We start from the raw sequence: 53,708 nt of genomic DNA, 5'->3' as shown, positions 1-53,708 counted from the left end.
TCAGATCTTTCCGATCCGATTTCCTCGGGGTTTCGCCTTCCGGGTCTCCGCTTTCGCGCTTTCCCTTTCCGGCGGTTCCGACTTTATCAGAAGTTCTGAGTCGAATTTCCCGACCCTCCGGGGACTGGATCCGATGCGTGAAGCAGTCGGGGTTCCCGGTCGGTGGGAGGTGTAAACGTACTGGAGCGGGGCGCCCCGATGCAAATCGAGGTGCCCCGCTGCCAGTTCTCGTGTACGGGCTGCCCTACGGGCCGTCAGACCTCCACGACGACAGGCAGGATCATCGGCCGGCGTCGGTAGGTGTCGGAGACCCACTTGCCCAGGGTCCTGCGTACCAGCTGCTGCATCTGGTGCGCTTCGACGACGCCGTCCTGGGCGGACCGTTCCAGGACATCGACGATCTTCGGCAGTACGGCGGTGAAGGCGGCGTCCTCGATGCCGGAGCCACGTGCCTGGATGTGCGGGCCGCCGGTGATCTTCCCGGTGGACGAGTCGAGCACCATGAAGACCGAGATGATGCCCTCGTCGCCGAGGATCTTGCGATCCTTCAGGGCCGGCTCGCCGACATCTCCCACGGACAGGCCGTCGACGTAGACGTACCCGGCCTGGACCTTGCCGGAGATCTTCGCTCTGCCGTCGATCAGGTCGACGACGACTCCGTCCTCGGCGATGACGATGCGGTCGTGCGGGACACCGGTCAGGGCGCCCAGCTCGGCGTTGGCTCGCAGGTGGCGCCATTCGCCGTGCACCGGCATCAGGTTCTTCGGACGGCAGATGTTGTAGAAGTACAGCAGTTCACCGGCGGAGGCGTGACCCGAGACGTGCACCTTGGCGTTGCCCTTGTGGACGACGTTGGCGCCCCAGCGGGTCAGGCCGTTGATGACGCGGTAGACCGCGTTCTCGTTGCCGGGGATGAGGGACGACGCGAGGATCACCGTGTCGCCCTGGACGATGCGGATCTGGTGATCGCGGTTGGCCATCCGGGACAGGGCGGCCATGGGTTCGCCCTGCGAACCCGTGCACACCAGGACCACTTCGCTGTCCGGCAGGTCGTCCAGCGTCTTCACGTCGACGACCAGGCCCGGCGGAACCCTGAGATAACCGAGGTCGCGGGCGATGCCCATGTTGCGGACCATGGAGCGGCCGACGAAGGCGACCCGGCGGCCGTACTCGTGCGCCGCGTCCAGGATCTGCTGGATGCGATGGATGTGGCTGGCGAAGCTCGCCACGATGATCCGTTTGCGCGCGCCGGCGAAAACCTGGCGCAGAACGTCAGAGATGTCCCGTTCGGGCGGGACGAAGCCCGGGACCTCGGCGTTCGTCGAGTCGGACAGGAGGAGGTCGATGCCTTCCTCGCTGAGCCGGGCGAACGCGTGGAGGTCCGTGAGGCGGTTGTCCAGCGGGAGCTGGTCCATCTTGAAGTCGCCGGTGTGGACCACCATGCCCGCGGGCGTGCGGATGGCCACGGCGAGAGCGTCGGGGATCGAGTGGTTGACCGCGATGAACTCGCAGTCGAACGGGCCGATACGCTCGCGGCGCCCCTCCGTCACTTCCAGGGTGTACGGACGGATGCGGTGCTCCTGGAGCTTCGCCTCGATGAAGGCGAGGGTCAGCTTGGAGCCGATCAGTGGGATGTCCGGCTTCTCGCGGAGCAGGAAGGGAACACCACCGATGTGGTCCTCGTGACCGTGTGTGAGGACGATGCCCTCGATGTCGTCGAGGCGGTCCCGGATGGACGTGAAGTCCGGCAGGATCAGGTCGATTCCCGGCTGCTCCTCCTCGGGGAAGAGCACGCCGCAGTCGACGATGAGCAGGCGGCCGCCGTACTCGAAGACCGTCATGTTGCGGCCGATCTCGCCGAGACCGCCGAGTGGGGTGACACGTAGGCCGTTCGCGGGGAGCGGCGACGGCCGGCCGAGTTCAGGATGCGGATGACTCAAAAGACTCTCCTCACCACACGCGCCACGTCCCGGTGGGGCACGTGGCGCGCATGACGTTGGTGCAGAAGCAGTTGTCGTTGTGGTGCGCGGGCACCGGTGGCCCGCCGCTTATTCAGTTGTGAAGTCAGGTTGCGCGAGCGGTCGCGCGAAGTCTGTTGTCAGAGCTGTACCCCGCCGGCGGCAAGATCGATCTTGAGCTGCTCGATCTCCTCCGGCGTGCACGCGGCCATGGGGGCGCGCAGGGGTCCGGCGGGCAGGCCCTGCAGGGCGAGCGCCGCCTTGGTGGTCATGACGCCCTGGGTACGGAACATGCCCGTGTAGACGGGGAGCAGCTTCTGGTGGATCTCGGTGGCCTTCTGGACGTCCCCCGAGGTGTACGCCTCGACCAGGGCGCGCAGCTCGGGCGTGACGAGGTGGCCGACGACCGAGACGAAGCCGACGGCGCCCACGGAGAGCAACGGCAGGTTCAGCATGTCGTCGCCGGAGTACCAGGCGAGGCGCGAGCGGGCGATGGCCCAGCCGGCACGGCCGAGGTCTCCCTTGGCGTCCTTGTTGGCGACGATCCGCGGGTGTTCGGCCAGGCGAACGAGCGTCTCGGTGTTGATCGGGACACCGCTGCGGCCGGGGATGTCGTAGAGCATGACCGGCAGCTCGGTGGTGTCGGCGATGGCCGTGAAGTGCCGGTACAGGCCTTCCTGCGGGGGCTTGTTGTAGTACGGGGTGACGACCAGCAGGCCGTGCGCGCCGGTGCGCGCCGCGGTGCGGGCCAGTTCGATGCTGTGACGGGTGTCGTTGGTGCCGACCCCGGCCACCACGTGGGCACGGTCTCCGACCGCCTCCAGGACCGCCCGTACGAGGTCCGCTTTCTCCGCGTCGCTGGTGGTGGGGGACTCGCCGGTGGTGCCGTTGATGATCAGGCCGTCGTTGCCTGCGTCCACCAGGTGGGTGGCGAGCCGCTGGGCGCCGTCGAGGTCGAGTGCGCCGTCCGCCGTGAAAGGCGTGACCATGGCGGTGAGGACCCTCCCGAAGGGGGTCTGCGGAGTGGAGGTCGGAGCCATGGGTTACACGCTACTCGTTGCTCGGGGCAGGGTCTGCCCTCGGGGGAGGCGACAAGTGGGGGCGAAGGGAGAGCCCGGCACTGCCTGCTCGGGGGTTCAGTCAGTGCCGGGCCCGTTTGATCAGGCTAGATGAACTACTGGAAATACCGCAATCCGGACGCCTCGGGGGGCTGACCGTACACGTGTGCCCGACCGGGGCTCGGAGCCCGTCCCCCGGGCTACGGGGCCACGCGTCCGTTGGCGTTGAAGGCGGCGTGGGTGAGCGGCATGAGCCGGGCCCATTCGGCTTCCATCTTTTCGCCGACCATCTCGATCTCCCGCTGTGGGAAGGACGGCACCTTCGCCAGCTCGTGCTGGGTACGCAGGCCGAGGAAGTGCATCAACGAGCGGGCGTTGCAGGTGGCGTACATCGAGGAGAAGAGACCGACCGGGAGGGTGGCGCGGGCGACCTCGCGGGCGACGCCGGCCGCCAGCATCTCCTGGTACGCGGCGTACGACTGCCGGTAGGACTCCTCCATGGCGTCGGTGACAGCCTTGTACTGCTCGGGGGTGCCGTCGACGAACTCGTACTTGCCGGGGCGGCCCTGCTGGACCAGCTTGCGGTCCTCGCCGGGGACGTAGAAGACCGGCTGGAGCTCGCGGTAGCGCCCGGACTCCTCGTTGTACGAATTGTGTACGACAAAGCCGTCCGCGATGAAGTTGTGGTGCGGCGGCGGCATGGAGATGTCGTAGGTCATCTCCTCCCCATCGGGGGCGACGGAGACGACGCCCTCCCAGCGCACACCGTTCTGGAGGGCGCGGCGGCGCACTCCGATCGGCACGCCTTCGCCGTTGGTCTTCCGCTGGTGACACGACTTGCAGGCCGGTCGCAGGTTCGAGACGTCGAGCGACTTGGTCAGGTCGGCGTCCACGGGGATGACGTGGTCCAGCGCCAGGTCCTTCGCCTCGAACTTCTCCTCGCAGAGGTAGCAGAGGTCCATGGGCGCGATGAGATCGGCTCGCTGCTCGGTGGTCCAGATCTGGATCCCCTCGCGCAGGCGCTTCGGGATTCCGACCCGCTCGCCGACCTCCACCCGACCGAGCCGCCCGACCCGGTCGCCGACGCGCAGGTCGCCGGCGCGGACCCAGCCTTCAGGCGTCCATACACGGTGCTCCGCGGTGCAACGCAGAACCTTGCCGTTGGTTGTCGAGACCTTGAGGATCGGCTTCACGCCGGACTCGAAGACGTCGACCATGCGCGCCTTCTCCGCCAGCCCGGTATCCAGGTCGATGGTGTCGGCCAGGAGGTTCTGACAGGACTTCAGTCTGCGCGTGCGCCCCATCGAGTCGGGCACACCGATCTTCCAGTCCCGATGGATGTCCGCGATGCGCTTGGTCTTGCCGTTCTTGCTGGTGCCGACGCGGATCCTGGCGTCACCCGGCAGGCACCAGCCGACCCGGTGGCGCATGAACTCGCGGAACACGAAGATCGGGGCGCTGACGAGGAACGTCAGGGAGTTGTGCTCGAACGGGCTGCCGTGCCGGTCCCGCATCAGGTAGTTGATCAGGCCCTTGGAACGCTCCGGGTCCTTCTCCAGTTCCCCGATCGACTGCTCGCCGAGGGTCGATACGCGGGCGGCGAACAGGACGTCCGAGTCCGAGGCGCTGGACTTCACCAGTTCGACGGTGACGTCACTCCGCAAGGTGACGTCAGCGGGCGTTGACGGCTGGGGATCGTCGGCGGAGGTCAAGGGGGTCCTTCCGGTCACATCACGGCTGCAGGTCGGCGACCACTCTACGGGGCGCCCGCCACAGCGGGAGATGGGCCGTGCCGGGACGGATTTTCACCGTCTGGGCACCTTCTGCCGGTGTCGTTCGTTTGTGTCGGTGAGAGCGATTCGTTCGAGGTTCTCAGGTTTAGAGGGGAGAAGTACCACTGATGTTCGGTCGACGGGAATCCGTGCCGTTCGCCTTCCTTTCCGATGAGTTCCGCAGCAATGTCATGCCCCCGCCGCGCGAGCGGGCTTCCGCCGGCGAGCTGGCCGGGCGCTGGCTGCTGGGGATCTGCGTCGTGGCCGGGCTGGTGGGATCCCTGGTGATCGGGATGCCCGCGCTGTCCACGGACGGGTCGGCCACGGGGACCGAGCACTCAGAGGCGTCCGACAAACGCTGAACGCACGCTGGACGGACACCGGACCGGCTCCTCGGCCGCACACCGGCAGAGGGTCCGGCCGCACGCCGAACCGCCCACAGGGACGGGGGCCGGCCCCAACCGGACCCCGAGAGTGGTGGGAGGTACCACGGATCGGTAGCCTCACCGGGCACTGCCCACGCATGGATCGAGTGAGGACCCAGCCGTGCCCCTGCCCTTCCTGACGGCCGACCGCGCCTTCGAGACGGCTGACGATGTCGCGCTGCCGTACCACGACCGTGACCGCTGGCGGCGCCCGTACCGGCCGGGCCCGTGGCGGGTGGGAGCGGCGGCGATACTGCTGCTGCTCGCCTCGTTCGTGCTGTTCTCGGCGGTGATCATCGCGGCTACGGCATCGCTGTCGTCGGCCGGCATGGTCTTCGGGACCGCACTGGTCGTCATCGTCGGCGCCCTGCGGTTGCTGCGCATGGGCACGTGGGTGAGTGCCCATGGACTGCGGCAGGTGAGTCCGTTCACCACCCGTACGACGCCGTGGGACCAGATCGTCTCGGTGCACACGGTGCAGCAGCCGGTGCGCTGGCTGGGGATGCCGCGGACGGTGCAGGGGCAGGCGCTGCTGCTCGTCCGGCGGGGACGGTCGACGGCCCCCGTACAGCCGCTGCTGACCTCGCACAACGCGGACTTCCTGGGGCGGGACGCGGCCTTCGACCGGGCGGCCGACTCCGTGGAGGTCTGGGCCGACGAGTACCGGCGGGTCTGAGCCGGACCGAGCCGCTGCGCACACGTACGACCCGGGGACCGGTCCGCACACGCGGACCGGTCCCCGGGTCGCTTTCTGCCCTGCCGGTCGTCCTCCTGCCGGTCGTCCTGTCGCAATGGCCCTGCCGCGGTCGCCCTGTTGTGCTCGGGTGCGGGAGGGGTCACCGGCTCGGCGGGACGTCAGGGGGCCGTCAGGGGGCCGTCTTGCGCAGGGCGATCGCGCGTTGCATCGCCTTGCGGGCGCGCGGGGTGTCCCGGGCGTCGTGATAGGCGACGGCGAGCCGGAACCAGCTGCGCCAGTCGTCGGGGGCGTCCTCCGTCTCGGCCTTGCGCAGGGCGAAGACCTCGTCGGCCGAGTCGCGGTCGACGCGGCCGCTGGGCAGGCGCTTGAGCTCGTCCACGGGCAGTCCGCCCTGTGCGTCGAGCTCGGCGGCGAGCCGGTTGGCGTTGCGGACGAACTCGGTGTTCTTCCACAGGAACCACACGCCGATGACCGGCAGGATGAGCACCGCCACGCCGAAGGTGACGGTGAGGGGCGTCCCGGCCTGGATGAGGAGCACACCGCGGCTGCCGACCAGGACGAAGTAGACGACCAGGACGGCGGCCGTGATGGCGTAGGAGATCTTCGCGCGCATGGGGTGGGCTCGGGCTCAGTTCAGGTCGAGGAAGTGTTCCAGGCCGAAGGTCAGGCCGGGAGTGGTCACCACGCGGCGGGTGCCGAGCAGGATGCCCGGCATGAAGCTGCTGTGGTGCAGGGAGTCGTGGCGGACGGTGAGGGTCTCGCCCTCGGCTCCGAGCAGGACCTCCTGGTGGGCCAGCAGGCCGCGCAGCCGGACGGCGTGCACCGGGACGCCGTCCACGTCGGCGCCGCGGGCGCCGTCCAGGGCGGTGACCGTGGCGTCCGGGGCGGTGCCGCTGCCGGCCTTGCGGCGGGCCTCGGCGATGAGCTGGGCGGTACGGGTGGCGGTGCCGCTGGGGGCGTCCACCTTGTCCGGGTGGTGCAGCTCGACGACCTCGACGGACTCGAAGTACGGGGCCGCGATCTGCGCGAACTTCATGGTCAGCACGGCGCCGATGGAGAAGTTCGGTGCGATGAGCACGCCCGTCTCCGGCGACTGGTCGAGCAGGCCCGTCAGCTGTGCGAGGCGGTCGTCGGTCCAGCCGGTGGTGCCGACGACCGCGTGGATGCCGTGGCGTACGCAGAAGTCGAGGTTTCCCATGACCGAGGCGGGGGTGGTCAGTTCGACGGCGACCTGGGCACCGGTCTCGGCGAGGGTCTCCAGCCGGTCACCCCGGCCGAGCGCGGCCACCAGTTCCATGTCGTCGGCGGCCTCGACGGCCCGTACCGCCTCGGACCCGATGCGGCCCTTGGCTCCGAGGACCGCCACACGCAGCTTGCTCATCTTCCTTGCTTCCTTACCGGAGAGGTCGAAACCGTGAGGTCGGGCCGGGCAGGCCCTAGGCGACCGTGTCGTGCAGCCTGGCCACCTGCTTGTCCTTGAGCGGGCCGATGACCGACAGCGAGGGCCGCTGTCCCAGGACGTCGCGGGCGACCGCGCGGACATCGTCCATGGTGACCGAGGCTATCCGGGCCAGCATGTCGTCGACCGACATCTGGTCGCCCCAGCACAGTTCGCTCTTGCCGATACGGTTCATCAGCGCGCCGGTGTCCTCCAGTCCGAGGACGGTGGAGCCCTGGAGTTGGCCGATGGCACGTCGTATCTCGTCGTCGGGCAGACCGTGCTCGGCGACCTGGTCGAGTTCGTCGCGGCAGATCTTCAGCACGTCGTGCACCTGGGACGGCCTGCACCCGGCGTACACGCCGAACAGGCCGCAGTCGGCGAAGCCCGAGGTGTACGAGTACACGCTGTAGGCCAGGCCCCGCTTCTCCCGGACCTCCTGGAACAGGCGGGAGGACATGCCGCCGCCGAGGGCTGTGTTGAGCACGCCGAGGGCCCACCGGCGCTCGTCGGTGCGGGACAGGCCCGGCATGCCGAGGAGGATGTGCGCCTGCTCGGTCCTCCGGTCGATCACGTCGACGCGGCCGGCGGTGCGCAGCGTGCGCCGTCCGCCGCGCGGGGCGATCGGCCGGGCGTCCGGGTCCTTGAGCGCGCCGGCCGCCTCGAAGGCCTCCCGGACCTGGCGTACGACCTGGTCGTGGTCGATGTTGCCCGCGCAGGCGACCACCAGGTGGGTCGGGTCGTAGTGCTTCTTGTAGAAGCGGCGGATGCGGTCGGCGGTGAGGTCGTTGACCGTGTCGACCGTGCCGAGGACGGGACGGCCCAGTGGGTTGTCGCCGAACATGGTGTGCGCGAACAGGTCGTGCACGCCGTCGCCGGGGTCGTCCTCGGTCATCGCGATCTCTTCGAGGATCGCGCCGCGTTCGATGTCGACGTCCTCCTCGAGGATGCGGGAGCCGGTCAGCATGTCGCAGATCACGTCGATGGCGAGCGGCAGGTCGGTGTCGAGCACACGCGCGTAGTAGCACGTGTACTCCTTGGCCGTGAACGCGTTCATCTCGCCGCCGACGGCGTCGATGGCGGCGGAGATGTCCAGGGCGGACCTGCGGTGCGTGCCCTTGAAGAGCAGGTGTTCCAGGTAGTGGGTGGCGCCGTTCAGCGCGGGGGTCTCGTCGCGGGAGCCGACGTGCGCCCAGATGCCGAAGGTCGCGGAGCGGACCGAGGGGAGGGTCTCGGTGACGACGCGCAGCCCGCCGGGGAGGGTGGTCCTGCGGACGGTGCCGATGCCGTTCTCGCCCTGGATGAGGGTTTGGGTACGGGCGACGGCCCGCGCCTCCGGGGAGGTGCGGGCCGTCGCCTTGGAGCCGTGGGACGTCACTGGTCGGTGTCGGCCTTCTTGTCGTCGTCCTCGCCCTCGATCACGGGGATGAGGGAGAGCTTGCCGCGGGAGTCGATCTCGGCGATCTCGACCTGGACCTTGGAGCCCACGCCGAGCACGTCCTCGACGTTCTCCACGCGCTTGCCACCGGCGAGCTTGCGGATCTGCGAGATGTGCAGCAGTCCGTCCTTGCCGGGCATCAGGGAGACGAACGCACCGAAGGTGGTCGTCTTCACGACGGTACCCAGGTAGCGCTCGCCGACCTCCGGCATCGTCGGGTTGGCGATGCTGTTGATCGTGGCGCGGGCGGCCTCGGCCTGCGAGCCCTGGGCGGCACCGATGTAGATGGTGCCGTCGTCCTCGATCGTGATGTCGGCGCCGGTGTCCTCCTGGATCTGGTTGATCATCTTGCCCTTGGGGCCGATGACCTCACCGATCTTGTCCACGGGGATCTTGACGGTGATGATCCGCGGGGCGTTCGGGGACATCTCGTCCGGCGTGTCGATCGCTTCCATCATCACGTCGAGGATGTGGAGGCGGGCGTCACGGGCCTGCTTGAGGGCGGCGGCCAGGACGGAGGCGGGGATGCCGTCCAGCTTGGTGTCGAGCTGGAGGGCGGTCACGAACTCCTTGGTGCCGGCGACCTTGAAGTCCATGTCACCGAAGGCGTCCTCCGCACCGAGGATGTCGGTGAGGGCGACGTAGTGCGTCTCGCCGTTGATCTCCTGGGAGATCAGGCCCATGGCGATGCCGGCGACGGGGGCCTTGAGCGGCACACCGGCGTTCAGCAGCGACATGGTGGAGGCGCAGACCGAGCCCATGGACGTCGAGCCGTTGGAGCTGAGGGCCTCGGACACCTGACGGATCGCGTAGGGGAAGTCCTCGCGGGCCGGGAGCACCGGCACGATGGCGCGCTCGGCGAGGGCGCCGTGGCCGATCTCGCGGCGCTTGGGGGAGCCCACGCGGCCGGTCTCGCCGACGGAGTACGGCGGGAAGTTGTAGTTGTGCATGTAGCGCTTGCGGGTCACCGGGGAAAGGGTGTCCAGCTGCTGCTCCATACGGAGCATGTTGAGGGTGGTGACGCCCAGGATCTGGGTCTCGCCACGCTCGAACAGCGCGGAACCGTGCACCCGCGGGATGGCCTCGACCTCGGCGGCCAGGGTGCGGATGTCAGTGACTCCGCGGCCGTCGATGCGCTTCTTCTCCTTGATGACGCGCTCGCGGACCAGGGACTTGGTCAGCGCGCGGTACGCGGCGGAGATCTCCTTCTCGCGGCCCTCGAACTCCGGCAGGAGCTTCTCGGCGGCGAGCTGCTTGACGCGGTCCAGCTCGGCCTCGCGCTCCTGCTTGCCGGCGATGGTGAGCGCCTGGGCGAGCTCGGGGCGGACGGCGCCGGTCAGCGCCTCCAGGACGTCGTCCTGGTGGTCCAGGAAGATCGGGAATTCACCGGTCGGCTTGGCGGCCTTCGCGGCGAGGTCGGCCTGGGCCTTGCAGAGGACCTTGATGAAGGGCTTCGCGGCGTCGAGGCCGGCGGCGACGACCTCCTCGGTGGGGGCGTCGGCACCGCCCTCGACCAGCTTGATGGTCTGGTCGGTGGCCTCGGCCTCGACCATCATGATCGCGACGTCGCCGTCCTCCAGGACGCGGCCCGCGACGACCATGTCGAAGACGGCGTCCTCGAGCTCGGTGTGCGTCGGGAAGGCGACCCACTGGCCGCGGATCAGCGCGACGCGGACGCCGCCGATCGGGCCGGAGAAGGGCAGACCGGCCAGCTGCGTGGACGCGGAGGCGGCGTTGATCGCCACGACGTCGTACAGGTGGTCGGGGTTGAGCGCCATGATCGTGGCGACGACCTGGATCTCGTTGCGCAGGCCCTTCTTGAAGGACGGGCGCAGCGGGCGGTCGATGAGGCGGCAGGTGAGGATCGCGTCCTCGGAGGGCCGGCCCTCCCGGCGGAAGAAGGAGCCGGGAATCTTGCCGGCCGCGTACATCCGCTCCTCGACGTCCACCGTGAGGGGGAAGAAGTCGAGCTGGTCCTTGGGGTTCTTCGAGGCCGTGGTGGCCGACAGCACCATGGTGTCGTCGTCCAGGTAGGCCACGGCGGAGCCGGCGGCCTGCCGGGCGAGGCGGCCCGTCTCGAAGCGGATGGTGCGGGTGCCGAAGGAGCCGTTGTCGATGACGGCCTCGGCGTAGTGGGTCTCGTTCTCCACCAGTGGGTTCTCCGTTACTTGTCGTCTTTCGTCCCGCCTCGCCCGTGTGGCGGGGGGACGGGGTGGAGAAGCGCGCCGTCCGGTGCGGGCCGGTCTTCGATCGAAGCTCCCGGGTTCATTCACCCGGGGGCCACTACCGAGGACCGGCGGCGGCGAGGTGCGCTTCCCCTCGTGTGTCGGAACGTCCGGGGGGACGTCGGGGATGGTGCCGGTGACGGCCGCGACCTGGTCGGTACCGGTCGTCACAGCGAGTCGGTGCTCTTGCCTTGTGCTACCACACTACAAAGACGTGGTGACACTCCGCACGTACAGCAAAGGGAGCGGTCCCCTTTCCCCAGGGGAACCGCTCCCGTCACGGCGTCTTACTTGGCGCCCGCCGCACCACGACGGATGCCGAGGCGGTCGACCAGCGCACGGAAGCGCTGGATGTCCTTCTTGGCGAGGTACTGCAGCAGTCGGCGGCGCTGACCGACCAGGATGAGCAGACCACGACGGGAGTGGTGGTCGTGCTTGTGGGTCTTGAGGTGCTCCGTCAGGTCGGAGATCCGACGGGACAGAAGAGCGACCTGGACCTCGGGGGAGCCGGTGTCACCTTCCTTGGTGCGGAAGTCGGCGATGATCTGGTTCTTCGTAGCGGCGTCGAGCGACACGCGTACTCCTCATGGTCTGTGACTGGCCACCGAGCGCCCCCGGTCTTCACCTCGGGGGATCTTCCATGACTCGGAAGGCGGGATCCGCAGGGCGCGGCCTCCGGAGCAGTGCTCCGAGGGTGCGTACACATACGTCCGTCACTCAGAGTACCAGCCGATGGCAGGCCCCCTTACCACGGTCCGCGGAACCGCCCAGGTGGGACGCTGGGGGCCACTAATGTGAGCGCTCGTACCAGTCCATCGGACCGGTCGCCGGACCGGTCCGACGGACCGGTCGTCGGACCGGTCATACGTCGGGAAGGGGTCGCTGCGACATGGCGGAGACGGCTGAGGAGATCAAGGCACGCAAGGAGCGGGAGAAGGACGAGCTCTACGCACTCGACATCTCCGGCGCCGAGTGGCACAGCGCGCCGGGCACCGAGGAGCACGAGGAACGGGTCGAGATCGCCTACCTGCCCGACGGCGCGGTGGCCATGCGGTCCTCCCTCGACCCGGACACGGTGCTGCGGTACACGGAGGCGGAGTGGCGTGCCTTCGTGCTCGGCGCACGGGACGGCGAGTTCGACCTGGAGCCGGCGGGTCCCGAGACGGAATGACCGCCGTACGCGTCCGGGAGCGTGCACGCGCCTGTGCGCCCTCCCGGACGTCGCGCGTCAGCCGGTCATCGACCGCACCGACGAGTACACATCGAAGACGGCGAGCGTCAGCGGCACCAGCGTCAGCAGGACGAAGCCCTCGGCGATCTCCAGGAAGCGGCCCCAGAAGGGTGTGAGCCCGCTGCGTGAGGCCACCAGCCCGATCGCGGTGATCAGCGCCGACGCCGCCGCGACGGCCGCGACCAGCCAGATCGTACGGATGTCGAGGTCGGTCCGGTCCCCCGTCAGGGCCTCGCGGATCAGGGCGGCCGGCGGGTTGAGCGCCAGGCCGATACCGAGCGCGACCAGGGAGCCGAGCCCCGCGGCCAGCAGAGTGGCGACCTGCGCGGTGTAGCGGAACAACTGCGCCCGCATGAGCAGCGCGATTCCGGTGGCCAGGGCCAGCAGCAGCGCCCAGAGGTCGTCGGAGAAGCCGAGCACGAGGGCGGAGCCGACCGCGAGCAGCGAGCAGCCGCCGACCAGGCCGACAAGGAGTTCGTGGCCGCGGCGGGCCTGGGCCTCGATGCGTTCGGCGTCCACCGGCTCATGGGGCTCGGGATCGGTGCCGTAGGCGCGCGAGGTGGTGTGCGGTGCCTCGAAGCCGATGGGCAGACGGGCGAAGCGCATGGACATGCCCGGCAGGAAGGCCAGGGCGCCGATGGCGACAGGAGCGCACAGAGCGGCGATCTCGGCCGACGTCCAGTCCCGCAGGAGTGCCACGAAGGTGGTGACCAGGGCGAGGCCCGAGGCGGCCACGAAGGCCACGAACGGGCCGTCGCCACGCGGGGAGCACAGGGCGAGGATCACCGAGGCCACCAGCACGGCCGCGCAGGCGAGCAGGAACTGGAGCTTCCCGACGCCCTGCCCCTCGGAGAGCGACAGCAGGCCCGAGCCGGCCACCCCCATGGCGGGGAGCGCGCCGAGACCCAGTGCGATGGCGGCGGCCCGGTCGTCGTAGACGCGGGCGCGGACACAGCCGAGAACGACGAGGAGGACGCCGGCGATGCCCGCGAGGATGCCGGGCAGGCCGTGCATGTCGTGCCGCGGGTCGGCGTTCCAGGCGACGAACGCGAGCAGGGCGGGCAGCACGCCACCACCGACGAGGCCCGCGGCACGTGTGAGGTCGCCGTGCCACAGGGACCGGTCCCGGGTGACCGCGGCGGCAACCGCTTCGGAGACGTCGTCGATGACGGCCGGCGGAAGCGACTCGGAGAAGGGGCGGAGGGTGAGGAGTTCGCCGTCGAGGATGCGTTGCGCCGCGAAGGACCGGGAACTGTCGAGGACGGTGCCGTCCCGCCGGACCAGGTGGTAGCCGACCGGGGCGCCCTCGGCGGCCGTCTGCCGGGAGAGCCTGAGGATCTCGGGGTAGACGTCGGCCACCGGTACGTCGTCGGGCAGCGCCACGTCGATCCGGCTGTCGGGCGCGACGATGGTGACCCGGCAGAAGCCGAGCCCCGGCAACGCCCCGGACGGGGCTGCCCGGCCGGGTCCGCCCGTGCGGGTGGCCGCCGTGGAGGCCGTCATGCTCACGTGCTGCTCCCCCTCAGTGCTGCTGTGCCTGCGGTGTGATGGTCCTGCACCTCTTTCCCGGTGTCCGCCGCAGGACGGGCTGTGCGGGACGGGCGGGAAACCGCCGAGCGGGGCCCGGAGTCGCCGTACCGCGCACAGTTCACGGGATGCCCCGTGCATCCGGCGGGTTCGCATGTGTTCACGGGAACATCCGGCACCCTATCGTTCGCCGGTGGGTGAGGGGATCAGTAGGATCGCGCGGCGGCCCTCGTCCGCCAGACACGGGGTGGCGGACGGCAATCCGGCGGGCCGGCAAGGGGATTGGTGAGCAGTGAGCCAGATCGTCGTCAAGCGTCCGCCGAGGGCGCTGCCGCCGGAAGTTCCCGCGGGCGAGGTCGTCGTGCAGCCGCCGCCCGAATTGCCTCGGGGGCATCAGGAGAGCGTGCTGATGCAGTTGCTGCCGACGCTCGGCATGGGCGGCTCGGTCGTCTTCTTCTTCACGAGCGGGCAGCCGTTCATGCGCATCATGGGCATGGTGATGATCGCGTCGACGATCGCCATGTCGATCGCGATGGTGGTCCGCTTCCGTCGCGGTTCCCAGGGCCAGCTCGCCGATCTGCGCCGCGACTACCTGAGTTACCTGTCGCGGACCCGCCGGACCACCCTGGAGACGGCGAAGGCGCAGCGTGACGCCCAGTACTACCTCCACCCCTCCCCGGAGCAGCTGTGGGCTCTGGTCGCCGAGGGCAGCCGGGTGTGGGAACGGCGTCCGGGCGACGAGGACTTCGCGCAGGTCCGCATCGGTCTCGGCCCGCAGTCCCTGGCCACCCCGCTGGTCGCCCCCGAGACGGGCCCGGTCGATCAGCTGGAGCCGCTGACGGCGGGCGCGATGCAGCGGTTCGTCGCGGTCCACAGCACCTTGGACAACCTGCCGATGGCGGTCTCGCTGCGCGCCTTCTACCACGTCACGCTCGGCGGCGAACCGGATTCCGTACGGTCCTCCGCACGTGCTCTGACCGGTTCGCTGGCCTCGCTGCACTCCCCCGAGGATCTGGTCGTCGCGGTCGCGACGGGCCGGGAGGCGGCGCGGCACTGGGAATGGGCCAAGTGGCTGCCGCACGTGCAGCTGCCCGGTGTCGCGGACGGCGCCGGCTCCCGCCGTCTGATCAGCGGCGATCCCCACGAGCTCGAGGATCTCCTGGCTTCACGGCTGAGCGGCCGGCCCCGCTTCCACGCGAACGCCGCACCCCTGCCGGACACCCCGCACATCGTCGTCGTCCTCGACGGCGTGTCCCTCCCCCCGGACTCCATGCTGGCGAACCCCGAGGGCCTGCAGGGCGTGACGGTCGTCGAGCTGGCCGAGGGCGAGCCGGCCGGCGCCCACGGTGACCTCTCCGTCCTCGTACGGCCGCGTTCGCTGCGCCTGGAGTCGGCGCACGGTGTCGTCTACGAGGGAACGCCCGACGACCTGTCGTACGAGTCCGCGGAGGCGCTGGCCCGGCAGTTGGCGCCGCTGCGGATGGTCTCGGGCGGGGACGACGACGAACCGCTGCTGGCGAACCTGGAGTTCACGGATCTGCTGAACCTGGGCGACGCCGCCTCCGTCGACACCCGGCGCACCTGGCGGCCGCGGTCCCAGGCGGAACGGCTGCGGGTGCCGATCGGCGTCGGCGAGGACGGCCGTCCGGTGATGCTCGACATCAAGGAGGCGGCCCAGGAGGGCATGGGCCCGCACGGCCTGTGCGTGGGCGCCACGGGTTCCGGCAAGTCGGAACTGCTGCGCACGCTGGTGCTGGGGCTCGCGGTCACCCACTCCTCCGAGAACCTGAACTTCGTCCTCGCGGACTTCAAGGGCGGCGCGACCTTCGCGGGTATGGCGCAGATGCCGCACGTGGCGGCCGTGATCACCAACCTGGCGGACGACCTCACCCTCGTCGACCGCATGGGCGACTCCATCCGCGGCGAACTCAACCGCCGCCAGGAGATGCTGCGCGACGCGGGCAACTACGCCAACATCCACGACTACGAGAAGGCGCGCACGGCGGGCGCGCCGCTCCAGCCCATCCCCTCGCTGCTCCTGGTCATCGACGAGTTCAGCGAACTGCTGACGGCGAAGCCGGACTTCATCGACATGTTCGTGCAGATCGGCCGCATCGGCCGGTCGCTGGGCGTGCACCTGCTGCTGGCCTCGCAGCGGCTGGAGGAGGGCCGGCTGCGCGGCCTGGAGACGTACCTCTCGTACCGCATCGGCCTGCGCACCTTCTCCGCCGCCGAATCGCGGGCGGCACTGGGGGTACCGGACGCGTACCAACTGCCGAACGTGCCGGGTTCGGGGTTCCTCAAATACGGCACGGACGAAATGGTGCGGTTCAAGGCGGCGTATGTTTCGGGCGTCTACCGGTCCGGCGGGCAGCAGAGCCCTCCCACGGGAGGAACGCTGCCGGTGGACCGGCGGCCGGTGCTGTTCACGGCGGCCGAGGTGCCGGTGCGGTACATGCCGGTGCCGCAGCAGCGGGCGGACTCGGGAGAAGGTGCCGGCGAGGTCGACGACGCGCTGGCGGACACCGTGCTGGACGTCGTCGTACGCCGGCTGGAGGCTCAGGGGCCTGCGGCCCACCAGGTGTGGCTGCCGCCGCTGGACAGCCCGCCGTCGCTGGACGGGCTGCTGCCCGGCCTCGCCGCCGTGGAGGGGCGGGGCCTGACCCAGCCCGGTTACGAGGGCGCGGGACGGCTGCTGGTCCCGGTCGGCCTCGTCGACAAGCCGTACGAGCAACGCCGTGACCCGCTGTGGGTGGACTTCTCGGGCGCCGCGGGCCACATGCAGATCCTGGGCGGCCCGCAGTCCGGCAAGTCGACGCTGCTGCGCTCGCTCATCTGCTCCTTCGCGTTCACCCATACGCCCCACGAAGTGCAGTTCTACGGACTGGACTTCGGCGGTGGCGGCCTGGCCGCGGTGGCCGGGCTGCCACACGTCGGCGGCATCGCCTCCCGCCTGGACCCGGAGAAGGTGCGGCGTACGGTGGCGGAGGTCTACGGCATCCTGACCCGTCGTGAGGAGTACTTCCGCACCTCGGGCATCTCGTCCATCGCCGAGTTCCGGACCCGGCGTGCCCGCGGCGACATCTCGGTCACCGACCAGCCGTGGGGCGACGTCTTCCTCGTCATCGACGGCTGGGGGAACTTCCGTGCCGACTACGAGGCACTCGATCAGGTGATTCTCGACATCGCCGCCCGTGGTCTCGGCTACGGCGTCCACCTGATCCTGTCGGCCTCCCGCTCGATGGAGGTGCGGTCCGCCCTCAAGGACAACCTGCTGAACCGGCTGGAGCTGCGGCTCGGCGACACGATGGACTCCGAGCTGGACCGCAAGGTGGCCGCGAACGTCCCCGCCGGGGTGCCCGGCCGCGGTCTGTCGCCGCAGAAGCTGCACTTCATGGCGGCCGTGCCGCGCATCGACGGCCTGACGTCCGACACGGACCTGGCGGACGCCACGGCGGCGCTGGCGGCCGAGGTGTCCCGGCACTGGCAGGCGCCGGGCGCTCCCGAGGTCCGCCTCCTGCCGCGCGAGTTCCCGGCGGACCTGCTGCCTCCGGGCAACCGTTTCCCGAGGCGCGGCATCGCCTTCGCGCTCGACGAGGACAACCTGGAACCCGTCTTCGTCGACTTCGACCAGGATCCGTTCTTCCTCGTCTTCGGCGAGAGCGAGTCCGGCAAGTCGAACCTGCTCCGCCTGCTGATCAAACAGTTGACGACGCGTCACTCCGGCGACGAGTGCAAGCTGTTCGTCGTGGACAACCGGCGCTCCCTGCTGGGCGTCACACCGGCCTCCCACCTCGCCGAGTACATCCCGATGTCCAACGCCATGGAGCACCACATGGCGGCTCTGGCCGATCTGATGAAGCGGCGCACCCCCACCGCTGACGTCACCGCGCAGCAGCTGCGGGACCGGAGCTGGTGGCAGGGCCCGATGGTGTACGTGATCGTCGACGACTTCGACCTCGTCGCCACCTCCAGCGGCAACCCGCTCAGCGGCCTGACGGAAATGCTGCCGTTCGCCCGGGACGTGGGCGTGCGCTTCATCATCGCGCGCTCCACGGCAGGAGCGAGCCGTGCTTCGTACGAGGCGTTCATGCAGCGCATCAAGGAGCTGGGGGCCCAGGGCGTCGTCCTGGCGGGCGACCCGACGGAGGGCGACGTCCTGGGCGGGGTCCGGCCGCGGCCGATGCCCGCGGGGCGGGGCGTGTTCGTGTCCCGGCGGCGGGGAAGGCCGTTGGTACAGACGGGACTGGTGGCGGAGGAGGCGCTCTGACGGTTCACCGGCATCGGCTCTTCCGGCCCTGTGGGGTCGGGGACGGACGCCGAGGGGCCCGTCGCGGCTCTTCTTCGAGGCGCCGCGCGGCAGAGAACCGGCACGGTCGGCAGGGCCGGTACGACCGGCACAACCAGCACAACCAGCACGACCAGCACGACCAGCACGACCAGCACGACCACGTCTGATCTGACTGCGGCGAGGGAGCGGAACCCATGTCATGGGACGAGTGGGAACAGTTGAAGGCTCAGGCTGCCGACCGGCAGTCGACGCAGATGCGGTTGAACCAGGCGCCCGCTCAAGGACCGGGCCCCGGCGGCAAGCCGGACCTGGTCGTACGGCAGGACGACCTCGGCGCCGTGGGGCACGACGCTTTCGTCCTGCACGGTGACCTCGTGAAGAAGGTGGACATCGCCGGTGCCGGCATGAACTCCGACCACGCCGGTTCCACCCACCAGGCGGCGTCCGCGCTGTCCCGGGCCGGCTTCGCCATGGGCGACGAACTCATGACGACGCTGACCGTCTGGGAGAGCCAGGTGAAGGCGGTCCGTCAGGCCTGTGCCCACATCTCCAACCACCTGGACTTCAGCAAGAAGCTGCACGCCAACGACGACGCCGGGGTCGCCGCCGTCATCATGCGGAGAGACGGCTCGGAAATGCCTTTATCGGAGCTCGGCAAGTACTTCAATTAGCACGGGGGAAGCTCAGGCATGCCCATCACCTACGAAGACCTCATGCAGGTGGAGCTCGGCAAGTTGGGCACCTCGGTGTCGGACTGGAAAAAGACGGTCACCCACCTGAAACAGCTCGAGACCGATGCGCGTGACGGCCTCAAGAAGAAGTCCGACCGCGCACGCTGGGAAGGCGTGAACGCCGGCGTCACACGGGAGTTCGTGAACAAGACCGCCAAGGAGTTCGCGGACCTCCGCATGGAGGCCGACAGTATCTTCCAGGTCCTCGACGACGCTCACCACGAACTCGAAACGCTGCAGAAGAGCGTCCGGACGCTCACCGACGAGGCCGGGAAAAAGGGCTACGCCGTTCAGGACAACGGTGACGGAACGGTGAGTGTGGGAGTCCGGCCCGAGTCGGGCGCCGACGCGAAGGGCGGCAACGGCGGCAAGGACGGAAAGGACGCGACCGAGGAGGAGCGGCAGCGCTACGCCGACTCCATCACACGGAAGATCGCCCGTGCCGGCGACATCGACCTCTCCACCAGGCTGGCCCTCAAGCGGGCGCACGGGAACGCCCCGTACAACGCCGGCCACGCGAAGTACGGGTCCCTCAACGACGCACAGGTCGAACGCGCTCTGGAACTCGCCAAGAAGCGCGAGGACATGACCGACCGAGAACTGGCGGAGCTGAACCGGCTGCTGCGCCACAACGGACGCGAGAAGGACGGAGAGTTCTCGACCGAGTTCTTCGAGGGCCTGGGCGGACCGAGGCAGACGCTCGAGTTCTACGCCGCCCTGTCGATCGACGGCACCGGTGAGGACGCCTCGAAGACCCGCCTGGCCGGCGTACAGGACCTGCAGAAGTACATGGGCCACGCCCTGGCCAACGCGACCGACCCCTACACTCCGCAGAGCGTTCGAGGGGACCGGCAGCACCTGCCCTCGTCGTGGGGCGCGGAATTCCGCAAGCTGGGCACTCAGCAGATCGAGTGGGAACGCGGCATGTGGAACAAGCCCTACGGATACCAGGTCCTGGGCGGCCTGCTCCGCTACGGGAACTACGATCCGGCGTTCCTGACGCCCATCGCGGAGCACGTCACCCAACTCCACCAGGAGGATCCCCACCGCTTCCTGTCCAACAAACCCGCCGGCAGCGACGACCGCTACGGGTTCAACCCCTCCGGGAAACTCGGCAGCGGCAACGATCCACTGAACAGCGTCCTGGAGGCGCTGGGGCACAGCCCCGAGGCAGCCGAGCAGTTCTTCACGGAGAAGCCCACGGCGTACAACGAGGACGGCACGGTCAAGTCCGGGGGCAAGACGGACTTCAAGTCCTACCTCGATCTCTTCACGGACAAGAACTTCGAGTGGACGATCGACAGGAACACCGCCAACGTCCTGGCGGATGAGGAGGCGACGAGCAAGGCCCTCGCCTTCGGCCCGAACGCTCTGGGCCACGCCCTCGAGGCCGCCGCGACAGGGCACCCGTACGACAGCGGCACGATCGACCCGTCGGTCAAGCACAGCACGGCACAGGCGGAACTGGTCCACGACATCGTGGAGAAGTTCGCCACGAACCCGGACCTGCTGACGCACAACATGAACGGCGACCTGGAGGACGAAGAGACCGGCCCTCTCCACGCCCTGCGCGACAGCCTGGGCAACATCGCGGCGGATTACATCGGCGACTTCCAGCGGTCGATGTACCTGGAGGGCTCCGACAGCAAGACCTTCCCGGTCAACGGCGCGGCCGCCGAGCTCGGGTACGGGGACGCGCAGAGGTTCCTGGGCCTGGTGGGCCAGGACCCCGACGCGTACAGCGCCATCACCTCCGCCCAGCAGGCGTACACCGCGAACGTGGTGCAGGAGTTCCTGAAGGCGGAGGGCAAGGGCCTCACTTCGGAGGACGGCGGGCGCGTCGGGGATCTGGTCGCGCCGGGGGCTGCCATCGCGGGAATCATGAGCAACTCGCGGGCGGACGCCATCTACGACTACCACACGACCTCGAACGCGGAATACAACGAGGCGGCAGCAGACAACGCCAAGTGGGTCAACCGCATCCTGGGCCTCGGCACGGAAGCCATCCCCGCTCCCTTCTCCATCGTGACGGAACCGGTCAACTGGCTGGCGGAGGATGTTACCGAAAGCGTCATGAAGAGCATCGACAAGGACACTACGGATGAGGCTGAACTGAGTGCAGGAAAGGAATACTCAGAGGGAAGGAAGGCAGCAGCGGAGGCGGCTGCGCTAGCCGTCATCAATTACTTCTCAAATCTGGAAGACGGCGACACAGAAACTAGAGAAGCCATCGAACGAGCGGTTCGCATCCAGGCGGGCGTCAGCCATTCTGACAGCGCTCAGTGGAACTCCTCGGGAAGCAGCAATTAAGATGCCTTCCACGCTCGCCCCATCCTTCAATAAACCAATTCCTGCACCCCGAACGGGAAACAGAAATGAGGGCCATCCTTGCCATCGAAAAGGCTACTAACTGCCGCTCTCCTCACCATCACTCTCGCCGCCTGCAACCCGTCGGGTGACGGGCTCTCATACCCCACACCAGACAACATCTGTGGCATTCCTGCAGACAGGAATGTTCTAGAATCGTTGCTCCACGATGGCGATGAACTAAAGCAGGATACCGGCCACTTCACGCGCAAAGAAGGCCAGTTCTGCCACATATACGTGGACGGGAACGACGCTGTTGTCAGCGATGGCAACTGGCACGAGAGTGGATATGAGCTGCGCGACCTCTTCCAAGACTACGAAATGAAAGGTCTGCGCTACTTCGAAGCAGGTGAATTCGCCTCCTGGCATCGCGGGGTAGCGACAGTAATTCCATGCCCTGGAGTCAGCAAGAAGGGCGACGTTCTATCTTTAGAAGTCAAGGACATGAAGTGGAACGACGAGTCGCAAGCCCTGCTGGAGAAGCTCGTCCCTTCATACTTCGACGCCTACAAGAAAAAGCTCGGCTGTCAGCCTTGAGCAGCAGTGCTGGCTAGAAAAACAAAGCGAGGGGATACTCGTGTTCCAAAGTTCACGGACGGCCGCACTGGGCATCTGCATGGCCGTTGGCGGGCTCGCCGGCGGGGTGCACTCCGCGGTGGGCAGAGAAGGAATCTGGAAAGCCCTCGGTATCTTCAGCGTGGGGGTGCTCGGCGTACTCATCGTCGTGAGCTACTTCGTCCACCGTACGGACCGCTGAGCGCCACGCTCTCCAGAAGGCCCCGGATCCCACATCACCCGGTGCGGAGGGACACGTCGTCGACGTGCTGCGCCGGCGCCTGCGAGCCGCCCTGGTCGAGTGACGGCTCGCCCGAACCCGTGCTGAGCCCGCTGCCGAAGGGGGCCGTGGCCGAGACCCGGCGCCTCGGCACACTTCTGAGTCAATCGCTCCCGTTCAGTTGTGGTGTCACGGTTGCCCCGGCGGCATCCCTCCCGGGACGTGCAGGCCGTGTGAGCCGAAGGGCACGTCGTCACGCGGGCCGAAGAGGTGGGGAGCCGTACAGGGGACGACGGCCCACACGGTCTTGCCCGGATCTCCCAACCGTTCGGTGACGCCCCATTCCCCGGCCAGCGCCTCGACCAGAGCCAGCCCACGCCCACCGTCCTTGTCGGGCCGTTCTCCCTGCGGCATCACCGGCCGTCGTTCCCCACGCGCGTCGCTCACCTCGATCCGTACCAGCGTGCCGCAGGGTTCGGCCGTCAGCCGCAGCTCGGCGTCCCGGCCGGGAACCCGGCCGTGGGTGACGGCGTTGGCGGCCAGCTCCCCGACGACCAGCTCGACGGTGTCGTGGGCCGGGCTGCGGTAGGCCCAGCCCCAGGCGTCCATCTGCTGGGAAGCGAGGCGCCGGGCGAGCCGGGCACCGCGTGGGGTGGCGGAGAAGCGGAGGGTGAAGGCCCTCTGCTCGGCGAAGAGGAGGGCGGAAGCGGCCGGTCGCTGCCGCCGGGGGGAACTCGTCATGCCTCCGAAGATCCCGTGACGGCAGCCCGTTCACCAGGTCCGGCGTCCCCACGGCGGCGCTCTGTAGGGACGGTGGGCGAGGATGTCGGACTTGTGGGCGGCTGCCCGCCACCCGTGTTCATGCGGCCCGTTCCAGGCCCTGTCCAGGCCGGCAGCGGACGCACACCGCTCCCGTCCGTCACCTCGTACACGTCGATGCGCAGCAGTGTGCGGACATGGGCCGGGACGCGTTCGACGGCTTTCACGGAGGAGGACGGCACGACGAGTGCGTACCGTGTCCGGGCGTCCTGGCCCGTCATTCGGCGCAACAGCTGCCCGTAGGCGATGTCGGCGTCGATGCCCTTCTCGCTGGTGCGGCCCTTGGCCTCGCAGATCAGCCGCTCGTCGCCGCGCACGGCTTCGACGTCGGTCCAGCGGTCGGTGGGCTCGACCGGCGTCCAGCCCTCGGCGAGCAGCCAGGTGCGGAAGGCGTCGGTGACCCGGTCCTCGTCGCTGTCCCGGGCGAGGATCGTCCGCAGCGCCGCGAGATCGGCCTCCTGGCTGCGCCGCAGCCGCCCGCGGCCGTCCGCGTCGAGGTCGGCGGGGCGGACCACGATCAGCCGCAGCCCGTGGGCGGGGATCTCGGTGTCACGGCGGGCGTCGTACAGGGCCCGCTGCTCGCCCCGGTGGACTCCGCTGACGGTGAGCCTGTCCGGCTTGTCGAAGTGGGGCATGGGCTGGTCGTGCTGCAGTTCCCGGTACTCGACCACCAGTTGGTGGCCGGGCCAGTACGCGTCGACCGGCAGCCTGACCTGCCGGCCACCGGACCCCGGGTCCCCCAGCAGCCAGTCGAACTTGTGCTGGGTCAGGGCCTGTTCGCCGAGAACCTGGTTGCACAGGCCGACCACGTACGCCTCGTCGCTGTCGTCTCTCGATGCCATGGCGCGCATCCTGCCAGGCGTCACCGACTTCGGTATCCGTCCAGGACGTCCTGGCGGAGCAGGTGACCGAAGCCGGCGGACTCCAGCCGCAGGCCCAACTGGGCCTCGGTGATGCCGAGGCCGGCCGCGGTGTTCGCCAGGTGCCAGTCGTGGGCGGCGAGCCGGCTGAGGAGGTGACCGCGGCGGATCTGGCTCTCCGACAGCCGGAACGTCTTGAGGTAGGTGATCCTGCCCCGGTCGTCGGTGATGGCCTCACCGATGTGGTTCTCCTCCTTGGGGCGGAACGCCGGCAGGAAGCGGGAGAGGGTGAAGCGTCCCATCCGGTGGACCGTCCGCCAGGTGTACGCGTGGTGCAGCAGGCCGCCGGCCATGGTCGTGTCGTGGAAACGCGCCCAGGCGTCCTCCTGGTCGGCGACCGCCGTGCGCAGCTCGGCCAGGGAGCGGATCCGCACGTCGTCGACGCGGGCCCGGAAGTCCGGTACCGGCGGCATCAGCGTGGCGTAGTGGTGGATCAGCTCGCCGAACAGGTCCTGCAGGAGGGTCGGGTGGAGGGCGCGGTAGTCGTCGGGGTGCGGAACCGCGAACGCGGCCGCGAGCGCGTCGGCGACGTAGAGCAGCACGCCGCACTGGCCGGGGTGGATCTCGAAGACGCGTAGCGCGTCGGCGAGTCCGCGCACGTCGGCACCCACGTACGCCTCCTCCGCGCGCGGGGAGAGCCCTTGGCGGATCGCGCGCTGCGACCACTCCTCCCAGGCGATCGAGGGGCCGCCGAAGTGCAGTGCCAGGTAGCCCTCCAGTGCCAGGTGCAGGGGGAGGAACCGCAGCCGGTGTGTGGCCTCGCGGCGAGCCGTTTTGCGGTGGAAGCGCAGGTCCGTCGTGGCGGTGGGGGCCGGGTCGCCGTCGGTGGACAGGTGGGTGCCGTAGGCGGCTGCCGGCGTGCCGTCACCGGTCCATGTGGCGACGAATCCGTGCGGGATGTAGGAGACGTAGGCATGGCGCGGGCTGACCTCGACCAGACCCGTCACGTCGCCGTACAGCCGCGCGTGCAGACGGAGGTCATCGACGGGTTCGTCGCGCACGAGCGGCACCAGACGGACGGCGCCCCAGACCTGGGAGGGGCGGGTGTCCAGTCCGGTCAGGTCCAGTGTGGTGGTCATCGCGCCCGCTCCCGGTCGTGGTCGCTCAGCATGCGGGCCGCACGGGCGTCCAGGTAGGCGGTCAGTTCGGCCAGGCCGGTCCGGCCCTCCGCGAACTGGGCCAGTTCCACCAGTGCGGGGAGGTCCTCGGCGTCGCGGATGCCCGCGGTGGGCACCGTCGGGGACAGTCGGCGCACGTCGAAGTCGGCCGCGTCGTAGACGGGATTGACGTGCACGAGGCTGGTGCGGCGCTCGGGGTCGAGCCGGGTCCGCCAGATGCGCAGCACCTCGGCGGCCAGGCCGGGAGGTGCGTTGTCCCATCCGTCGGAGACGATCACCAGCCTGGACGGGGCGGTGTCCAGCGCGTCGAGGATCCGCCGGCCCAGCGGCGTCGGCCCGTACGGACGGGCGAGCAGCGCGTCGGTCCGCCCGGACGTCCACAGCCCGGTGTAGCTGCCGGCGAGGGCCGCGAGCAGGTAGTGGCAGGCCAGGGCCACAGCCAGCGGCCGACGGCGCTTGTGCACCGAGCCGGAGGCGGAGAAGCTGTCGTCCAGGACGGCGGTGACCTCGCCCCAGCTCCCCCGGTGGGAGCCGGCCACCCGGGCGGCGGCCGACTCCAGGGCACGGGTCAGCTCGTCGCGCCGGCGCAGGCGGTCCTCGACCGGCAGCGAGAGCACATAGGTCGCCAACCGGGTCAGCGGCATCCCGGTCAGGTCCGCCTGTACCCGTGCGGCCCCGAGCCGGTGCGCGGAGTCCTGCAGCCGCAGGGTCTCCAGACGGGTCATCCGCGGGGCCATGCGCTCCAGGAACACCTTCCGGGGGATGCCGTGCCGGGCGGCGAAGCCCTCGGCGACCGTGTAGGGCAGCTCGTACAGGGCGGCCTGCTCGTGGTGCGCCCGGCGCCACGTCTCGAAGAGGGGTGTCGCATAGCGCTTGCGGATCGTCGGCGCGAACAGGAACGTCCCCAACTCCTCGACGGCGGGGGCCAGGTGCGCGTGGCGCAGGGCCCGCTTGAGGCTGCGGCGGTATTTCACGGCGTCGAACGCCGGGTCCGGGCGGGCGGTCAGCCAGTCGCGCATGATCGCGCGGCAGCGGCGGTTGTTCACCCCGGCCCGCCGCAGGGCGTCGAACAGCCCGTACACGCGTTGCGGCGGCAGCGTCGCCAGACGGCACGCGATCAGACGGCCTTCACGGCGGCGCTGGTCGACGGTGGCCTCACCGGCGGTCTCCAGCAGCCGTCGGATGACGAGGACCGCGTTGTGGTCGTTGATGTCGAGTGCGAGGACCCCGGTGTACAGGTCGCGGTAGTTCCCCAGCACGTACGCGTGGAGGAAGTCCAGGGAGAGCCGCTGCTCGTCCGCGTCGCCGTGGAATTCGCGCTGGCCGGTCGAGGTGATCGCCGCATTGACGAAGAGCAGGACGTCTTCGGCCGCGACGAGGTCCCCGTACGCATCCATGCGGTTCTTCCCCCCTGGCTGTGGACGCCGACCGGGGAATGGGGGCACGAGCTGCGAATCGTTGCTTCAGAGGCAGGTTCCGGAAGTCGCACCGGAGTCCCGCGGCCGGCCCCAGGACCGTAGCAGGGCGGGCCGCGAGCCCTCCACCGATTTACGCCACCCCACCGGCCGTTCCGCACCACGGGTCAGCGGGGGCAGGGGAACTGCTCGGGGGAGGTTCCTGCGGGTGGTGGGGTTGCTTCCGGTTCCTGACCCGCCGGTACGGGCGGTGCGTCGCGCAGGAGGTAGCGCAGCAGGCCGCCGGGGCGGTGGACGGTGCTGCCGTCGTCGGGGAGGCCGCGCAGGATGTGCAGGCGGACGGCGGCGGGCGGGTGCCCGGCGGCGAGCCAGCGGGCGGTGAGGCCGGCCAGTTCGGCGTGCATGGCGCGGGGGATGTGGTGGAGGGCGGGGGAGAGGTGGGGGAACGCGGAGACGAGGGCGCGGGCCTCTTCGAGGAGGGGCGGGGCGGTCGTCGTCTCCGGCTGCGTTTCCGTCTCCACCGCTGCTGTCGCCGCCGTCTCTGTCTCCGGCCCCGAGCCTGCCGTTGGTGAGCTGAGCTGGTTCAAGAGCAGTTACAGCTCGGGCAGTGGCGGCGACTGTGTCGAGGTCGCGGACGCCGGTACGGCCGTGCTGGTCCGCGACTCCAAGCGGCCACAGGCGGCGATCCTCACCGTTCCTGCCACGCAGTGGACGGCGTTCGTACGGATGACAGCGCGCGACTGACCTGAAGAGGAAGGGGCGGTCGGAAGCCGGGACTTGGCTTCCGACCGCCCCTTCCTCTCTATGCGAAGGCGTCAACCCTGTGTCACACGGTTGGGGATTCGTCCTGCCCCGCCCCTTGAGCAACACGAGTCAGCAGGGTTGTTAGCCTGGCGGGTGCACGCCAATCGAGCACACGGGGGCAGGAAGGCATGGCGGAGCCTGTCGCGGAGCAGTACGGGAACATCGGTGGGGCCGGACAACCGGTCGGTATGCGGCTGAATCAGTATCCAGCGGATCCAGGAGGCTCGCCGGGACCTGTGGGTGGTGGCCGGAAGGACCTGGCATCCAGCCCTGCTCAGAAGAAGGCCGCGGCCAAGTCCATCGAGGAGAACATCGAGCCCGACACCCGCAAGGCCGGCGACCGGGCGGACGAGGAGACCAACGCCGCGGTCAAGGCCTTCGCCGCGAAGGACGGCCACGGGTGGGTCACCTCCACGGCGCTGAAGAAGGCGCACAAGACCTGGGGCGAGCAGGTGCAGAACCTGATGTCCCGTCTGAGTTCTGAAAAGGAAGCCCTGCGCAGCACCAACATTCTTTTCCAGAACACCGACTTCGGCGTCGGACAGGGAGTGCGCCAGTCGTCCAACCTGGACGCCTACTGAGCCGCCCGCTCCCGCCACCGACCGTTCACCCCGACGCACACCACGGGACCCATGCCGACGTACCACGAGATCATGACGACCGACCTGGCCGCGCTCACCACAGCAGCCGACGGCTGGGACGGCATGGCCAAGGAGCTCAATAAGCAGGAGAAGGCCTACAAACGGGACGTGCACGGCATATCCATGGGCCAGACCTGGCTGGGGCTGAGCGCAGACGCTGCCAATCGGCGCTTCGACACCACGCTGACAGAATATCAAAACGCCCAGACCGAGGCGAAGGCCATCGCCTCCCTCCTGCTCGATGCCCACACCCAGTTCGCCGACCTACGTGGCAAGCTCAGGGCCGCCCGCCAAGATGCCATCAGCGACGACATGAAGGTGTCCGAGCAGGGCATCGTCTCCTACGACACCCAACGGCTCAGCGAGAGCACACGTACCGCCTACCGCCATGACCCCGATTTCCAGGAAAGCGTCCGCAAGAGCGTCCGTTCCTGGCAGGACCGCATAGACCAGCTCGTCAAAGACGTCACCGACGCCGACAAGGGCGTCGAGATCGCCTTCAACGCCGTCGTCGTCGATACCGACCTCCAGGACGGCACGTTCAACGGCTTCAACGGCCAAGCGCAGGGCGACATCGAGAAGTACGAGGCCGAGAACGCCGAGGAGATCGCCACCCGCCTCGCGGACGGCAAGAAGGTCTCCGCAGCCGAACTCGCCGAACTGGACCGCGCCTTCCGCGACAACTCCGACAACAAGGTGTTCAGCCAGACCCTGCTGAAGGGACTCGGCCCCGAGGGCACCATCAGGTTGACCAACGAGTTGAACCAGCTCGCCTACGACGACGACAAAAAACACAAGGCCCAGTACCTGGAACTGCAGGGCGGCCTGGCAGACACCGTCGCCAAGGCCACCCAGGTACCCGGATCGGTCACCGACGCACCTCTGGGGTCCCAGAAGTTCAAGGACTGGCTCGCCGGCGACGACGGCAGGTTCTACCGGCAGTGGATGGACAACCTCGACAAGCACGGCGCCAAGAACTACGGCTCCAACAGCCACCCGCTCTACGGTTACCAGTCCTTCGTCAGCCTGATGCAGCACAGCAGCGTCAAGTACGACGACCAGTTCCTCTACGAACTGGGCGACGATCTGATAGCGGCAGAGAAGAAGCAGTCCAACATCTTCGCTCAGTGGGGAGCCCGCCACAACGGGATCTACGCGGACGCCCTCGACGGTCTCCTCGGAATCATGAGCAAGAACCCCGACGCGGCCACTGCTTTCTTCGACCCCTCAGGCAACGGGTCGGGCTCCGACCATGTCGGCAACAGCCACCTGAAGTACCTGCTGAACGAGCGTGAGTGGCCGCAGATCAGCACCCCCACCCCCACCATGGTCATCACTGTCGACGACCCATTCAGTCGGGCCGGGCTGGGAGCTGCTCTGGAGGCTGCGGCAACGGGTCAATTTCCGCTCCAAAAGGGGCAGGATCCGTGGCCTGAGATGCCGCACAGTGACGCACAGGCACGCGTCATGCACGGCATCATCGAGGAACTCAAGCCGAGTGAGGGAACTGACGCGCCCGTACACGAGAATCTGCGTCAACCCCTCGCCAACGCGCTGGCGCAGTACACCAACGACACGCACGAAATCCTCGGTGGCATGGACGCGAACTACGTCCGGGCGGCAACGGGGGACGGTTACTTCCGCGACGGCGACACCACGCACCTCGCAGTTTCACAGAAGGACCTTGTGCAAGTCATGCGTGGGCTGTCGGAAGACCCGGATGCATACGCCACCCTGCACAAGGCGGAGTCCAGGTACATCGACGCCGAGATGCGCAGCATCCCAGAGGGGTCGACCGACTTCGAGAGGTCCGCACCGTTGAGCAAGGCCGGTGCCACGCTCGGAGCGTACTCGGCCATCCGAGAAGGCGTGATCAACGACGAGCGCATGGCAGGCTACAGCGAGGCCGACTGGAAGTCGAAAATCGCATACCACATCATCGGCGGAGCAGTCACTCCGCTGGCCATCCCCACGGCTGGTGGCTCCATCGCCATCGGCGACGCTCTTCAACGAGGTGTGGACACGTGGGCCTGGCAATGGGGCAATTCCATGAAGGCCGAGGCAGATGCCCCGGCCAACGCTGCGATCGCCGATGAGTACCTCAACGCGAACAACCAGATGGCCACCATGGTCGACGCATGGGCCAGCGACCGGGCAGACCTCGATACCACAACGGACAAGGGCAAGGCCCAGGTGGCAGCGCTCACCAACGACATCCTCAACGGCCACGACCGAGGATCGAATACGGCCCAGAAGTACCTGACGGACACAACGAACTGACATCGGCCGCCCTGTATCGCCCTGCAGCAAGGAAAAACATGTCCGAAACGCCTTCGCCGAATGCCCGTCGCTCACGTCTCGTTGCGCTGACCGCTGTCGTTGCTTGTGTGGCAGCGACCGGGGGTATCGGGGCATGGCTCCTTCTCGGATCCGACGGAGATTCAAAAAGCTGCGAGGGATTGTTGCAGGACAAGCACATCCATGAAGCGCTAGGAGACAACTACCGGGTTGGCATGAGCTGTTCCGAGTTCGGGGCAGCGATCAGCAAAGCGACCGTGGGGCCCGTGCCGGGGCAGCACTCGCTTCAGCAGGCGCAGGCCATGAAGGTTGTCCTCATAGCTGTCGAGGACAACCTGGAGAGCACGGGGGGTCGCCTGGATCCGATTCTGAGTGAGCCGCTCGCAGAATCGCTGGCGGACTACGCGGCGGACACCGATGTGATGCTGGGCATCGGAAACGCGGACTACGTGAGCAATAGTCTTCCCTCCAAGCCCTCGTGGGAAGACAGCGACGGCGTTCACATGGCCGTACCGCGTGCCTCGCTGCTGCGCACTGTGCGAGCGGTGTCGGAGGAGCCCACGGCATACGTCGTATTGCGGATGGCAGCGACTCGTCATGCTGCGGAAGGGCTTGCCGCAGTGGAGCGTGACACCACTGGTGCCGAGCTCTCCGCACCACCGGCACGGAACGCCCGCACGCTCGGTGCTCTAGACGCTGTGGCCGCCGACATCCGAAGGGACCTGGGTGAGAACCAGGCGCCCCAGTGGGAACGCGACGTCTTCGAGGGATTGACGAAAAAGATTCCCGAACCTCCATCCTATTCCAACGCCCCCGTGAACCACCTCGTCGGCTCATGGCAGCAGACCCTGCTCGCAGACGGCGCCAAGAACAGTTCGACCGCTCTTGAAGAGCAAAGCGCCGATATGGTCGATGCCTGGGGGAAGGCTCTAAGGCTCGACAGCAAGGTGCAGAGCTCCCTGCGGAAGGACGCGCTCGACAGCTCCTACCATTCGCGCAGTGACACGCTCCGTGAACTCGACTGAGGTGGAGGGCTCTGGGTACGTGACTCCTCCCCCTCGTAAACGAGGGGGCTTCTCGCTATGCCGGGTTGGCGTCGCGACGGACCAGCCCGGCCCGTAGAACGTTGACAGCTCCGACTGTGTCGGCGTGCGCGGTGTGGCCGCAGGCGGCGCAGTGGAACTTGTCCTGTGCGGGCCGGTTCTCCTTGGCGGTGTGCCCGCATTCGGGGCACCGCAACATCAACGATGTCACCCAGACCCTCGCCCCCATCGACGGCATCCCGCCCGTCGCGGGCCGTCCCGGCCGGCCCCGCCGCCGACCCGACGCCCTGCTCGGTGACAAGGGCTACGACTCCAAACCCCATTGTGACGAGCTGCGGCACCGACGGATCATGCCCGTCATCTCCCGCAAGGGTGCCCCGAACATCAAGGGCATGGGCAAGCTCCGCTACGTCGTCGAGCAGACCTTTGCCCTGCTCCACCACTTCAAACGCCTCGCCGTCCGATGGGAACGCCGCACCGAACTCCACGACGCCTTCGTCTCCCTTGCCTGCAGCCTCATCTGTCGGCGGCGTCTCAAGAAGGCCCGCTCATGATCGTGTTACGAGTTCTACGAGACCTGTGCAGCTGATGTTCCGGTCAGGGCTCGGTCCTGCCGCGTTGTGCTGTACGACAGGGTGGACACCTCCCGCGCGTGTCCACCCTGTTCGCTTTCTGCGTGTGCTGCGCGCGGTTGCCCTACATGAAGTAGCTGGCGCCCTTCAGGTCGCCGCCGCGGTAGTCGCCACCGGCGGTGCCGACGCGCTGGCCGATGCTGACCAGTGCCTGGTGGATGCCGGAGGCGTGGCGGTCCCACTCCTTGGTCTTCTTGGTGAATTCCTCGTAGGCCTCGCCGCCCCAGCCCGCGGCCGCGTCCAGCACGGCCTTCTTGAGGGCCTCGAGGTCCTCCTCGAGCTTCTTGGCCTGGTTGCCGAGTTCGGTGGCGAGCGCGTCCATGGTGCCGTAGGTGACGGCGAGTTCGTCGTAATGGGCTCCGGACATGTCTTCCTCGTTTCCTTAAGAGCCGGCGGGTCGTTTCCGGGGGCTCGCGTCAGTAGCTGCTGAGGGCAGAGGTCTTTCCACCGAGGTCGTCCACCGAGATCTTGGCGACGTCGGCCTCGATCTGGTCCTCGAGCTTGCGCTTGTCGGCCTTGTTCAGCTGGATGCCCTCGAGGAAGTCGTCGAGCATGCGGCCGATCGAGGCCATGTGGCTGTTGATCTCCGTCTGCTTCTTGTCGAAGGCCATGGCGCCCTGGCCCGTCCAGTTCTTCTCGATCATGTCGATCGTTCCCTGGAGGCGGGCGAGAGACTGCCTGATCGAGTCGTACCGGTCGACGACGTTCGTCTGGAGCTTCTCTACCTGGGCCTCGTAAAGCTTGCGGCCTTCAGCCATGTCGGCAGTCCCTTTCGTGAGAGCGGTGGTGCGGTGCGGTGGCACCGCGTGGTGGTGTGGTGGGTGGTCGGTTGCGCCAGGGGCCGGCTGTTGTGTGCCTTCCTATGCGCCTCGTCGTGAGCGGATCACGGCGAAGGCGCCGCCCCCGATCACCAGGGCCGCCGCTGCGGCTCCGAGGGCCACCCAGAGGGCGGTGTTCTCGGAAGTACCCGTGTCGGAGGCGGCTGTTGAGTTCTGGCCGTCCGACGTGTCCTTCGTGCCCTTCGAAGGCTGGGGGGACGGTGACGTGGTGGAGGCCACCGGGTCGCCCGATTCGTCCAGGACTCCGATGGCGTTTTCCCTGGCGAGGGGGTCGGTGCCGGGCGGGCCGGGCTTGAAGTCCTCGTCCATCAGGACCCTGCGCGGACGGATCAGGCCGTAGCCGAGGTACGTGCTCGGGTCATCCCTCGCCCAGTCGCGGCCAGCGGTGTCGATGAGGCTGGCGAGGACCTGGTTGGCGGTCCAGTCGGGGTGGGCGGACCAGACGAGGGCGGCGGCAGCGGCAGTGAGGGCAGTAGCAGAGCTCGTTCCTCCCCCTTGATCGCAGTACGCACGGAAGGTCGCGTCGCACCAGATGGGCATGTCCAGCCCCGGAGCCGCCAAGTCGACATAGTTGCCGTGCTCCGAGAACTTCGCGACTTTCCCGGACTCATCCGATGCGCCAACACCGACTACATAGGGATAGGCAGCAGGATAATCGATGAGGTTTTTACTTTCCGCGTCGTTGCCCACGGCGGCGAACATCAGCTTGCCCTTGGAATGGGCATATTTTACAGCCGACTCTGCTTCGGAGTCGTCACCCGGGCCTCCAAACGACATACTGATGATTTTGGCTTCGCTGTCAGCAGCAGCTCTGATCGCCTCGGCCGGGCTCGGAGCCTTACCTATCTCCGCCTTGTCCTTCAGACCATCGCTGAGCACAATCCGGTAAGGCACAACCCTGGCTCCGGGCGCAAGCCCCTTCATGCCTCCGCCCGCGCCGGTGCCAGCGATCAGTTCTGCCATGGTTGTGCCATGACCAACGTAATCATCAGTGGCCCCATAAGCGACAGCTTGTGGCACCTCGTCCGTGAGTACCTGCCCTTTCAGAGAAGGAGTCTCAGGGTTGACGCCAGTGTCGATGACCGCAACCTTGACTCCCTTTCCGGTGCTCACTTTCCACATCTCATCGGCTTTCATCGCCGACAGGTACCACTGCTGCGACTGGACGTCTGCAGCTGCTGCACCGGACGTGAGACCTGTCGAGAGGAGGACCACAGCCCCAAGTACTGAGCAGACGCCAGCGCCCCGTCTCCTGTGACGTCTCTGAGAGGGCGCACTCCGCCTGACGCGTCGGCTGAACCTTGACATCATGCCTCTGTCTGTCCTTCTTCAGTCCGGTCAGTCGGTCGCCGACGTGTCGCCACGTTGCTCATCGCGACGTGAACGACCCTCCCCGGAGCCGCGGTTGCTTGTGGCGCCACGTTGCGCCCCGGAGCCCTCGGAGATGCGTCCGCTGTTCCTTGTGCCAGGAACCCTTCCATTGGGCATTCCGACGACACCGTCAGGGCTGCTGACGGAACGGCGGGACGCCTGCCCTGTGTTCGACCTCGTAGGAGGCGATCCGATCACGCCGTGCTGACCGGGCCTCTGTCCAGCCGCGCGCGGGCCGGACACACCTTCGCCACCGATGACCGTGCCACGCGGCAGCTTGGAGCCGTTGCCGCCAGGCGCAGCGCCAGTAACGGGCCGCCCGCCGACAACGCCATCGCTGTTGCGCCCGAAACCACTGCGACTGGACGGTGAAGCTCCCATAGCACCCGTAGGACTGCGGGGGACACCTCCAACGTGTCCGGGCGCCGGCCCTGCGGGCTTCGGTACCCCGCCGACGATGCCGCGTCCCATAGGACCAGTTCCGGGACTCCCTGCTTGCCCCGGCAGCGCGGTACGTCCCACTGGTCCCAGAGGACCGGTCCCGCGGCTTCCCACCGGCCCCGGCGTAGCAGCACGTGGACTCTGGCCCGCGGGACCAGGTCCGGTACGAGCTGCCGGACCATTGCCTGCCGTGCCCCCGGCTCGTCCCTGCGCCGACGGGGGAACCTTGGCCGCGGGCATGCCGCGGGACCCCGCGGTACGCCCGGCGGCCCCGCGAAGGGCGGGTGGGACCGCGCTGGGGGCAATGGGAAGAATCGGCCCCTGCTGACCAACGGAGCCAGCCGTCGTCGGTGGTGTGGCCGTGGTCGGTTTCATGACCTCCTGCGGCGGCAACGTTCCGACGCTGTTGATCTCCGTGTTCACAGGCTGCTTCGGCGGCACGTCAGGCTTCGTTGTCTCTCTGGGAAGCGCCTGTTGCTCGTGCGGGTGCTGCCGCCCAGCCTCGACACTCGTCGCATCCTGATGTGTGGTGCGAGCCTCGTTGAGGGACGTGAGCAAGACTTGGTCTGCTACCGGTAGGCCCGGGGTGCGGTAGTCCGGCAGCGGCTCCGGCACCCCCACATCCGGCATCTTCGGGAACACCGGTTCCTCCGCCTTCGCCATCGTCCCCGCCGACACCGTGTAGAACGACGCCAGGCGGTACATCTGGTTGATGGCTTCCTGGCGGTGCTTCTCCGCCTTGACGGCTGCCGTGTACTCGTCGTTGCTGTCGACCCGCTTGGCCTCGGGGATCTCCTCGACCAGCTTGGGGTCGGTGCGGCTGTCGCGTGGGGGCATGGACTTGCGGACGGAGGCGAGGCCGGAGCCGGCGGCCATGACCTGGGTGCCGACGACGTCGGCGTAGTCGGCGATGCCTTCGGCGGTCTTGACGAGGCTGGTGGCCCATGTGGTGAAGGCGGTGCGGGACTCGCCCTTCCAGTCGATGCCCTCGATGTCGCGCTCGAGTTCCCCGGCGGCATCCCTGATGGCATCGCGGGCGTCGACCAGGGCCTTGCTTGCGGATTCCAGCAGTTCGGGGCCGGCGGACTCGACGATGTCGACCATGTCGTTGAGGTCGTAGCCCTCGAAGCTGGTGGAGCCGAAGTGAATACCACGGGTGGTACCGAAGGGGCCGAAGGGATTGACGATCTTGGTCATGTTCGTGACCGCGTCAAGTGTGCCGTTCTGCGCCAGCGCCTCTTGGCGCTCCTCCTGGTACGGGTCCGGCTTGTTCTTGTCTCCGCTCATCAGTACCCCGCGTCGGTGTGGTCGGCGCGGTTGTCACCCTTGCGGTGCTCGTTCAGCATCTCTTCCCGCGTCTGGTTGACCTCGGTCCGGATCTCGTGGAACCGGTAGCGCTGTTCGTCCTCGAGGTTGTCGAAGGTGACGTCCACGCCGTGTACGGCGATCTGCATGGCCTCCAGTTGGAGTCCCAGCGACTTGGAGAGGGCGGTGATGCGCTCGTGCACCCGCTCGTACTCCAGGTGGAGCTGCTTGCCCTCCGGGAAGGCGCCGCTGCCGAAGGCCGCCTCCGGCAGGCTGTGGGCCCGGACCTTCGATGGGCCGCCCGGCGATTCCTCGAAGGTGGAAAGCAGGTCGTCCACCCGCTTCTTGAACGTCGACAACGCCATCACACCGCGGCGCAGATCCGCCGCGCCTACGCCCCCGTATGCAGGAAGCACTCCGCTTTCCTCCCCGTTCTCCCCGTGCTGGGGCCGGATCCGCGCACGTCACCCGACGGTTCACGCGCTTGCGGTGATCACGACCGCAACCACAACGGAATCACAACGGAACCACTCTAGTGATACGCACCGACAGTCCCAACTGCCATATCCGGTCGCGGTACTGGCACTTGGCAGCCCTCACCCGTCATTCACCGGACAATACGGTTCTCACTTCGGTCGCGGACACCCCGACCGTGCTCCAGCGGTCTTTCTCACATTGCAGTGTGGTTCCTGCGAACGCCCGCCGTCCGGGGCCGTCTGCGCGCGTCCCGGATCGCCACCGCAGTCCCGCCCAGTCCCGCCACCAGAACTGCCGCGCCGACGGCGACGTAGGTCGCGAGGCGGGCGTTCCGTTCGTCGGCGGTCTCGCCGAGCGGGAGCTTCGCCGCGGCAGGCGCCTCGGCCGAGGCCAAACCCTCGTCGGAGCGGGGAGACTCGATCGGCCGGTCGTCCTCCGTCAGGGCGCGGACCGGGTCCACCACCCCCCAGCCGACCAGGCGGTCGTGGCCGGCGATGGTGCGTTCCGCGGTCTGTTCGATCTGGGCGACGATCTGGCGCCGGCTCCAGGTCGGGTGCTCGGCCTTGATGAGCGCCGCGAGGCCCGCGACGTACGGCGCGGAGAAGCTGGTGCCGTTGTCGGCGCAGTGGCCTCCCTGGGGAACGGTGGAGATGATGTCGACGCCCGGTGCCGCCACGTCGACGAAGTCGCCCGACTGGGAGAAGGACGCGCGCTCGTTGTTGCGGTCGGAGGCGGCGACGGCGAGGACGCCCTCGTAGGAGGCGGGGTAGGTCTTCTTGGTGTTGCCGCCGAGTCCGTCGTTGCCCGCCGATGCGACGACGACGATCTGCTGGGCCAGGGCCTCCTTGACGGCCGCTTCCAGCTTCGGGTCCGGTTCGACGGCGCCCGCGGTGTCCTGGGAGATGTTGATGACGTCCGCACCGGCCTGGGCGGCGTAGCTGATCGAGTCGGCGAGGGTGTCGGTGTCGCCGTGGCCCTCCGCGTCGTTCTGCTGGATCGGGATGATGGTCGCTTCGGGGGCCAGGCCCACGAAGCCGGTCCCGTCGGCGGGCCGGGCGGCGATGATGCCGGCGACCTTGGTGCCGTGACCGACGGTGTCGGTGGTGCCGTTCTCGTTGCCCCGGTCGAGGGGGCCGCCGTTCTCGTCCTTGAGGCCCTTGGGCAGGAAGTTGCGGCCGCTCTTCACGTCCACCGCGTTCTTCAGCTGCGGGTTCCTCACGTCGACGCCGGTGTCGATGACGGCGACCCGTACGCCCTTGCCCTTGGACTCGCTCCACAGTTCGTCGAGTTGGACGCGCTGGAGGGACCAAGGGCGGCCCGGGTAGGTGGCGTTGGGGTATTCGCACTGGCCGGAGAAGGAGTCCTCCGCGGCGGCCGGGGGCGCGACGGCCAGGGAGGCTGCCGTCAGCAGGGTCGCGGCGGCTGCCATCGGCAGAGGCAGGAGACGGAGACGGAGACGGAGGCGGGAGCGGGGGCCGGAGCAGAGGCGGAGGCGCATGCGTCGCATGGTGGGTGGCGTCCTCCGCTACGAGCCCTGCGGCTGGCGTGCCGCAGCCGTGGACAGGCGGGGGCCCGTGGGGAGGAACGCGGACCAGGCGGCGGGAATCGGCGCGGGGTCCACGTCGGCGTAGCCCAGGCGTGTCTGGGCCTGCTGGGCCTCCTGCTCCAACTGCTTCTTCTCCTCGGCCGACATGCCGATCCCGGCGTCGTCGGTGGCGCTGTCCGCGTTGGACTGCAGGACGTAGCGCAGGCCGGTGTCGGTGACCAGGAAGACGGGGCCCGCCTTCGTCTCCACGCCCTTGAACTGGCGGTAGAGCTGACCGGAGCCGGGCGTGACGTAGGCGCTGGAGGAACCGGCGGGGAGATCGGCCGGGAAGTCGGTGCCCGCCCAGGTGCTGAGGGTGGTGGCGCCCTTGCCGTCGACGCCGCGCAGGACGGTGCAGATTGTGTTGCGGCTGCCCTTGGTGTCCGACGCCGAGTTGACCGCCTCGGGGGTACCGGTCGGCCAGTCGTGCTCGGTGCCGAAGGGCTCGCCCGGGACGATCGCCCCGGGGCTCATGTCCAGTGCCTGACCGGCCTGCCCGACCTGAGCCAGGTCCTTGCTGAACAGCAGGAGCTGGGCGACGAAGGCGGACACCGGGGCGACCCGGCCGGGCAGCACGACGTAGTGCTGCTCCTTGTTGTTGTCGAACGCCTTGAGCACCGTGCCGACCTTGTCGGCCGACTCGCCGAGCCGGCCGGGGGCGTTCGCGGGTGCGCCGGGCGTGCCCTCGATGTCCGGGAAGGTGATCGGGGCCCCCTGGTGGAGGGCCGCCAACCACTCCCGGGACACCCGCTGGGGCTCGCGCCCGGAGCCGACGACCGTGCGCAGCAGCAACTCCAGGTCGGCACCGGTGTCCACCCCGTCGACCTGATACGCCGTACCGCCCGAGTCCACGATGAAACGCTTGCCGTCGGGGGCCACCACGTAGAGCAGTTCGCCGCCGGTCAGCTTCTGCTTGCCCTCGATCAGTTTCCTCTCGCGGTCGGCGAGGACCAGTGCGGCCTTCTGGATGGACCGGCCGCCCGCGCTCGGACGCTCACAGACCGCCCACCGCTTGGCGGTGCCCGCCTCCTCCTCGGAGGGCAGGCGGTCGGGGGCGTACGGGATGCCGATGGTGAGACCGTGCGGGATCCTGCCGCTGTCCAGGAGCGACTCGCTCACGGTGACGACGTCGCCCTTTCCCGGGGCGAGGAGGAGCTTGGCGGACGCCATGTTGAGCACCGGGTGCAGCTGGACCTCGTCGCCGGTCTTCAGAACGACGTATCGGGTGGTCGACTTTCCGGCGATGATCACCTTCTCGTTCGGGGTGTCCCAGCCCTTGGGCGCGGTGGGCTTGAACATGCCCCAGGCGCCGAACACGGCCATGACGATCACGCCGATGACGAGTCCGGGCACCACGCCCCGCAGGGGGCGCGGCGCACCTTCCTCGGAGCCGTGCGGGAACGACTGGACGAAGGCCGCGAGCAAGCGGCGCTTCGCGAAGGTGTAGGCGTTGAGTTGATCCCGCCGAGATGCCATTGGTGAGTGTCTCTCCCCGTGTCCCGCCCGTGTGCGTCCGCGTCCCGCCCATGCGCGTCCGCGTGCATCCGCGTGCACCCGGGCAACGCCGGGGATCGCCGTCCCCTGCCCGCCGATGTCGGACGCGGCCCCTACTATGCCTGGTGTGAGGGGGGAGTTGAGGGCCGGGTAGGGTGCCTGGGCCCTTCGGGGCCTGGTGCGGTGCCGGAGTTTCAGCGAGTTGTGGGCGAATCGGGGGGATGGAGTGATGGTTTCCGGAACGCGGGCCTCGAGCCGTGACCGGACGGGGGCACGCGGCTCCGCCGGGCCAGGGCGAGGGCCGGAGCCGCGGGCGACGCGGCAGCCGTCCGCGCGAGGCGGTCTCCATCTCAGGCTGCGTGCGGGGCGGCCGGGTTCGTTCCGGCTGCAACGGATCGTCCTGCTGGAGCTCGCGGCCGCCGTCCTCCTCACCGGGTGGGCCCTCGGCACCGTGACACTGGTGCCCGCCGCCGTTGTCGCCGTCGCGTTGGTCCTGCCGGCCTTCGTGCGTCGCCGGGGCCGCTCCCTGCCCGAATGGGTCGCCACGGCACGGGCTCTGCGCGTCCGGCAGAAGCGCGCACCGGAGCTGGTGGCAGCGCCCGGCACCGAGCCGGGACTCGCCCCGGCCCTGGAGTGCGATCCGAGCCTGCGCACGTACGCGTACGGCGGCCGGGAGCGGCGGCCCGTCGGCATCGTCGGGGACGGGACCTTCGTCACCGCGGTGGTGCAGGTGGAGGGGGACGCCACCGCCCTGCGCGCCGAGCGGAGCCGGCGGCCGCTGCCGCTGGCCTTGGTGCGGGACGCACTCGAGGTGGACGGAATCCTCCTGGAGTCGGCGCAGATCGTGCTGCACACGCAGCCCGCGCCCGCGCTGCACTTGCCGCGTCAGTCCGTGGCCGTCAGCAATTACGCGCCGTTGCAGGAGCAGACCGGCGCTCCCGCGGTACGGATCACCTGGATCGCGCTGAAGGTCGCCCCGGAGCTGTGTCCGGAGGCCGTGGCGGCCCGGGGCGGCGGCTTGGTCGGCGCGCAGAAGTGCGTCGTGCGGGTCGCCGACCACCTCGTCAGCAGGCTGACCGGCGCCGGGTTCCGCGCCACGGTGCTCGACGAGGAAGAGCTGACGTCGGCCATTGCCACGTCGGCCTGTGCCAACCCGCTGGTGACGGCCGAAGCGGGGCGGGCGAACCGGCAGGAGAGACGCACCGAGGAGTCCGGCCGGAGCTGGCGCTGCGACAACCGCAGGCACACCACGTACTGGATCCGCAGATGGCCTCACCTGGGCGGCGACCGCGGGATCTCCCTGGCCCAGTTCGTCGCGCAGATCACGGCGGTTCCCGCGCTCGCCACCACGGTCAGCCTCACCCTCGCGCGCGCGGACCGGGCGGACCGGCAGGAGATGTCGCTGCGGGGCCATCTGCGGGTCACCGGGCGCAGCTCCGAGGAACTGACCGAAGCGCGGCGTGCGCTGGAGAGTGCCGCACGGGAGGCCGGCGCCGCGCTGACGCGGCTCGACCGGGAACAACTGCCGGGTGTGCTCGCCACTCTGCCCCTCGGAGGTGTCCGGTGACCGCCATGACGACACGGACCGCTGACGGGCCGGACGGGTACGGCGTGCCGGGAGCCGCGGACGCACCGGCCGGTGCGCAGCCGCCGGTGGCCCGGCGGGCGCGCGGCCTGCTGCGCGCCGGTTTCGGCCTGCTCGGCCCACGCCACGGCCGCCACACCCTGTCCGCGGCGGACGTGGACACGCTGTCACTGCCCATCGGGGACGACGGGGTCGTCATCGGGGTGGACGCCGAGGGACAGGCGGCGGTGTTGGGGCTGAACCGGCCCACGCCGTACGAGGTCGTGCTCATCGGCGGTCTGTGGACGGCCCAGGTGTTCGCGCTGCGGGCCGCGGCGATCGGCGCGCGGGTGGCCGTGGAGACCGGGCGGGCGCAGGCGTGGACGCAGATGGTCCATGCCATGGGCGGCGGTCAGAACGGACTCGCGGTCTACGACGTGGGACGGGTACCGCCGCTGGGTGCCTCGGCCGGCACGCCGGTGCTGGTGGTGCGCGACTGCGGCATGCGGCCGCCGCGGGGACGTGTGGTCTCCGGGCCCTGGAAGTCGGTGCTGACGCTTCTGCCCTATCTCAGCCCCGTCGCGCCCCGGCTGATCCGGCAGGCGCGTCTCGTGGGCGTGCAGCGGGTATCGCCGGACGAGGCGGGGGAGTTGGGCCGCTCGATGGCCTTGCCCAGGGGTGATGTGGACGCGTTGCCGACCCTCGCGGACGGTGTCACTCTCTGGTGTGCCGACCGCGATCGGCAGTACGTGATGACCCAGCCGACGGACGCCGAGGTCGGGCTGCTGGGTACGCCGCGACGAATGGACTGAAGACGCGGCCGCTCGGCGGCACATGAGCGAAGCGTTTCGGTGCGTCCCTTCTTCGGCGCGGAACTCGCCTTGGCATGCGACGCGTTGTCCGGCGCGCCCGCGGACATGGCGGTGCCGCCGGCCAGGCCGTGACGGAACGGACGTGTACTGAGCGGCGGACGGGCCTGCCGGTGTGCCGACATCGACGATTAGGCTGGGACCGGGCGTCGGTGTCCCCAGGGGAGCCGGTGGGGCGGACGGCCGTGAATCGGACGAACTCGCAGCGCCCCTCAAACGGCCTCGGACAAGTCTGGACGACGAGAAATGGTCGCCTCAGCACGGCGTGAGGATGTTCGACCACACCAGGAGGAACTGTGAGCAGCGATCGGGACGGGACGCACGGGGGCTGGGCGACACCCGGCGATGGCCAGCCCGATGCGGAGTCCGCCGTCGAGACGACGGGCGAGTTCACCATCGACTACGCGCCGCCGGCCTGGTACACGCAGAACGCTTCGGGGAGTTCTGAGCCGAAGTCGGAGTCGGAGTCGGGGGCAGGAGCGGGGGCGGGGGCGGATTCGAGGGCCGGCACCTCGTCCTCTCCTCCCGCTTCCCCAGGGCCTGTTCCGCCGTTGCCCGGGTTGACTCCGCCGCCGCACGCGGTCGGCGCTCCTGGGCCTTCGTCCCCTCCGGCGCCGACATCAGGGGCGCCTTTCGCTTCGCCCGCGCCGGGCGCTCCCTTTGCACCGCCGGCTCCCGCGCCGGGCGCGCCGTTCACGCCGCCGGCTCCTCCCTCCGGGGGGCCGGGAGCCGTGCCACGGCTCCCGATGGGCAGCGGGTTCGAGCCGGAGCCGCAGTCGGCGCCCATGCCCGAGCCGGGCTCTGTTGTTCCTCCCGCGGCCGTGCCGGATCTTCCGGTCAGCGGGTTCGGCCGGGACTCCGGCAGCGGTGACCTCGAGAGCGGTGCCACCCTCCGCTTCTCCGCCGCCGCGCTGAAGCAGGAGATCCAGAACCGTGAGGCCGAGGCCGAGACCGAGGCCGAGACCGAAGCCGCGCCCGAGGCGGACGCGGAGCCGGAAACGCGGCCGGAGCCCGCCGACGAACAGGGCCTGACCGGCGACGACGAGCCCGCCGTTGCCTCCGCCCCCTTCGCTGCTGACGGCGCCGAGGACGGGGGCACCGACATCGCCGACGCCTCCGAATCGGCTGCGGAGGCCGACGAAGGCGACGAGTACGCCACGAACGACGACTTCGGCAAGCCGGGAACGGAACCCGGGGCCGAGGCGGAAGCGCCCGAGCCCGAGGACGCGAAGCCGGTGAGCGACGAACCGGTGACCGACGCGGCGCTCTCCGCGACCAGCGCGCCCGACGCGCCCGACGCGCCCGAGGACTCCGTACCTGTCTCGTCCGGCACCTCGGCCTCGGTGGCCTGGACTCCCCCGGCACCGCCCATCGTGCCGCCCCCGTCGCACCCCGTCGCGCCGGCGCCCGCGAGCCAGTGGCCGGCCCAGCCGCAGCAGGCGCCGCAGGCTCCTCCTGCAGCGCCCCCGGCACCGGTCGCTCCCGCACCGGCACGGCCGGAAGACGCGGGTGTGTCTGCCCAGCAGCCGCAGCAGCCCCCCTTCCAGCCGCAGGCGCCGCAGCCCGCACCCGCCGCCTGGAACACGCCGGACGGACCGATGCCACCGCACCCGGCACCCGCCCCGCCCACGCAGCAGCCGCAGCAGCCGCTCACTCCGCAGGCCGGATACGGCTTCCCGCAGGGGCACCCACAGCAGCCCGGAACGCCCCCACAGCCGCAGCAACCGCAGGCTCCGCAGCGGGGGTTCCCACTCCAGCAGCCCCAGCCGCCGCAGAACCCGCAGGCTGCCGTACCGCCTCAGCACATCGCACCTCATCCCCCGCAGGCCCAGCCGCAGCCGCCCGTCGATCCGCGTACCGGGGCCGCCTGGCCACAGCCCATCCGGCACGACCAGCGGCAGCCGACCAACCCCGGTGCCGCGCCGCTCGGTTACACCGCGGCCGTGGAATTGTCGTCGGACCGGCTGCTCAACAGCAGGAAGCAGAAGGCCAAGAGCAGCCGTCCCGCAGCAGGGGGGTCGCGTTTCAAGCTGGGCGGCAAGAAGGAAGAGGCCGAGCGGCAGCGGAAGCTGGAGCTGATCCGCACTCCGGTGCTGTCCTGCTACCGGATCGCCGTGATCAGCCTCAAGGGCGGTGTCGGCAAGACGACCACGACCACCGCGCTCGGCTCCACGCTCGCCACCGAGCGGCAGGACAAGATCCTCGCGATCGACGCCAACCCCGACGCCGGTACGCTCGGCCGCCGGGTGCGGCGGGAAACCGGGGCCACCATCCGTGACCTGGTGCAGGCGATCCCGCATCTCAACTCGTACATGGACATCCGGCGGTTCACCTCGCAGGCACCCTCCGGGCTGGAGATCATCGCCAACGACGTCGACCCCGCCGTCTCGACGACGTTCAACGACGAGGACTACCGGCGGGCGATCAACGTCCTGGGCAAGCAGTACCCGATCATCCTGACCGACTCCGGTACGGGTCTGCTCTACAGCGCCATGCGCGGCGTGCTGGACCTGGCCGATCAGCTCATCATCATCTCGACGCCGTCCGTGGACGGTGCGAGCAGCGCCAGTACGACGCTGGACTGGCTGTCGGCCCATGGGTACGCGGATCTCGTCTCGCGGTCGCTCACGGTCATCTCGGGTGTGCGCGAGACCGGCAAGATGATCAAGGTCGACGACATCGTGTCGCACTTCCGGACACGGTGCCGTGGCGTGATCGTCGTACCGTTCGACGAGCATCTGGCCGCCGGTGCGGAGGTCGACCTCGACATGATGCGGCCGAAGGTGCGGGAGGCGTATTTCAACCTCGCGTCACTGGTCGCCGAGGACTTCGTCCGGCACCAGCAGTCGCACGGCCTGTGGACCTCCGACGGCAACCCTCCGCCGGTTGCCGCCCCGCCACTGCCGGGCCAGTACGCTCCCGGCCAGTACGCTCCCGGTCAGCACGTCCCGGGGCAGTACGCCCCCGACCCGCCCTACCCGGGCCGGCAGGCACCGCACCCCCAGCAGGCTCCGCCTCCCCAGCAGCCGCAGCCGCAGCCCGGCCGGCAGCCGTACGCCCCGCCCCCCGCGCAGCCCGGTCAGCCCTACCCGCAGCCGGCCCCGGGCCGGCCGTACCCCCAGACGCCCGGCTACGGCTATCCGCAGGCGGGCGGGCCGGATCAGCACGGTCAGCCCGGCGGCGGACAGACGCCTCCTCCGCAGGGGCCGCCTCCGCAGCAGTAGCCGCCGCGCACATCACCCGGTCGGCCCCTTTCGAGGGGGCGGTCCCGTTTTCGGCCCGCACCGTTCGTACGCGGTGCGGGCCGTCCCCGTTTCCGGGTCGTACCACGGCGTCAGGCGCCGGCCAGGAGCGCTTCAGTGATCTCGGCCAATGGGCGCAAAGGGCTCGTCAATCCACTCCGCGCTGTCCGGTGGCACTGGAGTCCTGCGCGGTGGACGACCAGCCGCTGCGGGCGGCGGGACCGAGGCGACGGGCGGCGTGCGTACGGGTCGCGCAGGACGCGGCCGAGGAGCCAGGGGCCAGGTGCCTCTGGAGGAAGTGAGGCGTATCACCCCATGACGGTCTCCCCCGCTGCCGCCCCCGGCCCCACCGGGCCCCCAGCCCCTCGGAGCCCTCCTGCTCCCCCACCGGCTCCCCGCTGCTGAGCGCCCGGGGAGTACGGGTCGCCTTCCCCGGACGGCACGGCGCCGGTCCCGCCCGCGCGGTGGACGGTGTCGACCTCGGCATCCGGCCCGGTGGGATCGTCGCCCTGGTGGGCGAGTCGGGCTGCGGCAAGACGATCCTGTCCCGCGCCCTGTTGGGCCTGGTCGAGCCGACCGCGGGGCACATCTCCTTCGACGGGCGGCCGCTCGACCACTCCGGCCGTTCCCTCAAGGCGTACCGCAAACGGGTCCAGCTGGTCCTCCAGGACCCGAGCGGCTCGCTCGACCCCCGGCCCACGGTGTACGACGCGGTGGCCGAGGGGCTGCGCATCCACGGGTACGGCGGTGACGAGCGGGCAACGGTCGCGGAGGCCCTGTCGCGGGCCGGGCTGCGGCCGCCGGAGCGGTTCTTCCTGCGCTATCCGCACGAGCTGTCCGGCGGTCAGCGCCAGCGGGTGGTGATTGCGGGCGCGCTGGTCCTGGAACCCGAACTCCTCGTCGCGGACGAGCCGGTGGCCTCCCTGGACGCCTCCGTACGCGGCGAGATCCTGGCCCTGCTGCTCCGGCTCCGTGCCGAGTTGGGCCTGTCCGCGCTGGTGGTCACGCACGACCTCGGGCTGGCCTGGAACATCGCCGGCCGGGTCGCGGTGATGCACCTCGGCCGGATCGTGGAGACCGGGACGGTGGAGCAGGTGCTGACGCACCCCGGCACCCGTACACGCAGGCCCTGTTGCCGGTGCTTCCGGAAGCGCCGGGCGACCCGGTGGTCCTGAGCGGTGCACCCCCGGATCCGACCCGTGTTCCAGGGGGCTGCCGGTTCCACGCACGCTGCCGGATCCTGCTCGACGGGGAGGCGGACCGGGCGGGCGTCGCGGACGCGTGCCGGACCCGGGACCTGGAGATCCTCGACGGCGGAGGTGGGAGCGGAGGCGAGGGCACGGCCGGCCGGGTGGCCTGCCACTGGGCCCACGCGCGTGAGACCCGGGACCCGTCCGGGCCCTCCGCCCCGTCGCTGCGCGCGTGCAGGCCCGCGGGTGAAGGCCCTTCGTACGTGCCTACGGCGTGTCTACGGCCGTTCGGCCGCTGCCACCAGTTCCTTGCAGCGTCTGACGTCCGCGGCTATCTGCTCCATCAGCGCCTCGAGCGAGTCGAACTTCGCCTGGCCGCGGACGAAGGCGAGGAAGTCGACGGCGACGTGCAGGCCGTAGAGGTCCAGGTCGACGCGGTCGATGGCGTACGCCTCGACCGTGCGCTCGGTGCCGTCGAACTGGGGGTTGGTGCCGATGGAGATCGCGGCCGGCATGGCCTCGCCCTGGGCGTGCAGCCAGCCCGCGTAGACGCCGTCGGCGGGGATGGCGGTGTGCGGGAGCGTCTCGACGTTGGCGGTGGGGAAGCCCAGTTCGCGGCCGCGCCGGGCGCCGCTGACGACCACGCCCTCCACCCGGTGCGGGCGGCCCAGGATCTCGGCGGCGCCCTCGACCTCACCCTCGGCGATCAGGCGGCGGGTGAGTGTGGAGGAGAACGGCTCGCCGCCGCCGGCCTCACCGCTCACGTACAGATCGACGACCTCGACCTCGAAGTCGTAGATCTTGCCCTGTTCCACGAGGAAGTCCACGGTGCCCGCGGCCCGGTGGCCGAAGCGGAAGTTGGGGCCCTCGACGACCGCCTTGGCGTGCAGTTTGTCGACCAGGACCTTGCCCACGAACTCGGCCGGCGACAGCTTCGAGAAATCCGTGGTGAAGGGGAGGATCAGGACCGCGTCCACTCCCAGCTCGGTCATGAGTTCCGCGCGGCGGTGATGCGGTGCGATCAGCGGCGGGTGGCTGCCGGGGCGGACGACCTCGCTGGGGTGCGGGTCGAAGGTGACGACGACCGCGGGGACGCCCAGTTCCCGGGCCCGGTCCACGGCGTGCCTGATGATCAGCTGGTGCCCTCGGTGGACTCCGTCGTAGGAACCGATGGTGACGACGCTGCGCCCCCAGTCCTGAGGGATGTCCTCCAAGCCACGCCAGCGCTGCACTGCCTGCTCCTTGTCGAAACCTTGTCGGGCCGAGTCCGTGGACTTCTCCTACGCAGGTCTAAGGGTGCCATGCCGACCGCCGTCGGCTCGCATCGGCATCGGCGCTCCGGCAGTGTGACGCTGTGCACTCCCGGGTGCGGCTCAGACGGGAACGCCCACTCCCGCCCGGGTCTCGATCATCCGCCGGGTGCCGGGTCCGACCACGTCCGCCCACTCCTGGGGCGCGTCCGCCAGCCAGTGGGCCAGGGCGGCGGCGAAGCCCGGGACGTGCCGCCCCAGGTCGGTCAGGACGTGGTCGAAGCGGGCGGCGCCCTCGGGGGTGCGGACGAGGAGCAGCCCGGTGCGGCGGACGAGCTCGCGCGCGGGGTCGCCGGTCCGCCGGGGGTCGTCGACGTGGCGGGGGTCGTCGGTGTGGCGGGCGGCGGCGCCGAGCACCGCGGCCAGTAGGCCGGGGTCGTGGTCGTGGGTGAGGAGCGGGTCCAGCGGTTCGCGGCGCAGGGGGCGCGAGGCGGGGGTGCCGGGCTCGGCGAGGGCACCGGCGAGGGCGGCCCGCAGCGGCTGCGGTCCGGCGTCCAGCAGGCCGGTGAGCAGGGGCAGGAGGACGTCGCGGCCGGCCGGTTCCTGGTCCGGGCGCGGGTCCGCGTACGCGGCCGGCTGTCCCGCGAGGTCCGGCCACCGCTCCACCGCCGCCCTCACCAGCGCGGCGACGCGGGGGGCCGGGCCGGGCGTGTCGGTGTCGGCATCCGCTTTGGTGGGAACGGGCACCTCGGCGGGGGTGTCCGGTGTCCCGCCGGCGTCCGACCGGGCGAGCCTCGCCCGGAGGCCGTCGAGGACGGCCTCCGGGTGGGTGGCGAGGGCGCGGGCCGGCGCGCTCGGCGGGACGTACGGGTCGCCGGCCACGATGTGTTCCAGAGCCCGCGCGAGGTGGCGGTCCCTGCCGCTCGGGTCCTGGACGAGCAGGGCGAGCGCGCCGCCGTGCAGGGCGCGGTCGCCGGTACGTACGAGCAGGGCGAGGGCCGCGTACCGCAGCAGGGTGCGGTCGGTCTCGTCACGGGCGTGCGGTGCGGCCAGCAGCCCGTAGGTCACCGCTGCCGCGCGGCGGCCTGGGCGCTCGTCGCGCGCCCAGCGGCCGACGGCCCGGCACACCACCGAAGGGTCTTCCTCGGCCAGCACGCCGAGCAGTTGTCCGGCCCGCCGGTGCGGGCTGTCGGCGAGCGCCTCGGTCAGGGTGTCCGGGGCGCGGTACCGGTGGGTGTGCAGCAGTGCCTGTGCCGCCGTCGCGACCGTCGCGTGCGGGGTGGCGGGCAGCGGTCGTTCGTCCTCGAACCACCGGACGAGGTGCGGGAGTACGGCGACGGGGTCGGCACTGAACAGGCGGGAGGCGGCGTCCAGGAACCGGGGACCGGCCTCGCACGGGGGGCCGTCGGCGTGGACGAGTCCGCGCAGCAGCTCGAAGCCGGTCTCCAGAGGTAGGGGGAGAGCGGTCCAGAAGGCGGGGCCCAGCTCACCGGGCACCGGCCGCCGCTGCTGCCGCCAGGCCACGATCCGGTCGGCCAGCAGCCGCAGCACCCTGGTGTAGGGCGTCGCGTCGGGCACGCGCGCGAGGGTCTCGGTGAGCAGCCGGACGGCCCACCACGAGCCGGTCCCGGCGTCGAGGGCGTGCACCAGGTCAGCGAGCCGGGAGGCGAGCGGGCCTGTGCCGTGCTGCCGGGCGAGCAGGAGCATGGCCTGGACGACGGGTCCGACGCGGTGGTGCGGCACGGGGGTGGTGTCGGGGTCGTGAGGGGCGCCGAGGTCGTCGTGGACCAGGGCACGCAGAGCCCCGTCCAGGTCCAGGTGGGTGCCCTGGAGCCAGTCGGCGAGTTCCTCGTGGGCGAAACGGTAGCCGGTCCCGGCGGGGACGAGGAGGCCCTCGGCGAGTACGGCGGGGGCCCAGCCGGTGCCGCCGCCGAGCCCGGCCGGTGCCGCCCTCCACGGGAACACCGCCTCGAACGCCTCCCGGTCCAGCTCGCCCTGCCCGGGGCCGAGGCTGCGCCGGGCGGCCTCGTGCACCTGCCCGGAGACCCTGGCGGCCAGCCGGCGTACGGCGGTACCCCTCAGCCCGCTCTCGGCGGCGAGGCGAACGGCCACGCGCAGGCACATCAGGTCCAGGTGGGCGGAGAGGACATCGTGGCGGTCCGCGCGGGCGTCCGGCGCGTCCGGGGCGTCGGCGAGGGCGGCCCTGACCTCCGCGAGCAGCCGGAGCGTCAGCGGGTGCCGGGTGTCGGCCGGGGAGCCCTCCGGGATGCCGTAGCGGGCCCGTGCCTCGATGGCCTCGTCGGCGGTCAGGTCGCCGAGACGCACGCACGCGGGAAGACCCTCGGCCGTGGGCCCGCCCGGGGACTCGCCTCGATGCCCGCCCCGGTGTCGGTGCAGCAGCTCCGCCGGGAGGAGCGCGCCCGCGCTCTCCCAGTACTCCGCGCGGCATCCCACCACCAGGCGCGCCCCGCTCCGCCGCAGCCACCGTGCCGTCCCGTCGCTCCACTGGGCGAGGCGGCCGGCCAGGAGGGGCGGCATCTCCTCGGGGCCGTCGAGGAGGAGCAGCAGCGGACGGCCGGCGAGGCGGGCCAGGCCGGCGAGGCGGGCCGGGCCGGTGTCGCCGAGGCGTTCGGGTCCGGCCGGGATCCGGATGCGGGAGGCGGTGATGATGCGGGCGGCCCGGTCGAGCGCCCGCTGGGCCGCGTCGGCGACGGAGAGGTCGTCCTCCCGCAGATCGGCGCCGCGCAGCCACAGCGTGGGGCCGCCGGCGCGGTGGCGGCGGGCGGCGAGCGCCGCGAGTTCCGTCGTACGGCCGCTGCCGGGCGGTCCGACGAGGCCGAGGACCGCGGCCGGGCCGTGCTCGAACGCGGTGAACTCCGCGGTGACGGCGGCCCGTTCCACCGGAACGACGTCGCCGGGGGCGAGGGCGCCCGACGGGCCGTCCTGCCCGACCGAGGTGGCGGTGAGTTCCAGCACGCCGGCGAGGTTGAGGTCGGTGCCGTACGCCGGGACCGTCGCCGCGTTCTCGGCGAGGAGGGCTGCGAGGGGGCCCGGGGCGGGGCGGAGCGGCACGGCGAAGCAGCCGACGCGGCCGCCGGAGCGGAGCGCGGTGCCGAGGACGCCGAGGACGGCGCCGGTGGCGGCGTCGAGCACCGGGCCGCCGGCCGCTCCGCCGCCGGTGCGCAGCGCGTCACGGCCGGTGGTGCCGATGGCCAGCTCCAGCGCGTCGTCGAGGATGTGGCAGCGCTCGGTGGTGGTGTACGTGGTGGTGTACGTCACGGTGGTCGCGCCGAGTACGCGCGCCTCGCGCCAGCACCCGGCGGCGATCCGCACGTAGGCGCCGCTGTCGAGGCGGTCCCGCGCGGTGACGGGCAGCGGATCGGCGCCGAGTCCTTCGGCCTGCACGAGGGCGAGGCCGAGCTCGGGCAGCGGAGTGACGGCGTCGGCTCCCACGACGCGGTGGCGGTCGCCGGGGGCGCGCAGGACGAGGCCGGGGAGGCCGTCGACGGCCTCGTGGCTGGTGATCAGCGTGCCGTGGTGGTCGGCGGGGAAGGCAAGGCCGCGCGGGCGGCCGTCGAGGTCCTGGACACGGACGAGGACATCGGTGGGCAACGGCTCCCGCCGGGCCCGAGGGGCCTCCCCCGGACTCCGGCCGGCCGGGTCGTGGAGCGTGTCCCGCTCATGACGGGACGGGTCGCGCGACGTCATCGTCGAACCTTCATGCCGTGTCTTCGTGCTGTGCCTTCGACTGTCTCGGCTCGACAGTAGGGCCGGGTGATCGGCGGCACAGCACCCTCGGCAAACGCGCCCCCTTCCGCTCCCCCCGTTCACTCCGAGCGCCTGCACTTACGGGTGAAAGGACGGTCACCAGTGGATACACCTTGGATGTGGGGGAACCGAGGGGGACCGTGGAGCGGCGGCATGCAGTCCCCGTGACGCCGTTCCACGGGCGGACCCTGCGGCGCCGGGCTGCTGGTGGGGACGGCGGGTCCGCACGGACTGTGCGGACCCGTCAGGCCGGTCGGACCCGTCAGGCCGGTCGGACCCGTCGGGCCCTCATAGGGTCACGCCGGTGGAACCACGGGGCGGTCGCGCCGCAGGTCGGCCGGGCAAGCCGGTCGGCCGGCGAGACCGCTACGGCCGATCGCACGGCCGGCCCGGCCCTTCCGACGCAACCGGTCGGTCAGTCACGCCGGCAAAGCCCGGCGACAACGGCGGTCACGCGGTGAGCATGCAAGGCTCACCGCGCGGCGGACCGATCAGGCCGTTCACCGGGTCGTACCACTGAGCGGTGTGCCGGCCGGGTGGTGGGCCGGTGGGGGCCGGCACCATGCCTGCCCACCCTGTGAGCCTGCCGGCCGATCCGTCGGCCCGCCCGGCCGTCAGCCGAAGACCGCGAGGCTCTTGGCCTTGCCCCGGTGCGCCTCGACGAGGGCGAGGAAGGTGCCCTCGGGGTCGAAGACGGCCACCGGACCGGTGCCCGCGTACTCCTCGGGCATCTCCAGGCGCACGCCGTTGGTGAGCAGCCGGGCGCGCCGGGCGTCGACGTCCCAGCGGGGGAAGGCCGCCGCGGCGGCCTCCGCGATCGGCAGCACGGCCAGTTCCTGCTGGAGCCGGTCGAGGGTGCGGGCCGCGTCCAGCTTGTACGGGCCGACGCGGGTCCTGCGCAGCACCGTGAGGTGACCGCCGACGCCCAGGTCGGCGCCCAGGTCGCGGGCGAGGGCCCGGATGTACGTACCGGAGGAGCAGACGACGGAGACGACCAGGTCGAGCACCGGGGTGCCGTTCCCGGCGACGGCCGGGCGGACGTCGTACACGGTGAACGAGGAGACGGTGACCGGCCGGGCCGGAATGTCGAACTCCTCGCCCTCGCGGGCCCGCTTGTAGGAGCGCACTCCGTCGATCTTGATGGCGCTGACCTTGGACGGCACCTGCATGATGGCACCGGTCAGCTTGGCCACCCCGGCGTCGACGGCCTCGCGGGTGACCCCGGAGGCGTCCGTGGACGAGGTGATCTCGCCCTCGGCGTCGTCCGTGAGAGTGTCCTGCCCGAGCCGGATGGTGCCCAGGTACTCCTTCTCGGTCAGCGCGAGGTGGCCGAGGAGTTTGGTGGCCCGCTCGATGCCGAGGACGAGGACGCCCGTCGCCATCGGGTCGAGCGTGCCTGCGTGGCCGACGCGGCGGGTCCGGGCGATGCCGCGCATCTTGGCGACCACGTCGTGCGAAGTGAAGCCCGACGGCTTGTCGACGATGACAAGGCCGTCGGGCGTGGTGTGCTTCTGGGTCATTCGGCGGTGTCGCCCGTCTCTGCGTCCTCGGGGTCCGCTGCGTCCGCTGCGTCCTCTGCGTCCTCGGGTTTGCGGTACGGGTCGGCCCCGCCCGCGTACGCGGCGCCCGCGGACGCCTCGCGCACCTTGGCGTCGGACTGGCGCGCCCTGTCGAGGAGGTCCTCGATGTTGCGCGCGGTGTCCGGGAGCGCGTCCATGACGAACGCCAGGGTCGGCGTGAACTTCACGCCCGCCGCCCGGCCCACCTCGGAGCGCAGGATGCCCTTGGCACTCTCCAGGCCCGCCGCGGCGGCCTTCCGCTCCTCGTCGTCCCCGTACACCGTGTAGAAGACGGTCGCCTCCCGCAGGTCACCCGTGACCCGGGTGTCCGTGATGGTGACGTGCGTGCCGAGCCGCGGGTCCTTGATCCCGCGCTGCAGCTTTTGGGCCACCACCTCCCGAATGAGGTCCGCCAGCCTTTTCGCCCGCGCGTTGTCGGCCACTGGTCCGTCTCCCGTTCTTTCCTGTCCGAGTTGTCAAAGCTCCGCGTTCCCGGAGTCTGGATTCGTCAGTCGTCCTCGCCGCGGAAGCGCCGCCTGACGGACAGCAGCTCCACCTCGGGGCGCCCGGCGACCAGCCGCTCGCACCGGTCCAGTACGTCGGTCAGGTGCGCCGCGTCGCCGGACACCACCGCCAGGCCGATGACGGCCCTGCGATGAAGATCCATGTGATCCACCTCGGCCGCGCTCACCGCGTACTTCCGCTGGAGCTCGGCGACGATCGGGCGGACGACGGAGCGCTTCTCCTTCAGCGACCTGACGTCGCCGAGGAGGAGGTCGAAGGACAGCGTCCCCACATACATGCACAACCGGTTCACCCGCCGGTACGGGATCGGCGTCCCCGCCGTCCGTGGTGGGCAGGGACATCAGAACCGTACATCGAAGGGGCGGGCCGATCGACGGATATTACGCTCCGTGGACCCGCCGGTGAGCGTACCCGGCCCGGCCCCCCGGTTTCGTGACCCGTCCCCGCCCCTGTGCCCGTCCCTGGACACGTGTGCCGGGCGGGGGGGCCCCGGGGGCGGGGGGCGGGCCCCCCCCCGGGGGGGGCCGCCCCGGGGGGGGGGGGGGGCGGGGTGGGGGGGGGGGCGGGGGGGGGCGCGGGCGCGGGGCCGGTTGCGCAGGGGGTACC

Annotated in this window: 43 protein-coding genes and 2 pseudogenes; 17 read left to right on the top strand and 28 right to left on the bottom strand. The window is 70.1% G+C overall.

Annotated elements, in window-relative coordinates; all coding sequences use genetic code 11:
- Positions 1-254: 254 nt before the first annotated feature.
- From ACFYQA_RS31750 to ACFYQA_RS31735, 4 genes and pseudogenes are all read right to left on the bottom strand, one after another.
- Entirely contained in the window at positions 255-1,940 is a 1,686-nt protein-coding gene (locus ACFYQA_RS31750; RefSeq protein WP_388925261.1) for a ribonuclease J, read from the bottom strand.
- 158 nt (positions 1,941-2,098) lie between these two features.
- Positions 2,099-2,998 (bottom strand): 4-hydroxy-tetrahydrodipicolinate synthase, encoded by a 900-nt coding sequence (gene dapA / locus ACFYQA_RS31745; RefSeq protein WP_388925258.1) that lies wholly within the window; start codon positions 2,996-2,998, stop codon positions 2,099-2,101.
- Between the two features lie 218 nt (positions 2,999-3,216).
- Entirely contained in the window at positions 3,217-4,446 is a 1,230-nt protein-coding gene (thyX, locus tag ACFYQA_RS31740; RefSeq protein ID WP_388925267.1) for an FAD-dependent thymidylate synthase, read from the bottom strand.
- Positions 4,444-4,653: pseudogene (locus ACFYQA_RS31735) on the bottom strand (FAD-dependent thymidylate synthase); the annotation flags it as partial. The gene thyX and the pseudogene ACFYQA_RS31735, both read right to left, overlap by 3 nt.
- Positions 4,654-4,916: 263 nt before the next feature.
- On the opposite strand from ACFYQA_RS31735, the gene ACFYQA_RS31730 reads away from it, so the two are divergent.
- Both ACFYQA_RS31730 and ACFYQA_RS31725 read left to right on the top strand, forming a co-directional pair.
- Positions 4,917-5,150 (top strand): hypothetical protein, encoded by a 234-nt coding sequence (locus ACFYQA_RS31730; protein WP_388925255.1) that lies wholly within the window; start codon positions 4,917-4,919, stop codon positions 5,148-5,150.
- Between the two features lie 184 nt (positions 5,151-5,334).
- Positions 5,335-5,889: a hypothetical protein gene (locus ACFYQA_RS31725; RefSeq protein ID WP_388925252.1), complete on the top strand. Its 555-nt coding sequence runs from the start codon at positions 5,335-5,337 to the stop codon at positions 5,887-5,889.
- 190 nt (positions 5,890-6,079) lie between these two features.
- Here ACFYQA_RS31725 and ACFYQA_RS31720 read toward each other — a convergent pair whose 3' ends face one another.
- From ACFYQA_RS31720 to rpsO, 5 genes are all read right to left on the bottom strand, one after another.
- Positions 6,080-6,523 carry a hypothetical protein gene (locus ACFYQA_RS31720; RefSeq protein ID WP_388925249.1) on the bottom strand — a complete coding sequence of 148 codons (444 nt, stop codon included), beginning with the start codon at positions 6,521-6,523 and terminating at the stop codon, positions 6,080-6,082.
- 15 nt (positions 6,524-6,538) lie between these two features.
- Positions 6,539-7,291, bottom strand: a complete 753-nt coding sequence (gene dapB, locus ACFYQA_RS31715) for a 4-hydroxy-tetrahydrodipicolinate reductase (protein WP_388925246.1) — start codon at positions 7,289-7,291, stop codon at positions 6,539-6,541.
- Positions 7,292-7,346: 55 nt separating this feature from the next.
- Complete coding sequence (locus ACFYQA_RS31710; protein ID WP_388925243.1) at positions 7,347-8,726, bottom strand: M16 family metallopeptidase; 1,380 nt, start codon at positions 8,724-8,726, stop codon at positions 7,347-7,349.
- Positions 8,723-10,936 (bottom strand): polyribonucleotide nucleotidyltransferase, encoded by a 2,214-nt coding sequence (locus ACFYQA_RS31705; RefSeq protein ID WP_388925240.1) that lies wholly within the window; start codon positions 10,934-10,936, stop codon positions 8,723-8,725. Before ACFYQA_RS31705 ends, ACFYQA_RS31710 begins: the two co-directional genes overlap by 4 nt.
- A 362-nt stretch (positions 10,937-11,298) precedes the next feature.
- A complete protein-coding gene (gene rpsO / locus ACFYQA_RS31700; protein ID WP_042168273.1) occupies positions 11,299-11,586 on the bottom strand; it encodes a 30S ribosomal protein S15 in 288 nt (95 codons plus the stop codon).
- A gap of 314 nt (positions 11,587-11,900) precedes the next feature.
- Here rpsO and ACFYQA_RS31695 point away from each other — a divergent pair, with 314 nt between their 5' ends.
- Complete coding sequence (locus ACFYQA_RS31695) at positions 11,901-12,182, top strand: DUF397 domain-containing protein (protein ID WP_388925238.1); 282 nt, start codon at positions 11,901-11,903, stop codon at positions 12,180-12,182.
- A 57-nt stretch (positions 12,183-12,239) separates the two neighbouring features.
- On the opposite strand, the gene eccD is transcribed toward ACFYQA_RS31695, so the two are convergent.
- The gene (gene eccD / locus ACFYQA_RS31690) at positions 12,240-13,745 is read right to left on the bottom strand and encodes a type VII secretion integral membrane protein EccD (protein ID WP_388925264.1); all 1,506 of its coding nucleotides are present in this window, start codon (positions 13,743-13,745) and stop codon (positions 12,240-12,242) included.
- Positions 13,746-14,061: 316 nt separating this feature from the next.
- On the opposite strand from eccD, the gene eccCa reads away from it, so the two are divergent.
- The 5 genes from eccCa to ACFYQA_RS31665 all read left to right on the top strand — a co-directional run bounded on the left by eccCa (position 14,062) and on the right by ACFYQA_RS31665 (position 21,915).
- Positions 14,062-18,039, top strand: coding sequence for a type VII secretion protein EccCa (eccCa, locus tag ACFYQA_RS31685; protein ID WP_388925235.1), 3,978 nt, complete (start codon positions 14,062-14,064; stop codon positions 18,037-18,039).
- 215 nt (positions 18,040-18,254) lie between these two features.
- Positions 18,255-18,731 carry a hypothetical protein gene (locus ACFYQA_RS31680; RefSeq protein ID WP_388925232.1) on the top strand — a complete coding sequence of 159 codons (477 nt, stop codon included), beginning with the start codon at positions 18,255-18,257 and terminating at the stop codon, positions 18,729-18,731.
- Between the two features lie 18 nt (positions 18,732-18,749).
- On the top strand, positions 18,750-21,101 hold the full coding sequence (locus tag ACFYQA_RS31675; RefSeq protein WP_388925229.1) for a hypothetical protein: 2,352 nt from the start codon (positions 18,750-18,752) through the stop codon (positions 21,099-21,101).
- A gap of 78 nt (positions 21,102-21,179) precedes the next feature.
- Positions 21,180-21,695, top strand: coding sequence for a hypothetical protein (locus tag ACFYQA_RS31670; RefSeq protein WP_388925226.1), 516 nt, complete (start codon positions 21,180-21,182; stop codon positions 21,693-21,695).
- Positions 21,696-21,735: 40 nt separating this feature from the next.
- Positions 21,736-21,915 (top strand): hypothetical protein, encoded by a 180-nt coding sequence (locus ACFYQA_RS31665; RefSeq protein WP_388925223.1) that lies wholly within the window; start codon positions 21,736-21,738, stop codon positions 21,913-21,915.
- A gap of 207 nt (positions 21,916-22,122) precedes the next feature.
- On the opposite strand, the gene ACFYQA_RS31660 is transcribed toward ACFYQA_RS31665, so the two are convergent.
- The 5 genes from ACFYQA_RS31660 to ACFYQA_RS31640 all read right to left on the bottom strand — a co-directional run bounded on the left by ACFYQA_RS31660 (position 22,123) and on the right by ACFYQA_RS31640 (position 26,726).
- Complete coding sequence (locus tag ACFYQA_RS31660; protein WP_388925220.1) at positions 22,123-22,674, bottom strand: ATP-binding protein; 552 nt, start codon at positions 22,672-22,674, stop codon at positions 22,123-22,125.
- The gene (locus ACFYQA_RS31655) at positions 22,671-23,594 is read right to left on the bottom strand and encodes a hypothetical protein (RefSeq protein ID WP_388925217.1); all 924 of its coding nucleotides are present in this window, start codon (positions 23,592-23,594) and stop codon (positions 22,671-22,673) included. Before ACFYQA_RS31655 ends, ACFYQA_RS31660 begins: the two co-directional genes overlap by 4 nt.
- Positions 23,595-23,614: 20 nt before the next feature.
- The gene (locus tag ACFYQA_RS31650; protein ID WP_388925214.1) at positions 23,615-24,751 is read right to left on the bottom strand and encodes a hypothetical protein; all 1,137 of its coding nucleotides are present in this window, start codon (positions 24,749-24,751) and stop codon (positions 23,615-23,617) included.
- On the bottom strand, positions 24,748-26,187 hold the full coding sequence (locus ACFYQA_RS31645) for a hypothetical protein (RefSeq protein WP_388925212.1): 1,440 nt from the start codon (positions 26,185-26,187) through the stop codon (positions 24,748-24,750). Before ACFYQA_RS31645 ends, ACFYQA_RS31650 begins: the two co-directional genes overlap by 4 nt.
- A gap of 185 nt (positions 26,188-26,372) precedes the next feature.
- Positions 26,373-26,726: a hypothetical protein gene (locus tag ACFYQA_RS31640; protein WP_388925270.1), complete on the bottom strand. Its 354-nt coding sequence runs from the start codon at positions 26,724-26,726 to the stop codon at positions 26,373-26,375.
- Here ACFYQA_RS31640 and ACFYQA_RS31635 point away from each other — a divergent pair.
- From ACFYQA_RS31635 to ACFYQA_RS31620, 4 genes are all read left to right on the top strand, one after another.
- Positions 26,608-26,949, top strand: a complete 342-nt coding sequence (locus tag ACFYQA_RS31635) for a DUF397 domain-containing protein (protein ID WP_388925209.1) — start codon at positions 26,608-26,610, stop codon at positions 26,947-26,949. The genes ACFYQA_RS31640 and ACFYQA_RS31635 overlap by 119 nt on opposite strands.
- Positions 26,950-27,245: 296 nt before the next feature.
- Positions 27,246-27,590, top strand: coding sequence for a hypothetical protein (locus ACFYQA_RS31630; RefSeq protein WP_388925206.1), 345 nt, complete (start codon positions 27,246-27,248; stop codon positions 27,588-27,590).
- Between the two features lie 72 nt (positions 27,591-27,662).
- Positions 27,663-29,930: a hypothetical protein gene (locus tag ACFYQA_RS31625; protein WP_388925203.1), complete on the top strand. Its 2,268-nt coding sequence runs from the start codon at positions 27,663-27,665 to the stop codon at positions 29,928-29,930.
- 38 nt (positions 29,931-29,968) lie between these two features.
- Complete coding sequence (locus ACFYQA_RS31620; protein ID WP_388925201.1) at positions 29,969-30,973, top strand: hypothetical protein; 1,005 nt, start codon at positions 29,969-29,971, stop codon at positions 30,971-30,973.
- A gap of 55 nt (positions 30,974-31,028) precedes the next feature.
- Here the strand turns inward: ACFYQA_RS31620 and ACFYQA_RS31615 are convergent, their stop codons facing one another.
- Positions 31,029-31,190, bottom strand: coding sequence for a zinc ribbon domain-containing protein (locus ACFYQA_RS31615; protein ID WP_388925198.1), 162 nt, complete (start codon positions 31,188-31,190; stop codon positions 31,029-31,031).
- Between ACFYQA_RS31615 and ACFYQA_RS31610 the strand changes: the two genes are divergently transcribed.
- On the top strand, positions 31,162-31,545 hold the full coding sequence (locus ACFYQA_RS31610; protein WP_388925195.1) for a transposase: 384 nt from the start codon (positions 31,162-31,164) through the stop codon (positions 31,543-31,545). The genes ACFYQA_RS31615 and ACFYQA_RS31610 overlap by 29 nt on opposite strands.
- 142 nt (positions 31,546-31,687) lie before the next feature.
- Here ACFYQA_RS31610 and ACFYQA_RS31605 read toward each other — a convergent pair whose 3' ends face one another.
- From ACFYQA_RS31605 to eccB, 7 genes are all read right to left on the bottom strand, one after another.
- Complete coding sequence (locus tag ACFYQA_RS31605) at positions 31,688-31,990, bottom strand: WXG100 family type VII secretion target (RefSeq protein WP_332430964.1); 303 nt, start codon at positions 31,988-31,990, stop codon at positions 31,688-31,690.
- Positions 31,991-32,039: 49 nt separating this feature from the next.
- The gene (locus ACFYQA_RS31600) at positions 32,040-32,381 is read right to left on the bottom strand and encodes a WXG100 family type VII secretion target (protein WP_388925191.1); all 342 of its coding nucleotides are present in this window, start codon (positions 32,379-32,381) and stop codon (positions 32,040-32,042) included.
- 102 nt (positions 32,382-32,483) lie between these two features.
- On the bottom strand, positions 32,484-33,599 hold the full coding sequence (locus ACFYQA_RS31595) for a S8 family serine peptidase (RefSeq protein ID WP_388925188.1): 1,116 nt from the start codon (positions 33,597-33,599) through the stop codon (positions 32,484-32,486).
- 201 nt (positions 33,600-33,800) lie between these two features.
- Complete coding sequence (locus tag ACFYQA_RS31590) at positions 33,801-35,471, bottom strand: hypothetical protein (protein WP_388925185.1); 1,671 nt, start codon at positions 35,469-35,471, stop codon at positions 33,801-33,803.
- Positions 35,472-35,560: 89 nt separating this feature from the next.
- Complete coding sequence (locus ACFYQA_RS31585) at positions 35,561-35,995, bottom strand: hypothetical protein (protein WP_388925182.1); 435 nt, start codon at positions 35,993-35,995, stop codon at positions 35,561-35,563.
- A 254-nt stretch (positions 35,996-36,249) separates the two neighbouring features.
- Entirely contained in the window at positions 36,250-37,485 is a 1,236-nt protein-coding gene (mycP, locus tag ACFYQA_RS31580) for a type VII secretion-associated serine protease mycosin (protein WP_388925179.1), read from the bottom strand.
- A gap of 96 nt (positions 37,486-37,581) precedes the next feature.
- Positions 37,582-39,117 carry a type VII secretion protein EccB gene (gene eccB / locus ACFYQA_RS31575; RefSeq protein ID WP_388925176.1) on the bottom strand — a complete coding sequence of 512 codons (1,536 nt, stop codon included), beginning with the start codon at positions 39,115-39,117 and terminating at the stop codon, positions 37,582-37,584.
- 247 nt (positions 39,118-39,364) lie between these two features.
- Here eccB and eccE point away from each other — a divergent pair, with 247 nt between their 5' ends.
- The 4 genes and pseudogenes from eccE to ACFYQA_RS31555 form a co-directional block, all read left to right on the top strand.
- Positions 39,365-40,702, top strand: coding sequence for a type VII secretion protein EccE (eccE, locus tag ACFYQA_RS31570; protein ID WP_388925173.1), 1,338 nt, complete (start codon positions 39,365-39,367; stop codon positions 40,700-40,702).
- Entirely contained in the window at positions 40,699-41,511 is an 813-nt protein-coding gene (locus ACFYQA_RS31565) for a hypothetical protein (protein ID WP_388925170.1), read from the top strand. The genes eccE and ACFYQA_RS31565 overlap by 4 nt, the downstream gene beginning before the upstream one ends.
- A 353-nt stretch (positions 41,512-41,864) precedes the next feature.
- The gene (locus ACFYQA_RS31560) at positions 41,865-44,792 is read left to right on the top strand and encodes an SCO5717 family growth-regulating ATPase (protein ID WP_388925167.1); all 2,928 of its coding nucleotides are present in this window, start codon (positions 41,865-41,867) and stop codon (positions 44,790-44,792) included.
- 416 nt (positions 44,793-45,208) lie between these two features.
- Positions 45,209-46,188 (top strand): annotated as a pseudogene (locus ACFYQA_RS31555) (ABC transporter ATP-binding protein); the annotation flags it as partial.
- A 90-nt stretch (positions 46,189-46,278) separates the two neighbouring features.
- Here the strand turns inward: ACFYQA_RS31555 and ACFYQA_RS31550 are convergent.
- The 5 genes from ACFYQA_RS31550 to ACFYQA_RS31530 all read right to left on the bottom strand — a co-directional run bounded on the left by ACFYQA_RS31550 (position 46,279) and on the right by ACFYQA_RS31530 (position 53,379).
- Positions 46,279-47,232 carry a bifunctional riboflavin kinase/FAD synthetase gene (locus ACFYQA_RS31550; protein ID WP_388925164.1) on the bottom strand — a complete coding sequence of 318 codons (954 nt, stop codon included), beginning with the start codon at positions 47,230-47,232 and terminating at the stop codon, positions 46,279-46,281.
- Between the two features lie 141 nt (positions 47,233-47,373).
- Positions 47,374-50,958 carry a serine protease gene (locus ACFYQA_RS31545; protein ID WP_388925161.1) on the bottom strand — a complete coding sequence of 1,195 codons (3,585 nt, stop codon included), beginning with the start codon at positions 50,956-50,958 and terminating at the stop codon, positions 47,374-47,376.
- 674 nt (positions 50,959-51,632) lie between these two features.
- Positions 51,633-52,538 carry a tRNA pseudouridine(55) synthase TruB gene (gene truB / locus ACFYQA_RS31540; protein WP_388925158.1) on the bottom strand — a complete coding sequence of 302 codons (906 nt, stop codon included), beginning with the start codon at positions 52,536-52,538 and terminating at the stop codon, positions 51,633-51,635.
- Entirely contained in the window at positions 52,535-53,020 is a 486-nt protein-coding gene (gene rbfA / locus ACFYQA_RS31535; RefSeq protein WP_388925156.1) for a 30S ribosome-binding factor RbfA, read from the bottom strand. The genes truB and rbfA overlap by 4 nt, the downstream gene beginning before the upstream one ends.
- Positions 53,021-53,085: 65 nt before the next feature.
- Positions 53,086-53,379, bottom strand: a complete 294-nt coding sequence (locus ACFYQA_RS31530) for a DUF503 domain-containing protein (protein WP_388925154.1) — start codon at positions 53,377-53,379, stop codon at positions 53,086-53,088.
- Between the last annotated feature and the right edge of the window lie 329 nt (positions 53,380-53,708).

The organism is Streptomyces sp. NPDC005774 (genome assembly GCF_042871645.1).
Taxonomy (GTDB): Bacteria; Actinomycetota; Actinomycetes; order Streptomycetales; family Streptomycetaceae; genus Streptomyces; species Streptomyces pratens.
This window is presented reverse-complemented; position numbering and strand designations above follow the sequence as displayed.

Excerpts from the sequence above, each read along its gene's own strand:
- dapA (WP_388925258.1), bottom strand. The coding sequence starts at position 2,998 with ATGGCTCCGACCTCCACTCCGCAGACCCCCTTCGGGAGGGTCCTCACC.
- thyX (WP_388925267.1), bottom strand. The coding sequence starts at position 4,446 with ATGCGCCACCGGGTCGGCTGGTGCCTGCCGGGTGACGCCAGGATCCGC.
- ACFYQA_RS31730 (WP_388925255.1), top strand. The coding sequence starts at position 4,917 with ATGTTCGGTCGACGGGAATCCGTGCCGTTCGCCTTCCTTTCCGATGAG.
- ACFYQA_RS31720 (WP_388925249.1), bottom strand. The coding sequence starts at position 6,523 with ATGCGCGCGAAGATCTCCTACGCCATCACGGCCGCCGTCCTGGTCGTC.
- dapB (WP_388925246.1), bottom strand. The coding sequence starts at position 7,291 with ATGAGCAAGCTGCGTGTGGCGGTCCTCGGAGCCAAGGGCCGCATCGGG.
- ACFYQA_RS31695 (WP_388925238.1), top strand. The coding sequence starts at position 11,901 with ATGGCGGAGACGGCTGAGGAGATCAAGGCACGCAAGGAGCGGGAGAAG.
- eccD (WP_388925264.1), bottom strand. The coding sequence starts at position 13,745 with ATGACGGCCTCCACGGCGGCCACCCGCACGGGCGGACCCGGCCGGGCA.
- ACFYQA_RS31680 (WP_388925232.1), top strand. The coding sequence starts at position 18,255 with ATGTCATGGGACGAGTGGGAACAGTTGAAGGCTCAGGCTGCCGACCGG.
- ACFYQA_RS31675 (WP_388925229.1), top strand. The coding sequence starts at position 18,750 with ATGCCCATCACCTACGAAGACCTCATGCAGGTGGAGCTCGGCAAGTTG.
- ACFYQA_RS31660 (WP_388925220.1), bottom strand. The coding sequence starts at position 22,674 with ATGACGAGTTCCCCCCGGCGGCAGCGACCGGCCGCTTCCGCCCTCCTC.
- ACFYQA_RS31655 (WP_388925217.1), bottom strand. The coding sequence starts at position 23,594 with ATGGCATCGAGAGACGACAGCGACGAGGCGTACGTGGTCGGCCTGTGC.
- ACFYQA_RS31650 (WP_388925214.1), bottom strand. The coding sequence starts at position 24,751 with ATGACCACCACACTGGACCTGACCGGACTGGACACCCGCCCCTCCCAG.
- ACFYQA_RS31645 (WP_388925212.1), bottom strand. The coding sequence starts at position 26,187 with ATGGATGCGTACGGGGACCTCGTCGCGGCCGAAGACGTCCTGCTCTTC.
- ACFYQA_RS31635 (WP_388925209.1), top strand. The coding sequence starts at position 26,608 with ATGGCGCGGGGGATGTGGTGGAGGGCGGGGGAGAGGTGGGGGAACGCG.
- ACFYQA_RS31625 (WP_388925203.1), top strand. The coding sequence starts at position 27,663 with ATGACGACCGACCTGGCCGCGCTCACCACAGCAGCCGACGGCTGGGAC.
- ACFYQA_RS31620 (WP_388925201.1), top strand. The coding sequence starts at position 29,969 with ATGTCCGAAACGCCTTCGCCGAATGCCCGTCGCTCACGTCTCGTTGCG.
- ACFYQA_RS31615 (WP_388925198.1), bottom strand. The coding sequence starts at position 31,190 with ATGTTGCGGTGCCCCGAATGCGGGCACACCGCCAAGGAGAACCGGCCC.
- ACFYQA_RS31605 (WP_332430964.1), bottom strand. The coding sequence starts at position 31,990 with ATGTCCGGAGCCCATTACGACGAACTCGCCGTCACCTACGGCACCATG.
- ACFYQA_RS31600 (WP_388925191.1), bottom strand. The coding sequence starts at position 32,381 with ATGGCTGAAGGCCGCAAGCTTTACGAGGCCCAGGTAGAGAAGCTCCAG.
- ACFYQA_RS31595 (WP_388925188.1), bottom strand. The coding sequence starts at position 33,599 with ATGAAAGCCGATGAGATGTGGAAAGTGAGCACCGGAAAGGGAGTCAAG.
- ACFYQA_RS31590 (WP_388925185.1), bottom strand. The coding sequence starts at position 35,471 with ATGACCAAGATCGTCAATCCCTTCGGCCCCTTCGGTACCACCCGTGGT.
- mycP (WP_388925179.1), bottom strand. The coding sequence starts at position 37,485 with ATGGCAGCCGCCGCGACCCTGCTGACGGCAGCCTCCCTGGCCGTCGCG.
- eccB (WP_388925176.1), bottom strand. The coding sequence starts at position 39,117 with ATGGCATCTCGGCGGGATCAACTCAACGCCTACACCTTCGCGAAGCGC.
- eccE (WP_388925173.1), top strand. The coding sequence starts at position 39,365 with ATGGTTTCCGGAACGCGGGCCTCGAGCCGTGACCGGACGGGGGCACGC.
- ACFYQA_RS31545 (WP_388925161.1), bottom strand. The coding sequence starts at position 50,958 with ATGACGTCGCGCGACCCGTCCCGTCATGAGCGGGACACGCTCCACGAC.
- truB (WP_388925158.1), bottom strand. The coding sequence starts at position 52,538 with ATGACCCAGAAGCACACCACGCCCGACGGCCTTGTCATCGTCGACAAG.
- ACFYQA_RS31530 (WP_388925154.1), bottom strand. The coding sequence starts at position 53,379 with ATGTATGTGGGGACGCTGTCCTTCGACCTCCTCCTCGGCGACGTCAGG.